The sequence below is a fragment of the Prevotella sp. P3-122 genome (genome assembly GCF_002251365.1).
GTDB lineage: Bacteria > Bacteroidota > Bacteroidia > Bacteroidales > Bacteroidaceae > Prevotella.
This window is the reverse complement of record NZ_NPJH01000071.1, coordinates 1-40,797: the sequence shown is the minus strand read 5'-3', so window position 1 is coordinate 40,797 and position 40,797 is coordinate 1. Positions and strand designations below refer to the sequence as shown.

The following is a 40,797-nucleotide window of genomic DNA, read 5'->3' as shown; positions in this document are numbered from 1 at the left end:
TTTGATACTATAACTGTTTTGATGTTTGTAATAATAATGTAGGTTTAGATAGAAACCTTCGTTACTTACACACTTTCTAGCAGTACTTGATATAGAAATGAGTCCGCTTTTAAAAACTGTGCTGTTTAGATTTGAAACCGCATAAGTCTTTCGCTACGGACTCAAAAGTACATATGTCTGATTTTAATTCCTTGTTATAGCAAGATTAGAATATTTGTTTAGTAAAAACAATCAGACTCTGTACATGAAGTGTTTCTTGTCGTTACTTGGCAAGTTCTTTTTTTCTTGTAATTAGAACCAGGGCATAAACTTTCTGATTTTACTTCATAACCGTTACCTGTTTCTAGACGTGAACTCAATGCCTCCACGTTTTCGGATAGGAGAGAGTCTGACATGTTGGTGTCAGAAATTAATGATGCCTTAAATGCACCTGCACTTGTTGCTACAATACATATTGTAGCCAATGCAAATTTAAGATTTTTTTTCTTGTTCATAATTATTAATTTTTTTGTTATGCGGGCTTATGCCCTTATTATTTTGACTTTACAATTTTAACCTCAGTGTCGTCAGCTAGGTTCAGGTTGCCTGATGTAATGACAATATCACCAACACTGATGGTTGTATTCTTTCGCTCACAACCAGTGATGGCAAAGCTTGTTAGATTACTGTACATAATGTCAACATACGTCCAGATGGCACGATGCGTTTGTTTGTCATAGACAAAGACCACATGATACCCATCACGTTCTACTACGGCTTCTTTAGGTACAATCAGCATGTCAGGTACAGCGTTTTCAATTATCACCTTCACGTTCATGCCATCAAGCAACTTGTCTGAGGTGTTTTTTATCCTTGCCTTTATGGTTACTAGTCCTTTGTTGTCTATCGTAGGGTTTATCTCTGTAACATTGCCGATGAGTGATATTTGTTCATCAACAAAGGGGGATACTCGCACCTGAGTTCCAAGACATACGGATGCCAATTCTGCTTCTAATATCTGAAACTCAACATCAAAGAAAGAATCGTCAATAAGAGTACATAGTTTATCACCACGCTGATGCGGACGCGCCTGAAGGTCGGCAATCCTTCCACTGAATGGTGCCAGTAACTTGCAATCGGAGAGTGAGGTTTCGGCAGTTTGAAGAGCATATTTGGCAGAGTAATAACCAGAAGTGACTTCTGCACGGCGAAGAACGTCAGCAGGAACATTCTTCTCGTTTCCATCGTAGCCAAGGGCTATCAACTTATCTTGCAACTCTACTCTTGCACGTTCAAGATCGTGCCTGGCTTTCTCCAGTTCCCTTTTCCTGTCACGAGTCTCTGCCACAGCCAATAAAGTGCCTGCAGAAACGTGTTGCCCATTCTTGACATTGACACTTAGCAGAACTTCGCCAGCTTTGGGACAAACCAATTCTGCCCTGCGTATAGCAGTCAGTTTTCCATTGCATAGAATCTGCTTCAGGAATGTCTGTTTGCGTAAAACCATCGTATCAACCTCCACAATGGTTTCCTCTTTTGTCATTATAGCAGACTGCGTATCTTCCTCCTCCTGCTCTTTATGAGTTAAGGTATATACAAGAATACCTATAATAGCGAAGGCTATAAGCGAGGATATTACACCTATCGTTACCTTAAAACCCTTCTTTGTCATACTGATTTATTGTTAAGTGTGTATTATTTGCTAGCAAATTCTCTGTAATATGCATGCTTTTACTTGAAATTCGCTAGTGAATTCGGAGTAATAGTACCCATATTGTTACGTGAGACTACATTTGTGCGACTGTTGTCACGCAAAGCTTCAAAGTCAACCGTTATGTCATGCTTGTTCTGCCAGTCATAGAGTGTAGCTTTCTGTAATGAGTAATAGTCGTTCCAAAATGTCTGCAGTTGACTGATATATTGAGCCTTTGCAGATTCCATCTCCTGTTGGGCAGTATTCAGGTCGGTCACGGATATAGCACCTGTCTCATATCTTTTAAGAGTTATCTCATATCGCTCTTCCGCTATTTTTTGTGCTCTTAACGCATCGCGGCATTGGGATGGCTGTGCATTGAACTGGGTAACTTTCCTGCGAAGTTCCTGTATGTAGTCAAGGTGATTCTGCTCTATCTTCGTCTTTACAACCTCCAACTGAGCCTGTGCCATCTTTACCTTTCCCTTGCTGACACCCCAGTCAAAGATTGGTAACGACAGTGACAGTCCGACGATCTCATTGTCTCGCAACCTGCTATATGCCTTGCTGAAGGTATCTCCTGTCTGAGAGAATCCCAATTCACTACTCAGTGTCATTTGGATTCCACGGCTTGACTTTGCCTGTGCCAATGTCTTCTGTGCTTCTAGCATCTGCAGCTTCTGTTCAAGAGGATGCGATGAGTTTGTTATTGCCTTTTGCAACACATCGTCTGTGCTTATGATAACATCAGGTGTAGTGTATGGCGGAACAAGTTCTGCACTGGAATAATCAGTTACTCTCAGGAAAGAGAAAAGATCATACATTGCATCATCAAGTGCAATCTTGTTCTTTGTTACCGCCATGCGCGCATTGAGCAATGACAACTCCATCTGAAGAACTTCGCTCTTTGTGGTAGTGGTAAGTTCAAGTCTTTTCTGTGCCATCTCATACAGTTTCTCGCGGTCGCTGACAGTAGCGAGGCTCTGTTTGTAATTTGATTGTGCCGAAAGGACATTGAAGAACAGCCCAGTAACCTTAATAGTCACATCCTGCATGGAAGTGATATATGCCCGCTCTGCTATCTGATACTCAACAGGTGCGGTTTTCTTCTCCCATCTTAGGGAGTTGAATGAGCGCAATGGTTGTGTGTAGCTGATACGGAGAGGTTGTGAGTTGTATGTTTTCTCTTTGTAAGTGAACTGGTCCAGCCTATAGAGATACGACTGCAGGGAGATCTTACCACCCGTAGCTGCTATCTGCTGATCCATTGACAGCGTGACAGAGTTCGTCATCGTATTGTTGTTTACCTGATTCACATGTCCCGTCTCATAGTCACGAGTCTCGATGACAGAGTGATTGAAACCGCCAAGTCCACCACTGAGGTTCAGAGATGGGAGCAACTGTGCCTTGAATGTCCGATACTGCCAATAACTGCCCATAAAGCTGTATCTCGCTATCTGGGCATCGAGACTGTTTTCCTGCGCTATTGCGATAGCGTTGGAGAGTGTTAGCTGTTGGGCAGAACATATAACACTAGTCAAACACAGAAATAATGTAACGATATGATGGTAATAACTACTCATAGAATTATACTTTTTAGTTTGTGTCACAAAATTAAATATACATTGAAATCCGCACATAACACAAAAGTGTATATTTTAAATGTAACGTTCCAAATATTCACTTTTGTGTAAAGGGTTGCCTAATATTTACTTATAATTTGTGCACTTTTCTTCATTTCTATTGTCGCTGGAGATTCAATTTTGGGTTTTAATAATAATACTCGTTTTGCCAACTCTTTTGCTTTTTTTATCTCACCATTATCTTTGTACATCATCATCAACTGATACAATGGATAAATACGATTCGGCATAATGCTAAAGGCCTTATTATAAGATTCTTCCGCTAGATTAAAATGCGACATGTCACGATAGTTGTTACCCATAAGAACATAAAACATTGGATCTGCACTGCATTTGATCCCTTTTCTCATTATTGCATTGCTATCATTATATCGTTTTTGCTCTCTTAGAGCCTTGCCAAAATCAAAAAGGAATTCAGGATTGTCGTTTTCCAAAGGGAGCAACTCGTAATAATCCTTGATGAACGCTTGGTCATGGAATCCTCTTATCATTGTATAATCGTTGTCTGCTTCATAGCTTTCCTTCACTAACTTGTATGTTTGCCATGCAAGAAATATGAGAAGGAACGAAAGCAGCATTATCTTATAACGTCCCAAGTCACATAGTCTCCTGCAATTTGTAGATTCGCTCCATGCGACAATAATAACAGCAATTATTTTGTAAGGTAACAGGTCGAAAGGATAGGAGAACATTGAGAACAGTATTAAAGATGACATACCGTAAAACAATGGTTTGCTATTTTGGTAGAGCGTGGTTAAAACTAAAACACTAAGTGTTATAGCTAGCAATACACCTATTATTCCTTGCTCAACAAGTATCTTCACCACTATATTGTATGCATTATCTGTAACTCCAGCAGAGGACAAATCTACATTTCGTTCGTAAAGTATTGACATACCTTCTGCAAAAGCATTACAAAAACCACCTATGCCAACTCCAAACCATGGGCTGTCAAACAACGATGCTATAGACGATTGCCAAATTATCATCCTACCATCAGCTGACCCTTGCTTTATAAAATAGAATCCAAGACATGCAAGAATCAGAAGCCCCCATACCGCATATCTATATTTCCAATAGTATTGTCTGGAAAGCCACAACACTATTAGGGCAATGCTGAAGAATGCTGCCCGACTCCATGTTGCGGGAATAACCATTGCCATAACAATAACCATAATTGCTACAATGTGTCTCCATTCCAGCTTAGCAATAGTCATGAATAACATCTTTACTTTCCCATGAAACTTTTCAGGAATCTTCTTCATAAATAATGCATTAGGTATATCCTTTACGACAAGCCTATTTGACATATCTTTCAAGGTACTCAAACCTACAACAATTCCTATCATCAAGTAAGCAGAATAAGGTCCAGGATTTTGAAAAGTGCCAGTAAGAGCATACAAACTATTATGGCTCGTTTCTATACCATATATCTGCAAAGCTCCAATCCATGCCTCATAGCATCCAAAAGTGAGAATGCTTCCAATGATAATCCAAGCAGAAATCTTTGTCCTGTCGAAAGCAACACGTAGTCCAGCATATAGCAGGAATAATTCTGTAGTCTTCAAAAACTCTATACGACAAGACCATTCATTTCCTACCCATGTTCTGCCCAAATAATATGCAAACCATGTAATTGCAATCACATCGGAAATGGACAGTTGAAATCTCGTCTTTCTACATATCGTTGAAACAACTCCAAAAAGCATGAGTGCAGGAATAACATAGAATACCCATAAATCACATTTATTCCACCGGACTTCTACTGCCATAACCGTAGCCAGCATCATTATCCAAACAATGCCAGTCCTTATTATCTCACTTCCTGATTTTCGTAATAATCCTATCATTTAATAAAAGTTTCTTTTTATGCTATTCTTTCAGAATCAACGAATATTTGTACTAATGACTATATAATACATAGAATATGCATTGTTTCTTGAGTCGATATGAATTTCTATTACTTTTCTTAGAATTCCCCTTCTGGTATCTTTCCAAATTTCTTTTCATATATAGCCATGAGCAATTCTTTGATTTTCTTATTGGTAATGGGATTACCAACAAGAATAGCCTTGTCATTTTCGTCAAGAAGAAAAGTATGATACATTGTTTCAGAAGGAATGTGTGGATTCCTTTGTAAGAAAGTATTTGCAGAATCAATAAATATTGTCTGAGGTATCAATTTCTCAGAAAACAGATGTTCAAGATCTTTCTTCGCATTACTTCCTGGAGTTAATATTATGACGTTGTAAAACTCATTGTTAGACAATTCTTCCATATGAAACAAGAAGTTGTTTATCTTTACTTTTTGCAAATAGCAAGACGAACACGATGCAGAATCAATGTAGTGGATTAATTTGTATTTGGCATTTTTCCACGGCGAAACCTCCAGAACAGAATCATTCGCCCAACAATCCATCAGTTCATATGGAATAGTTGTTTTTTCTGATTGCATCGCTTCTATATTCTGAAATTCTTTCTCATGCGAATTACATGCGAAAATGACAATACAATATGCAAATAGCATGAAGATTCGTGGCAGCCTCATTGTTTTCAATTCTTTTAATAGTTAAGAGTTTCCCACCCTTGCAAACATGATGACTCTTAATGCGTAAGAGTGGGAAAGATCATTTTTTTACATATCATCCAAATCATATGAGTAAATAAAGGGCTCTGAGGTGTCTTCTGAATAGTCAGAAATAAGATATAGAGTATTATTATCTTCCGATAACATTATATTCTGTCCATATTTGTCAAGATGAATAACCTGCTTTTTTACTCCATCCCAATCGAATACCTCTATGGTATTGCCGAAGATAAATGGATTTTTCCATTCTTCCAATTTTGTTCCCATGCCATCAGAATCTCTTAAAAGCGCATAGATTCTATTTTCATCTGCGCAACATGCCAATACTTCTGTTGACCTTTTCTCGCCAAAAGAATCAGAATACAAACGGCTTATAACTTTCGTTGCAGTTCCGTCAAAAGTAAAGATGAAGGCATTTCTTACATAACTATTCATGTATAAGTACTTACCTTTCTTATTTTCCAGAATGTAGCTATTCTCGGTAAAGAGTTTATTCTTTTTCCTATCATCGCATTTCATCTCGTCAGCAGGCCAATAGTCAAGAGTGGAAACCGCTTGATTTTTGAAGTCAATAATTGAGAATATATGTTTAATGTCATTGTATGGGGTTCCAGCAATAAGTATAGTAGAATCTGACAGGACAATAAAATTTTTGCTGTTCGGACTAAATAATGGCATTTGCTTTAAATCAAATCTTTCCCATTTCGTTTTGTCTTTTACAGCAGGAATACTGTCTCCATGCGGAATTTTTACTAATGAGAGATATTTTGAACCCGTCCAAGAACGATTCAATACATGCAGCACTCGATCATTACTTATAGTCATAATCATATACCCGAACTCATCATGTCCGCTTCCTGAAGCTAATAGTCTGTCTGCTTTCTGCCATTTTCCGTTAGAGAGCTTGCCGCCATGAAAATCCATATTCCACGCATATAGTACATCTGCACACAAGACCTTGGGTCCCATATACATATTAGCGGTATCAATCTTAACTTCTTTCCCTTCAATGAATACCTCATTTATTGCAGAATTAGAATGTTCGGAGCAAGAATATAATAATGTTACAAAAAATAAAATTGTATGATAATGAATCCTTTTCATAAGAACGAAAGTATGTGGAGGTTCTGCACCCTGTACAAGAGGTGAATCCTGAAAAGACACAGAACCTCTTTTTGTAATTAGTTATTAATAGAGATTCTTGTTGTATGCTAATCCACATACTCCATGGATGGAGCCGCAATCATAGTAACAGACTTGATATGAACCGAATCCACACTGTGACCCAATACAATCTCCTTCACTTTCACCTGCTGTTAATGCCTCTACATTCCCTGCAATGAACATGTACATTCCAGGCTGGTTTACAGCATTGTATGCCTTGAAACCACCCACTCCAGCGGCTACCACACAAACGGCAGCAAGCATAGTCTTCATGATTTTCTTCATTTTTTTGAAAATTTAGTTGTATGCCTACTCTTTTATAGATTTTCGGCTTCCTCTATATATTACGCGCAATAATCTTTTTAACAAATATAGTTTACAACACCTATAATATATTCCTCTGGAACCAATCCCCAGTAACGAGAATCAAATGAATCAAGAGAATAGTCTCCACAGATGTGATAATAGTTATGCTTGAACGTATGATGTGTTATAGGTTTCCCATTAGCATACACCATATTCCTTTTCCAATCACATTGTATCTTACTGCCTGTTTCCCACTCTAGTATCTTGTGATATACTGTTGCTTCATGAGGTTTAATAGTGATGATATCGTTCTTGCGAGGTATATATATAGGTCCCCAATTCAAAATATTCCATTTAATTTCTGACGTATGGCGTGGAGCAACGTCATAGACTCCATAGCGTTTCAATTCCCTTTCTGATTTTGTCTGTAGCTGTTTTTGACGACCTTCATGACCTAACAAATGGGGATAGTTGTTGTTACGAATGTACCCATCAACTGCACTTATAGTATCACCAGGCAAACCAACTACACGTTTGCAATAAACATGATTGATGCGAAACGAAATCTTGTCTTTGTGGATCGGGAAATTGAAAACTACTATATCATTGTGTTGTATTTTCCTGATTCCTTTCATTCGAAAGCATTGTAGTTCCTGTCCTGCTTGATTAAAATTAAAATCTGTATAAATACGTGGTCCGATAAATAATTTGTTCACAATTACTTTACTCCCTGGTTGGATGGTAGGAGTCATTGATGATGAAGGTATAGTGAAATAGTCAAAAATAAACACACGAACAATTAACCACAATATATATACTGCGATTATTGTGGCTACACCATACATTGTATATGCTATAAATCGTTTAACCTTGTTCATATATTTGATGTTGTTCTTTTCCTCGTAGCTCTAACTAAATAATAGACATTTGCTATGGACAGGATGAAGAGAAATAGACTTTTCAAGAATGAGGTCGTTGGCGAAAAATGTATTAATTCTCCGAAGCAGCCACAACTCTCTATACTTCCTAATAGACTAGGCATGAACAGGTTTGTAGCTGTCAGATATACAAAGAACAACAACATTGCAAGATATATCAAACTACATGCGAATGTCATTCTATTCCATAGTGACACTAAAGCAACAACCCCTTCAAGAAAGCAAACGGATATTGCGATTTCCAAAGAATAACTATGAACCCATGTCCCGATATACACGTCTCCATATAGTTGCACTTCTTGCTCAAATGCCTTTATACTGAATGCCTTGAGCAAGCTTGACAACAGGAAACATGTTGCCAATATGTATCTTAAAACAATTCTCATGTCTGTTTAAAGCTATATTATTCTTTGCTCCTTTGGTAATGATACCACAATTGCTTCTCCCAACGATTGTTGGCGATGCGTTTGAATTGTGAAATACAAAAATACTTTCTTCATATTCATTGCGGTTAATAGTTTTTGCAAAGTTATGATAACAATAAAAAACACACAAGTTTTTCTATCAAATCATATTAATCAAAATTAAGCAAAATGAGGACTAAACACCTTAAAATATATTGTATCACAACTTGTTATATATTTTATTCACCAAAATTCACCAAAAGGTATTGGGCCATCTACTACTTATCATACATGCTTAAATGTTCGTTCATTTCTGAGTCTCCCCGTGTAGGGATTTATGGAATAAGTAATATGCGTGACAACACCGATGATATACTCCTCTGGTACAAAGCCCCAATAACGGGCATCACAGGAATTGAGGACATTATCTCCACAGAGGTAGTAGTAATCGTGTTTGAATGTATGATAAGTGATGGTATCACATGACACATTCGTGCCTGTTTCCCATTCCAATATGTGACGATAGAGGCAAGCTTCTTTGGGCGTAATCAGGATTCTGTCACCCTTACGTGGAACATAAAGTGGCCCCATGTACTTTATTGTCCATGAAAATCTGGCATCGTATGGAAATGTGTTTAGAACGGACTGATCTATGATGCTATCAGGAATATTTGCCAAACGTGCTTGTTCCGAATATAATCCCAGAGCCCCATCATAATTGTTGTTAACAAACCGACCATTCATTATACTAATGGTATCACCAGGCAACGCAACGCAACGCTTGGCATAGACATGATTGATAACAAAATTTATCTTGTCATCATGCTGCGGGAAGTTGAAAACGACGATGTCATTATGCTTTAATCGTCTCAAGCCTCGTGTGCGCCAGCTTTTCAACTCTATTCCTTTTTGATTGAAATGAAAATCCGAATAAATACGAGCCCCCATGATGGCTTTATTGACGATAACCCTATCGCCTGGTAGAAACGTTGGCTCCATAGACTCTGTTGGTATTACGAACTGATCTGCGATAAACACCCTAAGCAATAGCCAAGTGCCGTATAGCAGTATGCTACTGCATACTGCTATACCTGTTACTTTTATAAGCCTATACGTGGTTTTCATTCATTAATGAAGTTCATCGTTCTACAAATAAGTGACATACAAAAAAACTGACAATATGTAATCTTATAAAAGGTACTATGAAGCTATTTGACGGAACCCATTAGCAGCCAGAATGTATTATTCTTTTTTCTTTACTTGCCATACTCATTGGTCGTGGTAATTTTGTGCCATTTTTTCTATCCAAGGAAGATAACCATTACACATATTAGAATTACTTATTGCTGTACAGAACTGTCCATTCGCATTGACAGTAAAGGAGTTAAGCCGATTATCTTTATCCCGCAATGGCAAGAGTTGCCACAACAAATGTGGACTTAATAAGATTCTTTTTCATTAGAAACTGTTTATTATGGTTATTTGGCAATATTGCCTTGTTAAACTAACTTTAAATTACCGTAATGTTTCAAAAAAGTCTAATGCTTCTTCCCCCACAAGAACAACATTGTAGTACTTGCCAGAGTTCAACTTAAACGAGAGAGTCAACGGTATATCATAACGTTTACAATCGTCAATGAGATCCTTATATATAGAATAAGGACTATGCTTATCAACAGGGTCTCCATGGATGAACATCGGAACATTCTTTAGCTTGTTTATAAATAGTTCAGGCTTGTGCTCATTAGACCATTCATCTGAAAAGGAGCGATGGTAAAGCGGTGCATATAGCGCAAGAGCCTTAAACATTTTCGGATAGTCGGTTGCTAATCGCAGAGCACGGTAGCCACCACTACAATTCGCATGCAGAAACATTCTTGATGTGTCAATGGAATAATGTTGTTGAATGTCCTTTATGACCAACTTCAATTCCTCCTCTGCTATTGGAAGCAAGTCTTCGTGCTGGTACGTCCGAATCTCAGGCATCACAATAAGGAATCCGTATTTGTTCGATAGGGCTTGCATTTGATTGACAGCCCATTGCCGTGCTAATTGCGGGCAGGCAAAGAAATGATGAAGGTTTTCTATGTTGGGACGGATTACCACAACGAGAGGTAGTGGTGTAGACTTATTTATGTGGTTAGGTCGCGCTAAAATATAACGTTGCAGACTGTCATCAATCTCAGAGCGATAAGTGACAAACAACACATTAGCTTCGGTGTCATCCTCACCACGCACACATTCCAAGCGCTTAAGCGTGTGCTCCAACTGATAAGTTAGGGGTGAAATTTTGAACTGCCACCACCAGTCACCATCATAACGAGTAGGATGATTTAATAAGAAGTTGAGACGAAACAGCAACTGGTCAATTTCCGCAGACCTTGGATGTCCATCAGGAAGTTCTTCCCGAAGTAACGAAAACTTCTTATATGCGTTGTCATCTTTGCCACACAACACGGGTTGGCGTATGGAATAATCGCATATCGTCATCTCACACATGTATGAAGTGTTGTTCTCTAAACCATCCACATAGTATGTAAATGAGTCCTTTTTTAATTCCACAGGCATAGAAACAGGCTTTCCATACACATCATAAAACTTTAACGACACAGGCGAATTAATAACGTTCTGATGTGCGTTGGTGAGCATAACTACGTGGCTGACAGAATCTATCTGGGGATAAATTATGTTACAACTTTGTCCGTCTGCATATAGACGAGCTATGCTGATACTGTCATATACAGTTGACTCAAAAGAATAGTCTCCTCCTGTACAATTTAACTTTACGAAGCACCTGTTTCTTCCTTTTTTCAGATGCATCGGATAGATGTTTAGGCCTTGAATGTCACGCCTGAGCAAAGTATCGGTATTGACAAATATATTATAAGACATGGAAGACTTTACTTCAAGATATAATGTCATATTGTCATCCGAAGTTATTTCACAATGCAAATAAGTTACTTTCCCCTCTAATGAGTGAGTTGTGTCCTCTGGAAGAATACCATATACCTCTCTAAGGTCAAGCTGATTGTATAAGGGGTGATAGTTTCCTGAAAACAAATACGTTCTTGCTGTATCCGCCTTGCACTTTTCCATAAAGTAAGATGGTGAAGATATAAAGGAATCAGCATACAAGGAATCCTCTTTAGAAGATAATGCACCAAAAATAGTCCAATCTATCAAAGGTTGCTTTATCACGTCAGATTCATCATGCTCTATTGAATAAATCACAACATCATCATGATTTGTGCATGAGGAAAATAAAAACATTGCAGAGCACAGCAAAGTAGAGATTATCCCCATATACAATAAGCCTGTTATATAGCAAACTTGCCCATCGTACACATGAGAATCTATAATCCCAGCTCTACTTGTAATCCAAGCCCTCGTATCATCAATATAATTTGTCATACCTTTACTTGATGATTAATTTTTATTGTATACAGATATATTTAAATCCAACAAACATGCAAGTAACAATCTGTTCAACATATATTGTATCATTTATCTTGACTGAATTTTATGTTAAAAATCACCTTGGTGAACTTCCTTTAGGACAACTACAACTTGCTCCCAAACACATACAAGAACCATAAGATTTCACCTTCTTTGTTTGTGTCCAAGACATACCACGATAATCAAAAGCATTATCGTCTGCCCAACACGATTTTGGGTCTGCAGGCGCATCACATTCTGTGTGCGGTTCATTATCACTTAATGCTTCTATATTTTCAATAAGGAGCATATTGTTTCCTAACAGACTTGAGGTGGTAAATGTTCGTATACAGATAACACACACAACAGAAACACAAATCACTGATAACGTAATCTCAACTAATTTCTTTTTCATTTCTTTATATTCGAATAACTAGCCTACTCTATTATGGATTTTCGGCATCCTCCATTTATTACAGTCAATTGCAATGCTTGGAAAAATCATAACTCAATATTGCCATAGAAGCAAAACTGACCACGAATTATTTGGAGCTCATACTCTCCTGACAGATAAGATGGCAACGCCAGACAGGTGGTGTTTGCTGGTATAACTGTTGAGTATTCAACATTTCCATCTTTATTAACTATTTGCAAGGTACAATCATCGCACTGTGCTTCAAAGTATAAATCACACCCCATTATGTATATTGTGGGAATAGCTACGCTAGTCCTTCCAATAGGATTATATGGTTTACTAGGATCTGTTATCTTAACTTGAAGATCAATTTGGCAGCACATTGACACGTCATTTGCACTACCTAAAAACATCAGCATAAACATACTTAAACAGATAATAATTTTCTTCATATTTTTGCGGTTAATGGTTTCTGCAAAGATATGAAATCAATGAAGAAGGTACAAGTTTTTCTGCCCAATCATGTTCTCCAAAATTGAGCAAAAACAGAACTTTATATACTAAAACAAGTTGTGTTACAGCGTGTTATAAAATATGTTCATCAAAATTCATCAAATTGAATTTAACGCATGTATAAGATTGTTTTTTAATGGATGCGCAAGCTTAACCCCAAAGAGCTTATCATTTGCCCGGGCCTTTAAGTTGGAGACGGATGATGCTGTTGAACAGAGCATTTTTGAAATGACATTTTCGGGTATATCAAGAATCAAGAGAATACAAATGCGCTGTTCTGACTTGGACAGGTGCTTCCCTGAACAAAAAGCATTATAAGTTGCAGGATTGTCATTGCTGAATTGGGAAACCAGCATTTTCCACTCAGCTTCAGTAGGCACTACCCTCTCCGTCTTTCCGGTTGCTTTCCTTATGAACAGGTTGGCAATGTTGCTATTGAGGAACTGCTTCAAATTGTCTTTTTCACGGACAGCAGAACCTTCTTTGAACTTTTCGTTCTCAGCCTGCAACCGTTCAATGGCTTCTGTAAGCTCTAACAATTGCATTTCCTTGGAGGCAATGACACCTTCATAATCATGGGACTTCATTTGCTGTAATTCTCCAAGGATTTCCGCACGGGTAATCCTCATCACATTAAGGTCACGTTCAAGTTCTGATATCTTTTGTTTTTTCTTTTTGTTAATATTTCGATAGTACAAGATAATACCTCCAATAACAATGACTGCCATCGTGGCAATTGCTATAATCCACAACCTGTTAGTCCTCGCCTTTTCTCTTTCAATTTCTGCTTCCTTTTGGCTCCTACTATAGTTATATAGGGCTGCCATCTGATGAATGGCATCTATTTGCATTCTGTTGTGTATAGAGTCCTGAGCCGCTTCATATAATTCCGAATAACGAAATACCGAATCCACTATATTCTTTGCCCTATAGACCCGAAGCAAGCCCTTATATCCATCTGAAAGATGACCATATTGGATGGCTTTTCTGAAATTCTCCTCAGCAGAATTAATATCGTTTGACGCCAGTTCAAAGAAACCTTTTATATAATAATAAGCCTCACGGCCTGAAGATATATTACCATTATTGCCAAACAGCCCTGATTTGTTTTCAAATATATCCATTGCTTTCTTAGCCTCTAACATTTGGCCACGTTCCATGTATATATATATAGGTGTAGCCATAGCACCTGCAGCCTCCTGTTCGTATCCAATACGCATAAGTTCATGGTAAGTGTTATTAGAAATCTTGAGGACAGAATCTTTTTCATTGAGCAAAACATAAGGCCGTATCATCTGTCCCTTGGCAATAATATAGTCTCTTTCACTTAATGTTCTTCGTACACATTCAATATAATGTCTCAAAGCCCATATTTCATCTAGAGGAAGATTCTGTTGGTGAAATATGGTGGACATCTGTCCATAGATGCCTCTTAACACTCCATAGTCGCAATCGCTTCTTGTCGTGTCAGCCTTATCTATAGCATCATAAAAAGCCTGAAGGGCTTCCGGGGTTTGTCCGATATCACATAGAGCACAACCGTTCATGTAATATGCCAAGGCTTTTTCCCTACATGTGCCATTACCATCGAAATGGCTTACTAAAGCTTTCGTCAGGGAATCCGTATCAAACAAATGTCCCATTTTGGCTTTGGCATAGGTCAACTCCAAAAGATACTGCATACGGAAATGCTCGTCAAAAGCATCTGAATGCCTGCCGAGGGTGTCAAGAATGGCAAGGGAAGAGTCTGGGCGCTCCTCTATGACGCTTTGCGCATTGCTTAATACCTCCCTGTACTCTCTCCGCCCGGTACAGGCTGAAATAATACACAAAAATATTATTACATATAGTATCTTCTTCATCTTAAATGGCCCCTTCCTCTTTTCATGCGACTTTATTACTCAATCTTCCAGTCCCCAATGGTTCGCCTATCAGCATCGACATACCTGCCCATAAGGGAGAAAATGACATAGAGAAGTTGCTGGTAGTGACCCTCGTAGTCGGTGTTGTCGCAGTAGGGATTACTTTCTCGTATGTCTGTATGCCTACAGGCAGTCGTTTTAGCATTTTGTTCTCCATGTCACGTAAATTGTGTGAAATCTTGATGCAAATATAGCACAAAGGTTTGGAATGACAAAACATCTTTGTGTATTTTATCAAGACTTACATTTTTCGCCAGCCGAATGCAGATATGCCTTTAATCGGCTCTTATTGACAACAAGTGAAGGCAAATAAAAAAGGTTCATCCGAAATATTGAGTGATGTCATATTATTATCTTTAAGGAGAGTCTAATATGTATGTCATAGTCAACGAATATGTTTGCACCATTGATAAGGTTAATAACCTTACACGTGAAAGGTTATTAACCTTACGGCCTTAAGGTTATTAACCTTATCAGCAATGTATGCAATATACACAGTCCACACAACAATAATTGATCAACCACTCAATTGTAATTTCCTCAGACAATGAAGCATAAGTGGTTCAATAGAAATTTCCTGGGGGCTAAGTGCCCCGTAGGGTGAGTCTTTCCCCCTTTTATCTTATCCAGAATAGGACAGACTTTTCTGTGCCCGTTCAGTTCAACTCTATCGCAAAGCTTTGCATCTGCCCACGCAAAGCTTTGCATCTGCCCACGCAAAGCTTTGCATCCGCCAACGCAAAGCTTTGCATCCGCCAACGCAAAGCATTGCCTTCATTTAGGAGTCCCATCCCCATGTTTTTTCCACTGAGCCGCATAAGTGGTAATCACTAGAAATGCCTGATGAGCCATAAAAAAAGCTTCCCATTGTGAGGGAAGCTTCTGGTAGTCGGTAAGGGAATCGAACCCTTATGCCAAGATTGAGAATCTTGTATCCTAACCGTTAGATGAACCGACCGTTAGCTTGAGAGACAAGTGGCGGAAGGAGGGGGATTCGAACCCCCGGTACGGTAAACCCGTACGTCAGTTTAGCAAACTGGTGGTTTCAGCCACTCACCCATCCTTCCATAGGCTTTGTCGTTGAATTGCCATCCATTGTTCTCAAATGCGGTGCAAAGGTAATATCTTTATTCCAATTCACCAAATATTTCCACAACTTTTTCGGAATAATAGTCAAAAAAGGTGTTTTGCCTCTTGGTTTATTCCTGCCGTCATATCTATTTGCGAGGCTTTTGGTTGCCTCTCCTATGCTCTGCCGCATCCTTGAATGCCTGTCTATGGAACCTCTCCTCTGCCCTGATGGCCTTTAGCACTTTCGTAGCAGGCAGTATCTCCATGAACCTCAGATGGTACTGGTGCTGGAGTTGCTTTATCTGCATTTCACAGTCATCGAGTTCCCTGATGGCTTTTGCGCAGGCATCGTCGTCGCAGGGGTCCACATGCCTGTATTGTCCCATACGTCCGAACAGCACTCTCTGCTTATCGCGCATCTCTTTATACACGGGGAAGAAGGCCGCGGCCTGCTGGGCTGTCAGTCCGGCCTCGGTAGCAATGAACTGCTCAAGGTCGGCCTCGAAGCGTTTCGGGTCGAACTTCTGGCGTTCCTGTGCACACGCAAAGGTTGTACACAGGAAAAGGATTAGAGTCAATATACTTGTCTTTCTCATAATTATCAAATCTGTTCTATTCATTCGTTGCAACGTAAGCGTACATATCCACATTGTCGAGCATGGCATAGTTGGCCATCTCGTCAACAACAGTATAGTCGGAGTATGCCGACTGTTGCTCGCTAATGGCATTGCTGCTGCCGTCAGCAAGCTTGGCGGTATCATGCCGGTAACCTACGGTAAGCGACACGGAAATGATGACCGCCACAGAGGCTGCCACGGCTAAGGCTACGGCAATCTTCCTCTTCCAGGAATTATTGCCCATGTCGACAACATGCGTCTGCTGTTCCGGCAGCATGCTCATGATACTGTCGGACAGGCTTTCGAAATATCCCTCCGGAACCGTGAAGGGATTGTCGTTGCCATAGTGACTTCTTAACCATTTCTCATTCTCATCCATAGTAATCTTTTTTTATGGTAGGTTCTGCAACCAACCACTTTTAATTATTTGACTAATTATTATGCAAAAAGTTTAATCCTCATCCTTCAAAAAATCAGTTATCTTCCTGACAGCAATGTGGTAGCTTGCCTTCAAGGCTCCCTCTGACGTTCCAAGCAGCTTACTCATCTGACTGTATTTCATTTCGTCGAAATATCGCAGGACAAACACCTGTCTCTGAACATCCGGCAGCCGCGCTATTGCCTCCTGTAGCCTTGCCTGAGTCATGTCACCATCAAAATAGGTATCGGCAATAAGCGTGGATGCCACATCGGCCGGGTCGTCAGTTGCAATATTGTCGGCCGTTTTCTTCTTTCGCAGGTGGCCGAGGCTTTCGTTGACGGCAATACGATAGAGCCATGTGTAGAGTTTGGCCTTACCATGGAAATCCCCAAGGTTAGCCCATGCCTTCAAGAATGTATTTTGCAGTACATCATTTGCATCCTCATGGTCAAGGACCATACGGCGTATAACCCAATACAGCTGTTGACCATATTGGTTCACCAACGCGGCGAAGGCCGTACGGCTGGTCTTCGGGTCGGAGAGCATCCTCAGCAACTTTTCCTCATCCATGGTGTCTGCCATTCCCTACAGATAGTTTCTCAGATAATTCGCAATCACCTTATCATAACCATAGACATCGGGCAAGTCCGCCAATGTGCCATCTGACGAAGGATAAAGTGTATAATAAGTAATGTATAAAGGTACAGGCGGCTCTACATTCAGACTCTTGACGAGCATATTTTTGCGTAGCGTATCAGCTACAGCAGCCTGCTCGGCCGTCATTTCCGCACGCTTCTTACCCAATGGCGACACATCGGCAGTAACAGTATAGAACAGTTTCTCTATTATCCCGTCGGCCTGCTCTGCCAGCAGATAGCGCGCCAGGTCCATCGGCCGCTCAACTCTCACGCACCCATGTGAGACACCACGGTCTGCACGCGAGAATACAGACGGCGAGGAAGTGTCGTGAAGATAGACGGAGAAATTATTGTCAAACCGGAATATGATGCGGCCCAGGGCGTTGCCTGCCCCACCCTCCTGAATAACCAGATAGTCGCCACTGAGCAGCATCTGCGCTGACACGTCTTCGGGCGCCATCTTCTTGCCCGTCTTGCGCTCTCGGATGAAATAGCGGTGTGAGCTGAAATAGCTCTCGCTGCCAGCATGCCTGACGATGTCGTTTCGGATGATGCTTTTCGGAATAATCCATTGCGGGTTCAGGTCCATGCGCTTGATACGGCTGGTCAGCAGTGGAGTCTTGGTTTTCAGGCTTCCGCAGCCAATCTTCATCTCGAATACACTGTCGCCATCAACAGCACGAAGCATGAACGACGGTATGTTCACCAATACGTAACGGTCGTGCAGGTGTGGATAGTCATCAAGCCGCCACCGGCAACGTTCCATATTCACGAGTATCTTCTCCCTCTGTACCCTGGTAAGCGACGGAAGGGCAAGCCGCTCGCACAAGGTATAATAAAGAGGGTTCTGAGGTTTTAGCGATGCAAGGAATGTACCGAGGCTGTCGGCAGAAGGCAGCCTGAGAAGGCTCTTGCAAAACCCCTTCTTCGGCAGTTGCATCCTGATGTCAAAAAGCTGATGATAGCTGACGTACACGGAGTCGTCATCCTTAGGGTCGAGCCTATTGAATACGTCGAAGGGATTGACAAAGCCGTACCTGTTGCCCATGGCAAAGCGAAGGAAAGCCTTGGTCAGCCTGTACTCCAGCCGTCCTGCGACATGGTTGATGTCATTACCGCAGGAGTCAAAGTCAAGGGTGCGCATCCTGTTCAGGTCGGCCTCAATGAGCCCGACACAAAACCTGTTTGCCGACAGGCCATCAGCTTCCACCGTCCGGAGATAGGCAAGCAGGGTATCGGCACGGGAGTCTACACCGAGCCTGTCAATCCATACGAAGCTGTTGCCTTTAAGATAATAACTTTTTGCTTGCTTGTCTGCCACCATGGAGTCGGCGTCAGACTTAATGATACGCCTTATCGACTCCCTCACAACACGGGAGTCCACCCGATAGGACGCGGTACCTAACGTCTTGTAATAATCGAGCGAAAAACTACAGCCGGAGTTTGCTTCCTGCCTGCCGCACGACTGCAACAGAAGCACGACAAGCAGCATAAGGACACAAAAGGGGCGCAAAGTCTGTCTGTAATGAAAATTACTTAATGGAAATCTTACGCACTACCTTACCCACCTTTACGATGTAACATCCTTTGGGCAGGTTGAGCTCGTAATGTCTGTCAGCACCCTCCACGCGGAAGCTCTGCACATGAACTCCAGCCACGTTGTAGATGGTGAGCATGAGTCCGGAGGCACCCGTCACGCGGAGTGTAGACTCAGAGACAGAAATGGAGATAGTGGCAATATCGTTGTCGATAATCTCTATGGAGCTGGCTGCACAGGCATCCTGCGGAACGCCCAGCAGCAACATCATTGAGAATGCGGCATAAAGTATTCTTTTTATCATAAGCTTCACAAGTCGTTATTATTATTGCAAAGATAGAAATTTTGTTTCACATCATCCTGCATAAGAAAGATGTTTTTTCGGTGTTTAAGATAGTTTAACCAAAACAGTTCCCCACTACTTCCAAATCCGCATACCATGAATACCACAGACAACATAAAAAACCGCATGCCAAAGAATGACATGCGGCTCATGTATAGATAGAAAAGAATTATTTCTTGAAGAAATCCTTAACAGCCTCGTTAGGAACCATACGCTCATCGAAAACGTAGGCACCAGTCTTCGGGCTCTTAACCATCTTGATAACCTTGGTGTATGCGCGTCCGTCCATAGAACCTTCGTGGAGGGTAGCGACCGCTTTTTTTGCCATATGATATTATCTCCTATAATTACTTAATCTCCTTGTGAAGAGTCATCTTCTTCAGGATTGGGTTATACTTCTTCAACTCAAGACGCTCTGGAGTATTCTTGCGGTTCTTGGTAGTGATGTAACGGCTTGTGCCAGCTACACCGCTATTCTTCATCTCAGTACACTCAAGAATGACCTGTACCCTATTGCCCTTAGCTTTCTTTGCCATCGTGATTAATCTCCTATAACTTTAATGTCCTTCCAATCGCAATAGCCCTTGGCAACGGCCTGCTTAAGAGCTGCGTCAAGTCCAACTTTATTAATAAGACGGAGACCAGCTGCGCTGATCTTGAGGGAAATCCAGCATTCCTCTTCTACATAGTAGAATTTCTTGCTGAAAAGGTTAACGTCAAAGGAACGCTTTGTGCGATGCTTTGAGTGAGACACATTACAACCAATCTGTGCCTTCTTGCCTGTAATCTGACAAATCTTAGACATTGCTATGATTAAATTTTGTTTTCGTTTTTTGATACTTATTCCAAACAGGGTGCAAAATTACAAATATTTCCCGAACCAGCAAAAGAATTTGCCAAAGAAATCAACCTTTTAAGGAATTTTATTGTTTTTCCCTATTGTGGTGACTACCCAACAATTAGATTTACGGCTTCTCAATAATTCCGCGCTGTAAGCGCAAAAGCGTAGATAACAGCAGGACAGATAACGCTTTTGCGCTTACAGCGCGCATGGAACATTATCCCTTACACCCAGGGTGCCGCTACGCTCTACCCTGGGCTATGCGCTTTTTGCGCTTACAGCGCGTGCTGCCTACGTGATTCGCTTCTATATAACATGTATCGTTATTTACCGAATAACATGTATCGTTATTTACCGAATAACATGTATCGTTATTTACCGAGCGGCTATATATTGCGCACATCTCTCCGCACACCTCTCGCCATCGACTCCTGCTGAGACTATTCCACCGGCATATCCAGCTCCCTCGCCGCACGGGAAGAGTCCCTGTAGGCGAACATGCTGGAGCGTGTCGCCATCGCGGACTATACGTACAGGACTTGACGTACGGGTCTCAACAGCTATGAGCATGGCCTCATTGGTGAGGAAACCATGGCTGCGGCGGCCAAAATCACGGAATCCCTGTTGCAGCCTTGACGCTATGGGCTTTGGCATCCAGAAATGAAGGGGACTGGAGATGACACCCGGAGCATAGCTGCAGGCCGGCAGGTCGTAGCTCAGGCGGCCATTTACAAAATCAGCCATACGCTGGGCAGGAGCTTTCTGTGACATATTGCCCTGCTGCCAGCAGAGCCGCTCGAGTTCTTCCTGATAGTCCATCATGCGCAGGACATCATCGCCCGGCACATCATCAGTCCTTACCTCGACAACCATTCCTGAGTTGCTCCATCGGGTCCCGCGGTTGGCAGGACTCATACCGTTGACAACTATCTGTGACGGGCCTGTTGCTGCAGGAATGACAAAGCCTCCGGGGCACATGCAGAAGGAATAGACTCCGCGTCCCTCGACCTGAGTGACAAAGGAGTATTCTGCGGCAGGAAGATATCGTCCTCGTCCCTCCCGGTTGTGATATTGTATCTGGTCAATGAGCTGAGCCGGATGCTCAAGCCTCACGCCAACGGCTATTCCCTTAGGCTCCAGTTCCACTCCGTCTGCAGCAAGGCTGCGGTATACGTCTCTTGCGCTATGGCCCGTAGCCAGGATTACAGGACCGCGGAACGTCCTCGTCTGTCCAGTAAGCATGTCTGTTGCCTCTATGCCCACCACTTTATCCCCATCTGCCACGAGGGCAGTCATCTTTGTCTGGAAATGCACCTCTCCGCCACACCTTATTATAGTATTGCGCATGTTCTCTATTACGGCTGGCAACTTGTCTGTACCAATATGCGGATGGGCATCAGAAAGAATAGATACCGAAGCGCCATGCTGGCAGAAGACATTCAATATCTTGTCAATGGGACCGCGCTTCTTGCTGCGCGTGTAGAGCTTGCCGTCAGAGTAAGCCCCTGCCCCACCCTCGCCAAAGCAATAATTGCTCTCGGGGTCTACTTTCTGTGTCTTTGTGATATTCGCCAAGTCACGTTTGCGGTCGTGGACATTTTTTCCTCTCTCAACAACAACAGGGCGTACATTCATCTCTATGAGCTTTAGGGCAGCAAAGAGTCCTCCCGGTCCGGCTCCAACGACAACAGCCTGCGGACGGCCTGTCACGTCAGGATAGTCGGTATGAGCATATACATCATCCTGCGGCAGCTCGTTGATATATACTCTCGCCTTTACATTAATATATATAGTACGCTGGCGCGCGTCGATGCTCTTCTTGAGGACGCGCACGGCGGTGATGGTTCGGACGTCAAGTCCTTTGTCCTTAGCCACATACTCAGCAATGGATTGCTCGGACGAAGCCTGATGTGGCAGTAGTCGAAGTTGGTATTCGTTGGTCATGTTATTATTCTATAAACACTATCTTTTCAGGTATCTGTTTAGGAAATCGAGGATGGCGGCTTGGTTGGAGAGATTGCACTCGTGGGGCTGAGCCTCCACCACTGTCACGAGCCTGTCAGATGCCGAGGCATCCTCCCAGACCTTACGCATGACGGAATATGCCTTGTTGACTTCTGGCACTGGAAAGAGCTTGTCCGTTGAGCCTGCTATGAAGAGGGCGGGCTTGGGCGCAGCCAGGGAGGCGATGTCGGGATAGTCGAGATAACGCCTCAGTGAGGGAATACAGTTAGCGAAGCCTCCATTCTCCTTCCTGCCATAGCGTGTCGTCAGCTGGCCAGCCGTAGTCGTCATCCAGCATACGGAAGCCGCACACCTCACCCTGTCGGACAAGGCCGACAACATCCATGCCCTGTATGCCCCCATCGAGCAGCCTGCGGCAGCTATGCGCGTGGAGTCGACGCTGGGCATGGAGGCAAGGAATTCCGTTGTGCGAATGTCGTCATAGTGCATATAGGCACATAGATTCTGTCCGAGCATCATCATGTTTCCTGCTATGATGTCATACTTGCTGCGGTCGACGCCTTCCGCCCTACCCCTCTCTCCCCAAAGGGGAGCATCGGCAGAAAAGACCACATATCCATGGCTGGCAAGGAAGTCTCCGAGATATTGTCCTCCATAAAGGTTCTGAACCCATTTCTCCGCATCCTCCACAACGTCGTTAGTCTCAGCGATGGGCCGTATCATCTTCTCCTTGCCAATAAACAAATGAGCCCCATGGTCGTGAAGGAGGTTCACCGCAGGCCATGGTCCCTTTCCGTCGGGCACAAGCATATACGCCGTCACGCGATACCACCTGCTGAGGCTCAGCTCTATCTTACTTGCCTTGTAGCCTATTCTCTGCTCCTCGGCCAAAACCCTCACATTCCATCCGTCTGGAGCAGGAGGCTGCGGTCCCATGCACTCGAAGACTTTGGCCCGTGCCTTGCTGCGCCAGTCATCGAAACCGACGTCCCCCTTTACTGCCGTCCATGCCAACGGATAGCGTAGAGAGGCCTGTATGGAATCAATATATACAGGTATCTCCATGCGATACTCGCAGGCGCTACGTTTCTGAGCCATAGCGCAAGAGACAAGAGCTGCAAGAGCAAGTGTCAACAGCCGTCTCCGCATACGCAGGAATGTGATGTTTGCAAACATATTACGCATAGTTCTACCATGATTAAATCGCCTACTCAAAATTGTATAATGTAAGTACAAGGGCGAATATTGCTACAAAATTACACAAATTCTACGAAAAAACGTTGGTCGTGAAAATAATTCTTTGTATTTTTGCGCCCAAGTTCTGCCATGACCCCATTTGTTCTGGGGATGGGGAGCATTAACAAACAGACAAAAACAACAATGAAAGTATTAAAATTCGGAGGAACATCTGTAGGTTCCGTAAAGAGTATTCTGAGCCTTAAGCAAATTGTAGAGAACGAGGCCAAGAAACAACCTGTAGTAATTGTAGTAAGTGCCCTCGGGGGCATAACGGACAAGCTGCTTGCCACATCCCAGCTCGCACTAAAGGGTGACGAGGCTTGGAAGGAAGAGTTCGACGCCATGGTAAGCCGCCACCACAAGATGATAGATACCATCATCACAGACACCAAAGCCCGCGAAGACCTATTTAATAAAGTAGACGCCCTGCTGGAGCAATTGCGCAGCATCTACTTCGGAGTATTCCTGATACATGATCTCTCAGAGAAGACCCAGGACGCCATCGTCAGCTATGGTGAGCGCCTGAGCTCACTCATTGTGGCAACCCTCATCAGGGGAGCCAAATGGTTTGACTCGCAGGAGTTCATAAAGACCGTAGACAAAAACGGCAAGCACGTACTGGATGCCGAACTTACCAACGAATTGGTTGTAAGGACATTCACCGACCTTCCACGCATCTCGCTCGTTCCCGGCTTTATCTCACGCGACAGAGACTCGGAGGAGACCACCAATCTCGGAAGAGGCGGTAGCGACTATACGGCTGCCATCATTGCAGCAGCTCTCAACGCAGACATTCTGGAGATATGGACAGACGTTGACGGCTTCATGACCGCTGACCCGAAGGTTATAAAGACAGCCTACACCATCAACGAGCTGAGCTACATAGAGGCTATGGAGCTTTGCAACTTCGGAGCCAAGGTCATCTACCCTCCAACCATCTACCCCGTATGTGTGAAGAACATACCAATAAGGGTGAAGAACACTTTCAACCCCGAGGCATCCGGAACCATCATAAAGAACAAGATAGAGAACAACCAGAAGCCCATAAAGGGTATATCGAGCATTAGCGGCACCACCCTCATCACGGTAACAGGATTGTCGATGGTCGGTGTTATCGGTGTTAACCGCCGCATCTTCACCGCTCTTGCCGACAGAGGCATAAGCGTGTTCCTGGTGTCGCAGGCCTCTTCCGAGAACTCCACATCAATTGGTGTCCGCGACCAGGATGCCGACAAGGCAGTGGCGGTACTCAACAACGAGTTCGCCAAAGAGATAGAGACTGGGGCCATGTTCCCCATGCACGCCGAAAGTGGACTCGCCACCATAGCCATCGTAGGTGAGAACATGAAGCATACCCCCGGTATTGCCGGAAAGCTCTTCGGCACGCTGGGACGAAGCGGCATAAGCGTTATCGCCTGCGCACAGGGAGCATCAGAGACAAACATATCATTTGTTGTGGACGGACGCTACCTGCGCAAATCGCTCAACGTGCTGCACGACTCGTTCTTCCTGTCAGAATACAAGGTGCTGAACCTCTTCATCTGTGGAGTCGGAACGGTTGGCGGAAAGCTCATAGAGCAGATACGCTCTCAGTATGAGGAATTGAAGGAACATTCACGCCTGAAGCTCAACGTTGTCGGCATAGCAAGCTCGCACAATGCCATCTTCAGCCGCGACGGCATAGACTTGGACAACTATCAGGAACAGCTAAAGGCCTCTGAGCCAAGCTCGCCAGAGAAATTGCGCGATGCCATCATAAGAATGAACATATTCAATTCGGTATTCGTAGACTGTACGGCATCGGCAGACATCGCACAGCTATACCAAAGCTTCCTTGAGCGAAACATCAGCGTCATAGCAGCCAACAAGATTGCAGCCTCGTCTAAATACAGCAACTACATCAGACTGAAGACTACAGCCATGATGAGAGGCGTGAAATTCCGCTTCGAGACAAATGTTGGTGCGGGATTGCCCATTATCGGAACCATCAACGACCTGTGCAACTCTGGTGACAAGATACTGAAGATTGAGGCTGTACTCAGCGGCACGCTCAACTTCATCTTCAACGAGATTGCAGCCGACGTGCCATTCTCCGAAACCGTCAGAAGGGCCAAGGAGCAAGGCTACAGTGAGCCAGACCCACGCATAGACCTCAGCGGAACGGATGTGATAAGGAAACTTGTAATCCTTACCCGCGAGGCCGGATATAAGATTGAGCAGGAGGACGTAGAGAAAAACCTCTTCATACCAAATGGCTTCTTTGAGGGCTCGCTCGACTCCTTCTGGCAGAAGCTGCCCACGCTTGACGAAGACTTCGAAAACAAGAGGCAGAAGCTGGAACAGGAAGGAAAGAGATGGAGGTTTGTGGCTACGATGGAGGGAGGCAAGGCAAACGTATCGCTAAAGGCCGTTGACCGGAACCACCCGTTCTACAACCTGGAGGGAAGCAACAACATTGTGCTGCTGACCACGGAGAGATACAAGGAATACCCCATGCAGATACAGGGCTACGGAGCAGGAGCCAGCGTAACGGCCGCCGGTGTGTTTGCAAACATTATGTCAATTGCCAACATCTGATTACTGGACAACAACATGAAACACATTATAATACTTGGCGACGGCATGGCAGACCATGCTGTGGAAAGACTCGGAGGCAAGACCCCAATGCAATATGCCCACACACCATACATGGACATGCTCGCAAGAGAGGGAAAAACAGGACGCCTGCACACCATACCGGCAGGATTCATGCCTGGCAGCGAGGTTGCCAACACGGCTATTCTGGGTTACGACCTCAACAAGGTCTATGAAGGCCGAGGCCCGCTTGAGGCAGCGAGCATAGGCTACGAGATGGCTCCCGAGGACATGGCGATAAGATGCAACATCATAGAGATAGAGGACGGAAGGATAAAGAACCATCACGGCGGACACCTGACTACCGAGCAAGGCGACGAGCTGATAAAGGCTCTCGATGCCGGGCTGGGCAACGACAGGGTGAAATTCATAACAGGCATACAGTACCGGCACCTTTTAATAATTAAAGGGGCAAGCAAGCACATAGTTTGCGCTCCGCCACACGACCATCCCAACGAATTATGGGAGCCTCTGCTCGTAAAGCCAGAACCAGGCTATGACCCTACAGGCGATGACAGCGAGACTGGCAGGATGACGCCGCAGCAGACGGCAGACCTCATCAACGAGCTGATTATCAAATCACAGGCCATACTATCAAGCCATCCGCTAAACCAGCAACGCCATGGCAAGGCCAACAGTATATGGCCATGGAGCGGAGGCTACAGGCCGTCCATGAAAACCATCATGGACCTCTATCCGCAGGTAAAGAGCGGTGACGTGATTTCGGCTGTCGACCTTATAAGGGGCATTGGCCACTATGCCGGACTGCACAACATTATCGTAGACGGAGCAACAGGACTTGCCGACACCAATTATGAAGGCAAGGCACAGGCTGCCATAGAAGCCCTGGCAAAGGACGATTTCGTATTCCTCCATCTTGAGGCAAGCGACGAGGCCGGACATGACGGAGACCTGGAACTGAAGATAAAGACCATCGAATATCTCGACAGCAGGATTGTTAAACCTGTATATGAAGCTGTGGCAGCATGGGATGAGCCTGTATGCATAGCCGTTCTTCCAGACCACCCCACTCCAGTAGAGATTAGGACTCATGTAGACGAGCCTGTACCGTTCCTGATATGGCACAAGGGAATAGAGCCAGACGGCACACAGACATTCGACGAAGTGGCATGCGTACAGGGAAGCTATGGTTTGCTGCGTCTTAACGAGTTCATGGACGAGTTTATGAATTACTAAAGCGGGACTGACACAATAATCCCCCGACAAAACGAAACAACAAAGCAGATATGAAATATTACAGCACAAACGGCAAGGCACCACTTGCCACCCTTGAGGAGGCCGTTGTAAGAGGTCTCGCACCCGACAGAGGTCTGTACATGCCTGAACGGATAAAGTCCCTGTCCGGCAGTTTCTTTGAGGAAATAGACAAGATGTCATTCCAGGAGATGGCTTGCCACGTGGCACAGGCTTTCTTTGGTGAGGATGTTGAGGAAAAGGCTCTTAACGACATAGTTTGCGACACGCTGGCTTTCGACACACCAGCCGTAAAGGTGGAAGAGAATATATACTCGCTTGAGCTGTTCCACGGACCTACGCTGGCATTCAAGGATGTAGGCGCGCGATTCATGGCAAGGCTGTTGCAGTACTTCATCCGCAAGGAAGGCAAGAAGCAGGTCAACGTGCTCGTGGCAACATCCGGTGACACAGGCTCTGCCGTAGCCAACGGTTTCCTGGGAGTGGAAGGCATACATGTATATGTCCTCTATCCAAAGGGGAAAGTGAGCAACATTCAGGAGAGCCAGTTCACTACTCTCGGCAAGAATATAACCGCCATAGAGGTTGATGGAGTATTTGACGACTGCCAGGCCTTGGTGAAGAGTGCTTTCATGGACGGCGAACTCAACGCACACATGAACCTCACCTCAGCCAACTCCATCAACGTGGCACGCTTCCTTCCTCAGGCATTCTACTACTTCAACGCCTATGCCCAGATGAAGAGACTCGGCAAGGGCGACAACATGGTGATTTGTGTGCCGAGCGGCAACTTCGGAAATATCACGGCAGGACTCTTCGGCAAGAGGATGGGTCTGCCTGTAAAGCGATTTATAGCCGCCAATAATGCCAACGACATATTCTACAACTATCTGCAGAGCGGGAAATACGAGCCCAAGCCAAGCATCCAGACACTTGCAAACGCCATGGACGTTGGTGACCCAAGCAACTTTGCAAGGATTATCGACCTATACAAGGGCTGTCATGCTGACATATCGGCAGAGATTAGCGGAGCGACATACTCTGACGAGCAGATTGCCCAGACCATGAGACAATGCCATGCCACTACGGGATATGTACTCGACCCGCATGGTGCATGCGGTTATCAGGCTCTTAAGGACTTGCTGCATGAGGGTGAGACAGGAGTATTCCTGGAGACTGCTCATCCCGCAAAGTTCAAGGAGAAGGTGGACAGCATACTGCAAGCAGACGTGCAGATACCAGAGCGTCTTGCCGAGTTTATGAAGGGGAAGAAGCTCTCCGTACCGATGTCCGCACAATTCAGCGACTTCAAAGAGTTCCTCTTGAGCAGATAAATGATAATTACAGAACGCAAGGAATGATATAAGCAGTAGGACACGCATCAGGCATGTCCTACTGCTTTTTATTAGCTTTTGCCCTTGACTGGGCACATGTCATTTCAGTTCCTTCACCTTCTCGAAGAAAGCCAGCTGGTTGCGTGCCCGGTCGAGGTTGTGGGTAGGGTACTTTATCTTGTAATATGAATCGCCATTGATGTAGTCCGTCAGAAAACGCACACATTGCATGAACGGGAAGAGTGCTACCGCATAGGGCAGGTTTTCCCTTTCCGTAGGGGTGAGGAAGCAATCAGCAGACTCCAGGTAGCCCTTAGTAAAAGCCTCATATATATCACGGCGGAATTCCACCTTGCTGATATCAGGACAATCCTCAGCTACGGCATTCGAGGCAGTGCGCAGGAAATCGCCATAGTCAGAGAATACAAAGCTTGGCATTACGGTATCAAGGTCTATGACACACAGTACATTGCCATCGTCATCAAACATCATGTTATTGACCTTGGTGTCGCAATGGCAAACACGTTTGGGAAGTAATCCCTCACGCCCCATGCGCTCGGCCTTGCACATCTCATAGGCATTAGCCTCGATGGTGGCTATCATGTCGCGCACCTCTGACAACCTTCCGCAGGCATCAGCTGCCACAGCCTCACGCAACTGGCTCATGCGCAGTTCCATGTTATGGAAGTCTGGGATTGTCTCGCCCAACGGTTCATCAAGGTCTACAAGCATAGCCTCGAAATTGCCGAACGCCTTGCCTGCGCAATAGGCATATTCAGGAGTAACGGCATCGTAGGTATGTGCACCAGCTATAAAAACCGACATTCTCCAGAACCTTCCGCTCATATCGATATAATAACTGTTTCCGTCACGTGTTGTGACAAAGCGCAAAACCCGGCGGTCAAGGTCGGTAACACCTTGTGAGGCGAGTTTCTTTCTGATATGGTTTGTGACGGTCATAACATTATGCTGCAATAGGTCGACATTCTTGAAGATGCTATTGTTGATGCGTTGTAGGACATAGTCTGTGTCATGACCTGCCGTTCTTACAATGTAAGTATCGTTGATTAGCCCGTTGCCAAGAGGAAGCACCGAAAGGACAACACCTTCCATTTCGAAGTTTTCAGCAATAGATTTAAGTTCTTTCTCTGTCATAATAGTAGTTTTAGAAGGTTAAAGTTCAAGGTGGGTTCTATCACTTACTGCCACTTGGTCAGTGGGTCCAAGGTGAAGAAAGTGATAGAACCCACCTTAATAGAATTATAAATATGAGTAAAAGGTTTGAGATAAGAGAAAAGAGTTATGTACATGAGCTGTTCATGTTTGGTCCTTGCCACCATCATCAGCAGCTTTCCATGCTTCCCACTCCTTCATAGCCTCCTTCCAATCAGTTGCTCCATTATTAAGTGCCTCCTGTTCCCTTGCTGCCTCGTCGCGAGCCTTGTCCCTGGCCCGTTTCTCCTTCATAGCGGCAATGGTGGCATCATCAAGTATCTGTATGGCCCCGCGCCTGATAGCCTGCCGAAGCTCCTCGTCACCAAACGCTTTGCCAGGCTCGTTGAAGTCGGAGATATTGAACTCGAAGTTTACGCGCAGCTGATGCCTTATAGCTTTCTGCTGGAAGCGAGTCCCAGCAGACTTTCGCCTTAGGAGCATGGCGATGATATCAATCTCATGTTGCGAAAATTTTGTTCTTCCCATAATTGTTGTTTCGTTTTAACGTCAGAAGTATTCTCCCTAAATTCCGCAACACTTTGATTTTAACTTTGTTTATAAGTTCCTGAGCAACAAAAAGCTCTTGCTTGTGGCAAGCGGCAAAGCCGAGCGCCCCAGGATTTTGTCATGTCAGATTTTTCACTTATCTTAGTGTTGCAATTCAAAACAAGCATAAATCGTAACAAGACATGGCAAAGGTACAAATAAAATCAGAAAAACTCACACCTTTTGGAGGCATTTTTTCAATCATGGAGCAATTTGACTCCATGCTGTCACCTATTATCGACCAGACACTTCGGTGATGCCACTTGATGTCAAGGAACTGTCGTCGGGAAGTGAGGAACGCACATCAGTAACCTATCCCGGATATTGCCTGCCTTACAACGTGACGAGATGGGTAATAGGACATGGATTCCCAGGCAGTTTCCCCAACTCGCTCCAGGTAAGGAAGGGTGAATTGAGAAACATACACATTGCCGGAACGGGCAATTCCAGAGTGAAAGGACAGAACCCGATATTCACCGACCGATTTACTGCCAACCCTGCATGTACTATCGTTAGCGACCATATCTACGCATTGGTGGGAGAAGATAACGCAGGAGTGGGAGGCTGGTTCTCAATGCCCCATTGGCTAGCATATTCCTCAGACAACAACCCATTGTACTCACTGAAAAGGGAATAGCCAAATGAGAAAACGAATTCAGCCAACTGAGGAAATGATAATAAAAAAGTTGTTGTTTGGGGGAATTATATGGTATTAAATCCACCAAACAACAAAATAAATCTCGGGATAATGTTATGAAATCTTCAATACTGCAGATGTCTTCAGCTTGACTCCTTTAGGATAAGTGACAACAAGGCCATCGGCGGTTTGTTTCCAGCGTAGCTTTCCCTTGTAGCCGAGCAGCGACACCGACTTTATTATCTTGCCTCCAAGATACTTTGAGCCTTTTGCCATGGAATGGATAGTAACGGACTGACCTTCTTCTGGAATATTCATGGTGAAGGCATAGAGCGCACCATTCTTGCCTACCGTGAAACGAATGTCCTGTGAGTCGAACTTAAATTCGGCATGCTTTTTCCCAAGTCTGCCGCCAGGCAAGCACTTAAGTTTGCCATCCACCATCTCACCCTCACCAAGAGTTGTCCATGCCTTGCTGCCATATACAGCCTCGCCATTGAGCGACATCCATTTGCCCACTTCCTCAAGCATGGTGACACAAGCATCCTCGATACTCCCATCTGGCTTCATACAGATGTTCAGACAAGCATTGCCATCGCGACATATGGCTTCGATAATAAAACGAATCATCGAAGAGGCATCGTAGGTAAAGTCAGGGGCATAGAACCAATCGCCTACGGGAGCTTCGCGTATCCAAGGCTGTGAAGCATTGATGGTATCGGGGAAGTTGAATTCCGCTGTGTTCACCGCACCATTAGTAGGACGGCGGAACTTGATGATGCTGAATGTGTTTACCTCACCACGTTTTTTGAGGCAGCGGTTGTAATAGTCGGCCATCACGGTCTGCATGGCATTGCATTTGAATCCTGTGCCAGTGCCATCACCAGTGAAGGGACCTTGTACGGTACCATCGGTATAGATGAAGTCCGGGTCATAGTTGGCAGTGACGTCCATCATGCGCAGTGCCCATTGTGTGGCAAACCATTTGGCATAATCGAGATGACGCCAGAAGATACCTGCCTTGGCAGGCGACCATCCGCTGTGAGCGTTCTTCTCCACAGTCTCATACTCTCTGAGGTCAATGCCATAGAGCATTCTTGGATCGTAGCCTTCCCACCACTTGCCCTTGCCATCGGCGAGAGTAAGGTTGCCGTCGTAGGGTACTCCAGCCTTGTCGCCACTCTTGTCACTGCCAAAAGCGGTTTGCCACCACCACCATGTATATTCATGATGGAAGGTCACTCCATAGCGCATGTTATGCTTGTGGCACGCATCCACCCACTCGCGCAGCAAGTCACGCTTCGGACCGATATTCACCGAGTTCCATGGTTGATAGCGCGAGTTCCAAAGGTCGTAGTTGTCGTGATGAACACCCTGTATCATAAGGAAGCGTGCTCCTGCTTTTTGATAAAGGGCAGTAAGGCGCTCCGGGTCAAGCTTTGTGGGATTCCATGTGCGCAGCACATCCTTATATCCCACCTCCGATGGATGTCCGTAACGCTTGAGGTGGTTTTTGTAGGCATGATGCTCCTCCTTGTATAAGTTGCGTGCATACCAGTCGCCACTCTCTCCGGCTGATTGCGGTCCGAAATGCACCCAGATGCCGAACTTTGAGTCGCGCAACCATTGTGGTGTTCCAGGATAGTTTTTCTCTATTGACTCCCAGTTAGGTTTGAACGGACCGTCAGTGATAGGAAGGCCGATATTCACCTCCATAAACGTGTTTGAGTCTGCCATCTTAACTGAGTTGACAGCTTGTTTGGCTGGTACGTCGGGAATTGGAGGTAATTGTTTGGGCAACACATCATCGTTCTGTTGCGCCATGACATGGCCTGCCTGGCAAACACATGCCATCATAAATGTTATTAATACTTTATTCATAATACTCAATATTGTTTATTAAATTTTTAATCATACAGATGGAACATCCGCTCCATCATCTGCCATTTCTCATCGCTTGTGGCATTGGCGTCGCAGCCTTGAAACTGGGTGACGTAAGCCTCCCACTCCGCCTGTCGGGGCAAAGTGGCAAGGCGCGTCATGGCCTCATCCCAATTGAAGTCGTCGGGTGTCTCGACGATCATAAACAATCGGTTGCCGAGGATGTATATCTCCATTTCCTCGATACCAACACTACGGATGCCCTCTCGAATCTCGCTCCAGTGGTGCTCACGGTCGTGAGCCTCCACATACTTCTTAATGAGTTCGGGGTCATTCTTCAGTTCTAATGTCTGACAATATCTTTTGCTCATAGTTATTTAAGTTGACAAGTTGACGAGTTGACAAGTTGATACCGATGCGATGCCCGCCGACTATGGCAAATTCATCGGCAAATTATTCTTAGATACGAGTTAATTACGGCACACAAACACGAATCCGCCTCTTGGCTGGCAGATAATCTTTTCAGGGATTCTTCCTTTCCCCTTCCTTATGCTCCAAGGGGTTGGATTGTTGGCAGGCAGTTCTCCTTTGTAACCTGGTTTATCAGTGAAAAGGGTGTATTTGCCTTTTGGAAGGAAAGACGCATCGAAGGATAGAGTCTGCGAGCTGTCTTTTCCATTGATGCCTGCAACGTACCATGTGTTGCCTTGGCGGCGTGCAATGACAACCCATTCGCCGGGATAACCTCCGAGCAGTCGGGTTTCGTCCCATATGGTGGGCAATGCCGACATAAAGTCCTTCACCTCCTTGGGCTGCACGAGATAGCTTTCCGGTTTGTCAGCCCAATGCAGCAACGGCGACTCAAAGAGCACAGGCAGTGCGAGTTCGTGAGCATGGGTAGTGATATGCTTATGCTGCGAGTCGGAGAAGGTGCAGGGAGTATAGTCCATCGGTCCAATCACATTGCGTGTGAATGGCAACGTGGCATTGTGGGCAGCAGCCTTCGGAGTGAGGGTGGCGTTATTATTATACCACTCCGCTCCATATACAGCCTCTACACTTACAAGATTGGGATATGTGCGTTGCCAGCCTCTTGGAATTGTCGCGCCGTGGAAGTTGACCATCAGATGATGACGTGCGGCACATTCGAGAAGGTCGATACAATATTCCATCGTCTCTTGTTTGTCGCCTGCAAAGAAGTCGATCTTCACTCCTGCCACACCCATCTTCTCAAGCCATGCAAACTCACGCTCACGGTTTTCGGGAGCATTGAGTCGCTCATGCGGTCCTGGTGCGCCCCAAGCCTTTAACCATGCCGTGGAAGAGTTATACCACAGTATGGGTTTGATTCCTTTTTCATGAGCATAACGTATGGCATCCTCTATGTGTCCGCCGTTCTTCATCTCGTCCCATTCCGCATCAATGAGTACGTAAGGCCAGCGCATCTCCACTGCCATGTCAACATATTGCCTTAATATTTGATAGTCATTGGAGCCATGGTTGTATGCCCAATATATCCACGAAACAGAACCTGGTTTAATCCACGAAGTGTCCTCTATGCGGCAAGGTTCACTGACATCAGTAACGAGCGTGGAAGACACCACATCTTTCAGTTCTCCAACTATAACAACCCTGTAGGGAGAACGCCATTTGCCTGTGGTGTTCTGCAGATTCTCGTCCATCACCACACGAAATTCCTCCTTGTTGCGGTCGTTGTAGAGCGACGACGCGCTATTGTATCTTTCAATTCCAGCCTCGGTAATAAGTGCAAAGACCTTGTCGGATGGTTGAAGCAATGCAGGATAGCCCCAACGCTTGTTTTCGCTCTCTCCAGTGGTGGATAGAGGGAAGAACGCCTCGTATGGTTCTGTCCATTTCTGCATCCATCGCTTCCTACCTTCAGTGATACGATAAGTGGTCAGTTCCTCTGTGGGGCGAGTGTGTTGTAGAGCGTCGAAAACATAGCGGAAAGCAACACCATCGTTATAAGCCCTGACAATGAGTTGTTGCTGTCTTCCGATATTATCAATATAAAAGTAAGTCACCTCGTTTGCCTCATTGGAGCACTCGTGGCGCTTTCCTCCTATCATCGTATAGGAATCCTTTATCGTCTTCGTAGGCATCTTCGCCTTAAGTGTCAGTTCCTTTCCACCTCCATCCTTCATGAGCATACCCACATTGGTAATGTCTAATACTTCACACTCGTTGTTGTCATCGTGATACACCACAGCAAAACCTTTACCTTTTTCTCGCCATTCCACCTTACCATTGGGCGAAATGACTTGTGCAGAAGCAATGGATGTCATAGCCATTGCCAAAATCGTAGTAATAATCTTCATAATTATATGTCTTAATATCAGTGCCTCTGTGTGTTTATTATATTCACATTTATCTTTCGACGATGTTTCTTTGATTTCTTCTCCGCTATTGTCTTCAACCGCTGCTTACTGTCGTTCCACTCGAACTTGATGATGGAGTAGTCGCCTTGCTCAAAGGCATAGCCGTCGCCAGAGTCCTGATAGAGCGAGAACGAGGTGTCGGCACCGGGATAGACATTCAGGGTGATAGGCTTATCGGCTTGGGCTGCAGAATATTCTACCACATCAGATGTTGGGATAATGCTACCAGCCTTGACATATAGAGGCAAACGGTCGATTGTTACAGCCACCTCTATCCACTGCCCTCCGTCGTATGACTCATTTGTCCAAAAGTCATACCATCGGTTGCCTTTGGGCAGATAAACCTTTCGGCTCTTTGCCTCAGCAAGTGGACGAGTGACAGGACATACGAGGATATTGCCAAAGAGATACTCGTCCTTGAGGTCATAGACAACATCATCGTCGGGATAATCAAAGGCAAGTGGGCGCGCCATGGTGTAGCCTGAGAAATACTGTGCCGCCGCCATACTATATATATAAGGTAGAAGCGTGTAACGCAGGTTGATCATCTTCAGGATGGCATCGTAATAAGGAGTTTCCACCTCGCCAAAGCGCCATATCTCGCGTGGAGTGTCGGAACCATGACTGCGGAGCATAGGCAGGAACGTGGCCCATTGGAACATACGGGTATAGTATTCACGATAAGCCTCATCCTTCACACCATCTTGGAACTCACCGGTATAGAACCATCTGCGTCCGTCGTTTTTGACGAAGAAAGACCCAACGTCAACGGTCCAATAAGGATTGCCCGTAGCCATATAGTTCAGACCTGCCGGTATCTGTTGGCGATATGACTCCCACGAAGCATGAGTATCACCATTCCACACCACAGTGGCATATCTCTGCTGACCTGCATAGCTGCTTCGTGTGAGGTTAAGCACACGCTTTACATCGGTCGTGGCACGTTGGTTTTCATATAATCCCATCGAGTGATAGAGTGAATAAAGACTGCTTCGCTCTGCCCCTAAGGCATCGCTGAGTATATCCTTGTTGAGCTGCCAGCGGCGCTTATGGTCGTTCCATCCGTATGGCTTATCGCCTATTGATTCAGGTATTTTGTTCCAGTCGCCGTCGAGGGGTTCACTACTATCACACCACCAAGCATCAAAGCCATTTGAGAAGAACTCGTCGTTGGCATATTTCCAGTAGTGGCGGCGGGCATCTGCATTGAAGGCATCATACACCGAGTGTTCGAGCATAAATCCTCGTTTGCGGAAATCCTTTTCCTCGGGACAATACTGCGGATTGGGCCAGATGCTCACCATCAGTCGGGCATTCATGGCATGTATGGAGTCGGCAAGAGCCTTTGGGTCGGGATAATACTTGCGGTTCATCTTCATATATCCCCAACCCTCAGGCCAATAGTTCCAGTCCTGCACAATCATATCCACAGGCACATGGCGACGGCGATATTCCCTCAGGGTATTGATGAGGTCGTCAGAAGAGACATAACGCTCCTTCGACTGGATATATCCGAAGGCATAGAGCGGAAGCAGTTGCACTCTGCCCGTCAGATAACGATACCCCTCGACAATATCCTCCATCCTGTCACCCTTAATAAAATAGTAGTCAATTTGTTTTGCTGCCTCCATCTGCATTGTAAAGCCCTTGCCGTCTGACGAATATTTCATGGCACATCCGGCATCGAAAAGCAAACCGTAGCCTTGTGGAGACATCAGCACTGGTATCATCACCTTTAGATTGTGCTGAGTGAGCCACATAGTCTTTCCCACAAGATTCATATAATCCTCCATATGGGCACCGAGTCCATACAAAGCCTTGGTGTCGGGACACGAGAAATGCGATATGTAGCGTGTGCTCTCACCGATAGTGTCGCGACGTATGATGTCCTTCACCGTCACCTTGCCGTTGGCGGTTTCCTCCATGCGGGCAGTGGCATCGTCATAAACGATGCGTTCCTGCACTACTGGTTCTGACTCCCTGCCCACATCCCTCAAGAGTGTCTTGCCGGTCTTTCTATCGATAAACGAGATGCAACCGCCCTCGTTCTTCACGACAATCTCCTCCGATTTCACCTTCTGTCTCTCATATACACACACACCGGTGTTGTTGCCGGGCAACGAACCATCAGCCGACCACTGCACTCTGACAATTTTTGGAGTAATAAATTCCACCTTAACTTTAGTGGAACTAACCTGTGCGATGGCAATAATGGATATGATCATTGCCACCAAGATTAAGTATATTCTTTTCATATTTGCAATTTCATTTCAAACATGTTTATATTTCATCACCTTTTCACCAAATTTTTAACCAAGATACGGAACACCTTCCCTGGTGCTTCTACCCACTTCTCCATAGCCTGAGGGGCTTCCTCGGGCGAGCACTCCATACTGATAAACTCATCCACAGGACAGGTGCCTCGCTCAAGATAGTGGATGACAGCACGGAAGTCGGAAGGCATTGCATTGCGTGAACCACGAATGTCGAGTTCCTTTTGCACGAAGAATTTCGTTTGGAACGACACATCAGTCTTGGCATAGCCTATACAGATAACGCGACCAGTGAATGCCACCTCGTCAACAGCCATCTGATAGGTAGGAGCACTGCCCACTGCCTCTATCACCACGTCGGGACCGAATCCGCCTGTCATCTCCAACAGTCGGGCATGCACATCCTCTGTCTTACTATTGATGGTGTATGAAGCGCCAACGCGGCGTGCCAAGGCGAGTTTGTTGTCGTCGATGTCGGCAGCAACAACAGTTGCACCACGGAGCACTGAGCGCACGATGGCTCCCATTCCCACCATACCACATCCGATGACCAAAACCACGTCGATGTCCGTCACTTGTGCTCTCGAAACGGCATGGAAACCGACACTCATCGGTTCAACGAGAGCACAAGTGCGGGGAGTGAGCAGTCCCGCAGGAATAACCTTTTCCCAAGGCATCACGAGATATTCACGCATAGCACCGTCACGCTGCACCCCGAGTGTCTGATTATCCTTGCAAGCATTCGGCCGTCCGTTGCGACAAGAGGCACACTTGTTGCAGTTAGTATATGGATTTAGAGTTACGGTCATACCCGGTTTGAGTCCTTCAGGTACTTCGCTGCCCACCTTCACAATGGTAGCGCCCACCTCATGCCCAGGAATCACTGGCATCTTCACCATAGGGTTCTTACCGAGGAATGTACTGAGGTCAGAACCACAGAATCCTACATACTCCATTTTAAGAAGCACCTCTCCGGGCTTCAGTTCATTCACATTATCTATTTCCACGAGCGACATCTTGCGCTCCTCTGTTATCTGTATTGCTTTCATTGTATTTTATTCACTCATATTTTTAATATAAGGTAATTCCACAAGATTTGGGAAACCGTAGAATCTTTTTGCATTACCACCAAGAAAGGCGATTTTGTCAGCATCTCTCATTTCGCCCGACTTCAAGATGAAATCGTATGACATGCGGTAAGTGATGGCAGTGATGGTGCGTGGATAGTCACTTCCCCACATCAACCTGTCGAACCCCACCCAATCGGCTGCGAGATTGATACTCTTCACGGCTGAGGGGAATGGATAGAACTCATTATTGTAGAGCCATGTTATTCCACCCGACTCAATCATCACGTTATTGCCACGAAGAGCGAGTTTGACCTGACTCTCAAATGCTGTTGTGGTGACCATTCCGAAATGACCTATCGCTACTTTCAAGTTAGGACATTCCTCGATAATCTCTCCCATCTCGGCAATCTGTCTCTCATCCTCACCCAGACATATCGACAACACCATACCCTCGCGTTCCATATACTTGAACATCGGCAACATGTCGTGAAGAGGTGTCGATATGCGATGACCGGGAATGGCAATGCCCTTTAGTCCGGCAGTCTTCAGTTTTACGGCATCTTCCTCCGTATTACACATACCCATACAGAAAAATCTGTCGGGCCACTGGCGCTGCACCTGAGTGAGATAGTCGTTCTGGCAACCATCAATCACCTCCTGCACTACCACCGCCGCCGACACTTGTGCATAATCCATGTTGCTTAGGAATACCTCGGCCGTATTCCGTCCGTCGATCATAAAGGGCGGCAACATCTGTCGCTCCTCACCAAAGAACATCGACCTTGAGCCGTTCTTGTCCAATGTCCTTATCGCCTGACCATCGACCATTGTGTCTTGTCGCAGCCATAAATGCGAATGTGCATCAATTATGAATTCTTCCATCTCACACCCATTTGGTCGCCGATTATTTCCTTCACCTTATCTACAAACTGCAAATCAATCGGTTCGTTTACATAATCAATGTTTTTCAGCACGTTCTTCGGATTGGCACTACTGAAGAGAGTCGTAGCAATATGGTCATTGCAGGATGTGGAATATTGAATGGCGAGTTTGTCGATGGGATAACCTTGTTCATCGCAATAACGTGCAGCCTTGGCACAAGCCTCGCGCAATGCTTCGGTGGCAGGATGCCAGTCGGGAGCTCCGCGCATCGAGAGCAATCCCATAGAGAATGGAGAGGCGTTGATAACTCCAATACCACGCTTCTCGAAGAAGTCGAAGTATTCGGTCAACAAGTTGTCGTTCAGACAATAGTGGCAGAAATTAAGAATACTCTCCACCGTACCCTCCTCACTGTGCTCAATCACCCATTTGAGGTTTTCGGGCTGAAGGTCGGTGATACCGACATGTCCTACGACGCCCTCCTTGCGCAATTCGACAAGAGCAGGCAGCGTCTCATCCACCACTTGCTGCAAATTGGCAAACTCCACGTCGTGAACATTGATGAGATCGATAAAATCCACATTCAATCTCTCCATGCTCTCATACACGCTTTCCTTGGCACGCTTGGCCGAGTAATCCCAATAGTTCACTCCGTCCTTGCCATAACGTCCCACCTTGGTGGAAAGCACGTAGCTGTCGCGCTTGATGTCCTTAAGCGCCTTTCCCAAAACAGTCTCAGCCTTGAGATGACCGTAATATGGTGACACATCAATAAAATTAATACCGCCATCCACAGCCGTATGAACAGCCTGAATAGCCTCATCCTCACGAATTCCATGGAATACTCCACCCAACGACGAGGCTCCAAACCCTAGGTTGGAGACTTTCATTCCCGTCTTTCCTATTTCATTGTATTGCATATATAAAGTTTTTAATTCTCAGATAATTGTGAGGCAAAATTATCAAGAAGAAGGTTAACTATTATAAGAAAAAAAAGACATTCTATTGTAGAAAATCGAATAGTTATTATAATTAAATAT

The 40,797-nt window shown here is 44.9% G+C and carries 38 protein-coding genes and 2 tRNA genes; 4 read left to right on the top strand and 36 right to left on the bottom strand.

All coding sequences use genetic code 11. The annotated features are described in order from the left end of the window. Nucleotides 1–218: 218 nt before the first annotated feature. The 27 genes from CIL02_RS16120 to CIL02_RS11075 all read right to left on the bottom strand — a co-directional run bounded on the left by CIL02_RS16120 (nucleotide 219) and on the right by CIL02_RS11075 (nucleotide 23,617). Nucleotides 219–494, bottom strand: coding sequence for a hypothetical protein (locus CIL02_RS16120; protein ID WP_141210217.1), 276 nt, complete (start codon nucleotides 492–494; stop codon nucleotides 219–221). Nucleotides 495–532: 38 nt separating this feature from the next. Then, entirely contained in the window at nucleotides 533–1,651 is a 1,119-nt protein-coding gene (locus CIL02_RS11190) for an efflux RND transporter periplasmic adaptor subunit (protein ID WP_094401743.1), read from the bottom strand. 59 nt (nucleotides 1,652–1,710) lie between these two features. Next, nucleotides 1,711–3,213, bottom strand: a complete 1,503-nt coding sequence (locus CIL02_RS11185; protein WP_170935079.1) for a TolC family protein — start codon at nucleotides 3,211–3,213, stop codon at nucleotides 1,711–1,713. A 161-nt stretch (nucleotides 3,214–3,374) separates the two neighbouring features. Beyond that, nucleotides 3,375–5,165: an O-antigen ligase family protein gene (locus CIL02_RS11180; RefSeq protein WP_094401739.1), complete on the bottom strand. Its 1,791-nt coding sequence runs from the start codon at nucleotides 5,163–5,165 to the stop codon at nucleotides 3,375–3,377. Between the two features lie 119 nt (nucleotides 5,166–5,284). Further along, nucleotides 5,285–5,593: a hypothetical protein gene (locus CIL02_RS16115; protein WP_141210216.1), complete on the bottom strand. Its 309-nt coding sequence runs from the start codon at nucleotides 5,591–5,593 to the stop codon at nucleotides 5,285–5,287. A gap of 357 nt (nucleotides 5,594–5,950) precedes the next feature. After that, nucleotides 5,951–7,006, bottom strand: a complete 1,056-nt coding sequence (locus CIL02_RS11170) for a hypothetical protein (protein WP_094401736.1) — start codon at nucleotides 7,004–7,006, stop codon at nucleotides 5,951–5,953. 84 nt (nucleotides 7,007–7,090) lie between these two features. After that, on the bottom strand, nucleotides 7,091–7,351 hold the full coding sequence (locus CIL02_RS11165; protein ID WP_094401734.1) for a hypothetical protein: 261 nt from the start codon (nucleotides 7,349–7,351) through the stop codon (nucleotides 7,091–7,093). Between the two features lie 77 nt (nucleotides 7,352–7,428). Continuing rightward, the gene (lepB, locus tag CIL02_RS11160) at nucleotides 7,429–8,250 is read right to left on the bottom strand and encodes a signal peptidase I (RefSeq protein ID WP_094401733.1); all 822 of its coding nucleotides are present in this window, start codon (nucleotides 8,248–8,250) and stop codon (nucleotides 7,429–7,431) included. After that, a complete protein-coding gene (locus CIL02_RS16995) occupies nucleotides 8,247–8,696 on the bottom strand; it encodes a MauE/DoxX family redox-associated membrane protein (RefSeq protein WP_371589382.1) in 450 nt (149 codons plus the stop codon). Before CIL02_RS16995 ends, lepB (CIL02_RS11160) begins: the two co-directional genes overlap by 4 nt. A 303-nt stretch (nucleotides 8,697–8,999) precedes the next feature. Then, entirely contained in the window at nucleotides 9,000–9,839 is an 840-nt protein-coding gene (gene lepB / locus CIL02_RS11150) for a signal peptidase I (RefSeq protein WP_094401728.1), read from the bottom strand. Nucleotides 9,840–10,229: 390 nt separating this feature from the next. Continuing rightward, entirely contained in the window at nucleotides 10,230–12,125 is a 1,896-nt protein-coding gene (locus CIL02_RS11145) for a hypothetical protein (RefSeq protein ID WP_094401726.1), read from the bottom strand. A gap of 121 nt (nucleotides 12,126–12,246) precedes the next feature. Continuing rightward, nucleotides 12,247–12,564, bottom strand: a complete 318-nt coding sequence (locus tag CIL02_RS16110) for an NVEALA domain-containing protein (protein WP_141210215.1) — start codon at nucleotides 12,562–12,564, stop codon at nucleotides 12,247–12,249. An 86-nt stretch (nucleotides 12,565–12,650) separates the two neighbouring features. Then, the gene (locus CIL02_RS11140) at nucleotides 12,651–13,016 is read right to left on the bottom strand and encodes a hypothetical protein (protein WP_094401724.1); all 366 of its coding nucleotides are present in this window, start codon (nucleotides 13,014–13,016) and stop codon (nucleotides 12,651–12,653) included. Between the two features lie 159 nt (nucleotides 13,017–13,175). Further along, nucleotides 13,176–14,939 (bottom strand): hypothetical protein, encoded by a 1,764-nt coding sequence (locus tag CIL02_RS11135; protein ID WP_094401723.1) that lies wholly within the window; start codon nucleotides 14,937–14,939, stop codon nucleotides 13,176–13,178. Between the two features lie 22 nt (nucleotides 14,940–14,961). Beyond that, nucleotides 14,962–15,156, bottom strand: a complete 195-nt coding sequence (locus CIL02_RS16105; protein WP_141210214.1) for a hypothetical protein — start codon at nucleotides 15,154–15,156, stop codon at nucleotides 14,962–14,964. A 726-nt stretch (nucleotides 15,157–15,882) separates the two neighbouring features. Further along, nucleotides 15,883–15,957, bottom strand: a tRNA-Glu gene (locus CIL02_RS11130). Between the two features lie 18 nt (nucleotides 15,958–15,975). Beyond that, nucleotides 15,976–16,066, bottom strand: a tRNA-Ser gene (locus CIL02_RS11125). A gap of 150 nt (nucleotides 16,067–16,216) precedes the next feature. Beyond that, nucleotides 16,217–16,666: a hypothetical protein gene (locus tag CIL02_RS11120; protein ID WP_094401721.1), complete on the bottom strand. Its 450-nt coding sequence runs from the start codon at nucleotides 16,664–16,666 to the stop codon at nucleotides 16,217–16,219. A 16-nt stretch (nucleotides 16,667–16,682) separates the two neighbouring features. Continuing rightward, nucleotides 16,683–17,066: a hypothetical protein gene (locus tag CIL02_RS11115; protein ID WP_094401719.1), complete on the bottom strand. Its 384-nt coding sequence runs from the start codon at nucleotides 17,064–17,066 to the stop codon at nucleotides 16,683–16,685. Nucleotides 17,067–17,138: 72 nt separating this feature from the next. Then, nucleotides 17,139–17,690, bottom strand: a complete 552-nt coding sequence (locus tag CIL02_RS11110) for an RNA polymerase sigma factor (RefSeq protein WP_240513652.1) — start codon at nucleotides 17,688–17,690, stop codon at nucleotides 17,139–17,141. Between the two features lie 3 nt (nucleotides 17,691–17,693). After that, nucleotides 17,694–19,259, bottom strand: coding sequence for a L,D-transpeptidase family protein (locus CIL02_RS11105; RefSeq protein ID WP_371589378.1), 1,566 nt, complete (start codon nucleotides 19,257–19,259; stop codon nucleotides 17,694–17,696). Nucleotides 19,260–19,278: 19 nt separating this feature from the next. Beyond that, nucleotides 19,279–19,587, bottom strand: coding sequence for a T9SS type A sorting domain-containing protein (locus tag CIL02_RS11100; protein ID WP_094401714.1), 309 nt, complete (start codon nucleotides 19,585–19,587; stop codon nucleotides 19,279–19,281). Nucleotides 19,588–19,795: 208 nt separating this feature from the next. Next, a complete protein-coding gene (locus CIL02_RS11095; protein ID WP_082722910.1) occupies nucleotides 19,796–19,954 on the bottom strand; it encodes a DUF4295 domain-containing protein in 159 nt (52 codons plus the stop codon). 19 nt (nucleotides 19,955–19,973) lie between these two features. Beyond that, nucleotides 19,974–20,162, bottom strand: coding sequence for a 50S ribosomal protein L33 (rpmG, locus tag CIL02_RS11090; protein WP_094401713.1), 189 nt, complete (start codon nucleotides 20,160–20,162; stop codon nucleotides 19,974–19,976). A 5-nt stretch (nucleotides 20,163–20,167) separates the two neighbouring features. Continuing rightward, the gene (gene rpmB / locus CIL02_RS11085) at nucleotides 20,168–20,431 is read right to left on the bottom strand and encodes a 50S ribosomal protein L28 (protein WP_021990395.1); all 264 of its coding nucleotides are present in this window, start codon (nucleotides 20,429–20,431) and stop codon (nucleotides 20,168–20,170) included. A gap of 411 nt (nucleotides 20,432–20,842) precedes the next feature. Continuing rightward, nucleotides 20,843–22,411: an NAD(P)/FAD-dependent oxidoreductase gene (locus tag CIL02_RS11080; protein ID WP_094401711.1), complete on the bottom strand. Its 1,569-nt coding sequence runs from the start codon at nucleotides 22,409–22,411 to the stop codon at nucleotides 20,843–20,845. An 18-nt stretch (nucleotides 22,412–22,429) separates the two neighbouring features. Beyond that, complete coding sequence (locus CIL02_RS11075; RefSeq protein WP_240513651.1) at nucleotides 22,430–23,617, bottom strand: S9 family peptidase; 1,188 nt, start codon at nucleotides 23,615–23,617, stop codon at nucleotides 22,430–22,432. 195 nt (nucleotides 23,618–23,812) lie between these two features. Here CIL02_RS11075 and thrA point away from each other — a divergent pair, with 195 nt between their 5' ends. From thrA to thrC, 3 genes are read left to right on the top strand one after another with little or no spacing between them, the layout of a single operon-like run. Beyond that, nucleotides 23,813–26,248 (top strand): bifunctional aspartate kinase/homoserine dehydrogenase I, encoded by a 2,436-nt coding sequence (thrA, locus tag CIL02_RS11070; RefSeq protein ID WP_094401744.1) that lies wholly within the window; start codon nucleotides 23,813–23,815, stop codon nucleotides 26,246–26,248. A 15-nt stretch (nucleotides 26,249–26,263) separates the two neighbouring features. Beyond that, nucleotides 26,264–27,502, top strand: coding sequence for a cofactor-independent phosphoglycerate mutase (locus tag CIL02_RS11065; protein ID WP_094401709.1), 1,239 nt, complete (start codon nucleotides 26,264–26,266; stop codon nucleotides 27,500–27,502). A gap of 50 nt (nucleotides 27,503–27,552) precedes the next feature. After that, a complete protein-coding gene (thrC, locus tag CIL02_RS11060; RefSeq protein ID WP_094401708.1) occupies nucleotides 27,553–28,854 on the top strand; it encodes a threonine synthase in 1,302 nt (433 codons plus the stop codon). 99 nt (nucleotides 28,855–28,953) lie between these two features. On the opposite strand, the gene CIL02_RS11055 is transcribed toward thrC, so the two are convergent. Both CIL02_RS11055 and CIL02_RS11050 read right to left on the bottom strand, forming a co-directional pair. Beyond that, nucleotides 28,954–30,009, bottom strand: a complete 1,056-nt coding sequence (locus tag CIL02_RS11055) for a phosphotransferase enzyme family protein (RefSeq protein WP_094401706.1) — start codon at nucleotides 30,007–30,009, stop codon at nucleotides 28,954–28,956. A gap of 162 nt (nucleotides 30,010–30,171) precedes the next feature. Beyond that, nucleotides 30,172–30,555 (bottom strand): hypothetical protein, encoded by a 384-nt coding sequence (locus CIL02_RS11050; RefSeq protein ID WP_094401704.1) that lies wholly within the window; start codon nucleotides 30,553–30,555, stop codon nucleotides 30,172–30,174. A 313-nt stretch (nucleotides 30,556–30,868) separates the two neighbouring features. On the opposite strand from CIL02_RS11050, the gene CIL02_RS11045 reads away from it, so the two are divergent. After that, nucleotides 30,869–31,252 carry a hypothetical protein gene (locus tag CIL02_RS11045; RefSeq protein WP_141210213.1) on the top strand — a complete coding sequence of 128 codons (384 nt, stop codon included), beginning with the start codon at nucleotides 30,869–30,871 and terminating at the stop codon, nucleotides 31,250–31,252. Nucleotides 31,253–31,366: 114 nt separating this feature from the next. Here the strand turns inward: CIL02_RS11045 and CIL02_RS11040 are convergent, their stop codons facing one another. The 7 genes from CIL02_RS11040 to CIL02_RS11010 form a co-directional block, all read right to left on the bottom strand. Further along, on the bottom strand, nucleotides 31,367–33,133 hold the full coding sequence (locus CIL02_RS11040; protein ID WP_206073491.1) for an alpha-L-fucosidase: 1,767 nt from the start codon (nucleotides 33,131–33,133) through the stop codon (nucleotides 31,367–31,369). Between the two features lie 26 nt (nucleotides 33,134–33,159). After that, nucleotides 33,160–33,504, bottom strand: a complete 345-nt coding sequence (locus CIL02_RS11035) for an L-rhamnose mutarotase (protein ID WP_094401699.1) — start codon at nucleotides 33,502–33,504, stop codon at nucleotides 33,160–33,162. 99 nt (nucleotides 33,505–33,603) lie between these two features. Next, nucleotides 33,604–35,472, bottom strand: coding sequence for a glycoside hydrolase family 97 protein (locus CIL02_RS11030; RefSeq protein ID WP_094401698.1), 1,869 nt, complete (start codon nucleotides 35,470–35,472; stop codon nucleotides 33,604–33,606). A gap of 17 nt (nucleotides 35,473–35,489) precedes the next feature. Further along, nucleotides 35,490–37,787: a TIM-barrel domain-containing protein gene (locus tag CIL02_RS11025; RefSeq protein WP_094401696.1), complete on the bottom strand. Its 2,298-nt coding sequence runs from the start codon at nucleotides 37,785–37,787 to the stop codon at nucleotides 35,490–35,492. A gap of 35 nt (nucleotides 37,788–37,822) precedes the next feature. After that, the gene (locus tag CIL02_RS11020) at nucleotides 37,823–38,854 is read right to left on the bottom strand and encodes a zinc-binding alcohol dehydrogenase family protein (protein WP_094401695.1); all 1,032 of its coding nucleotides are present in this window, start codon (nucleotides 38,852–38,854) and stop codon (nucleotides 37,823–37,825) included. 6 nt (nucleotides 38,855–38,860) lie between these two features. After that, the gene (locus CIL02_RS11015) at nucleotides 38,861–39,757 is read right to left on the bottom strand and encodes an amidohydrolase family protein (protein ID WP_094401693.1); all 897 of its coding nucleotides are present in this window, start codon (nucleotides 39,755–39,757) and stop codon (nucleotides 38,861–38,863) included. Continuing rightward, a complete protein-coding gene (locus tag CIL02_RS11010; protein ID WP_094401691.1) occupies nucleotides 39,742–40,677 on the bottom strand; it encodes an aldo/keto reductase in 936 nt (311 codons plus the stop codon). Before CIL02_RS11010 ends, CIL02_RS11015 begins: the two co-directional genes overlap by 16 nt. Nucleotides 40,678–40,797: the final 120 nt, after the last annotated feature.

What these genes read in the sequence shown, in the direction of transcription:
- CIL02_RS16120 (WP_141210217.1), bottom strand. Translation starts at nt 494, where the DNA reads ATGAACAAGAAAAAAAATCTTAAATTTGCATTGGCTACAATATGTATT.
- CIL02_RS11190 (WP_094401743.1), bottom strand. Translation starts at nt 1,651, where the DNA reads ATGACAAAGAAGGGTTTTAAGGTAACGATAGGTGTAATATCCTCGCTT.
- CIL02_RS11180 (WP_094401739.1), bottom strand. Translation starts at nt 5,165, where the DNA reads ATGATAGGATTATTACGAAAATCAGGAAGTGAGATAATAAGGACTGGC.
- CIL02_RS16115 (WP_141210216.1), bottom strand. Translation starts at nt 5,593, where the DNA reads ATGGAAGAATTGTCTAACAATGAGTTTTACAACGTCATAATATTAACT.
- CIL02_RS11170 (WP_094401736.1), bottom strand. Translation starts at nt 7,006, where the DNA reads ATGAAAAGGATTCATTATCATACAATTTTATTTTTTGTAACATTATTA.
- CIL02_RS11165 (WP_094401734.1), bottom strand. Translation starts at nt 7,351, where the DNA reads ATGAAGAAAATCATGAAGACTATGCTTGCTGCCGTTTGTGTGGTAGCC.
- lepB (WP_094401733.1), bottom strand. Translation starts at nt 8,250, where the DNA reads ATGAACAAGGTTAAACGATTTATAGCATATACAATGTATGGTGTAGCC.
- CIL02_RS16995 (WP_371589382.1), bottom strand. Translation starts at nt 8,696, where the DNA reads ATGAGAATTGTTTTAAGATACATATTGGCAACATGTTTCCTGTTGTCA.
- lepB (WP_094401728.1), bottom strand. Translation starts at nt 9,839, where the DNA reads ATGAAAACCACGTATAGGCTTATAAAAGTAACAGGTATAGCAGTATGC.
- CIL02_RS11145 (WP_094401726.1), bottom strand. Translation starts at nt 12,125, where the DNA reads ATGACAAATTATATTGATGATACGAGGGCTTGGATTACAAGTAGAGCT.
- CIL02_RS16110 (WP_141210215.1), bottom strand. Translation starts at nt 12,564, where the DNA reads ATGAAAAAGAAATTAGTTGAGATTACGTTATCAGTGATTTGTGTTTCT.
- CIL02_RS11140 (WP_094401724.1), bottom strand. Translation starts at nt 13,016, where the DNA reads ATGAAGAAAATTATTATCTGTTTAAGTATGTTTATGCTGATGTTTTTA.
- CIL02_RS11135 (WP_094401723.1), bottom strand. Translation starts at nt 14,939, where the DNA reads ATGAAGAAGATACTATATGTAATAATATTTTTGTGTATTATTTCAGCC.
- CIL02_RS16105 (WP_141210214.1), bottom strand. Translation starts at nt 15,156, where the DNA reads ATGGAGAACAAAATGCTAAAACGACTGCCTGTAGGCATACAGACATAC.
- CIL02_RS11120 (WP_094401721.1), bottom strand. Translation starts at nt 16,666, where the DNA reads ATGAGAAAGACAAGTATATTGACTCTAATCCTTTTCCTGTGTACAACC.
- CIL02_RS11115 (WP_094401719.1), bottom strand. Translation starts at nt 17,066, where the DNA reads ATGGATGAGAATGAGAAATGGTTAAGAAGTCACTATGGCAACGACAAT.
- CIL02_RS11110 (WP_240513652.1), bottom strand. Translation starts at nt 17,690, where the DNA reads ATGGCAGACACCATGGATGAGGAAAAGTTGCTGAGGATGCTCTCCGAC.
- CIL02_RS11100 (WP_094401714.1), bottom strand. Translation starts at nt 19,587, where the DNA reads ATGATAAAAAGAATACTTTATGCCGCATTCTCAATGATGTTGCTGCTG.
- CIL02_RS11095 (WP_082722910.1), bottom strand. Translation starts at nt 19,954, where the DNA reads ATGGCAAAAAAAGCGGTCGCTACCCTCCACGAAGGTTCTATGGACGGA.
- rpmG (WP_094401713.1), bottom strand. Translation starts at nt 20,162, where the DNA reads ATGGCAAAGAAAGCTAAGGGCAATAGGGTACAGGTCATTCTTGAGTGT.
- rpmB (WP_021990395.1), bottom strand. Translation starts at nt 20,431, where the DNA reads ATGTCTAAGATTTGTCAGATTACAGGCAAGAAGGCACAGATTGGTTGT.
- CIL02_RS11080 (WP_094401711.1), bottom strand. Translation starts at nt 22,411, where the DNA reads ATGACCAACGAATACCAACTTCGACTACTGCCACATCAGGCTTCGTCC.
- CIL02_RS11075 (WP_240513651.1), bottom strand. Translation starts at nt 23,617, where the DNA reads ATGCGTAATATGTTTGCAAACATCACATTCCTGCGTATGCGGAGACGG.
- thrA (WP_094401744.1), top strand. Translation starts at nt 23,813, where the DNA reads ATGAAAGTATTAAAATTCGGAGGAACATCTGTAGGTTCCGTAAAGAGT.
- CIL02_RS11065 (WP_094401709.1), top strand. Translation starts at nt 26,264, where the DNA reads ATGAAACACATTATAATACTTGGCGACGGCATGGCAGACCATGCTGTG.
- thrC (WP_094401708.1), top strand. Translation starts at nt 27,553, where the DNA reads ATGAAATATTACAGCACAAACGGCAAGGCACCACTTGCCACCCTTGAG.
- CIL02_RS11055 (WP_094401706.1), bottom strand. Translation starts at nt 30,009, where the DNA reads ATGACAGAGAAAGAACTTAAATCTATTGCTGAAAACTTCGAAATGGAA.
- CIL02_RS11050 (WP_094401704.1), bottom strand. Translation starts at nt 30,555, where the DNA reads ATGGGAAGAACAAAATTTTCGCAACATGAGATTGATATCATCGCCATG.
- CIL02_RS11040 (WP_206073491.1), bottom strand. Translation starts at nt 33,133, where the DNA reads ATGAATAAAGTATTAATAACATTTATGATGGCATGTGTTTGCCAGGCA.
- CIL02_RS11035 (WP_094401699.1), bottom strand. Translation starts at nt 33,504, where the DNA reads ATGAGCAAAAGATATTGTCAGACATTAGAACTGAAGAATGACCCCGAA.
- CIL02_RS11030 (WP_094401698.1), bottom strand. Translation starts at nt 35,472, where the DNA reads ATGAAGATTATTACTACGATTTTGGCAATGGCTATGACATCCATTGCT.
- CIL02_RS11025 (WP_094401696.1), bottom strand. Translation starts at nt 37,787, where the DNA reads ATGAAAAGAATATACTTAATCTTGGTGGCAATGATCATATCCATTATT.
- CIL02_RS11020 (WP_094401695.1), bottom strand. Translation starts at nt 38,854, where the DNA reads ATGAAAGCAATACAGATAACAGAGGAGCGCAAGATGTCGCTCGTGGAA.
- CIL02_RS11015 (WP_094401693.1), bottom strand. Translation starts at nt 39,757, where the DNA reads ATGGAAGAATTCATAATTGATGCACATTCGCATTTATGGCTGCGACAA.
- CIL02_RS11010 (WP_094401691.1), bottom strand. Translation starts at nt 40,677, where the DNA reads ATGCAATACAATGAAATAGGAAAGACGGGAATGAAAGTCTCCAACCTA.